This window comes from Palleronia abyssalis (assembly GCF_900302445.1).
Lineage (GTDB): Bacteria > Pseudomonadota > Alphaproteobacteria > Rhodobacterales > Rhodobacteraceae > Palleronia > Palleronia abyssalis.
In genome coordinates this window covers 277,394-333,576 of sequence record NZ_ONZF01000002.1, presented here as the reverse complement: position 1 = coordinate 333,576, position 56,183 = coordinate 277,394, and the positions used below count along the sequence as shown (strand labels likewise).

Annotated in this window: 54 protein-coding genes, 1 tRNA gene and 1 pseudogene (2 of these 56 running past the window's edge); 28 read left to right on the top strand and 28 right to left on the bottom strand. The window is 64.0% G+C overall.

Going from position 1 to position 56,183, the window contains the following annotated elements:
* The 4 genes in view from PAA8504_RS05340 to PAA8504_RS05325 are tightly spaced (each overlapping or abutting the next) and all read left to right on the top strand, a layout consistent with a single transcriptional unit that may run on beyond the window.
* Positions 1-1,149, top strand: partial view of a monovalent cation/H+ antiporter subunit D gene (locus PAA8504_RS05340; protein WP_108893124.1) — the 3' portion only. It extends 420 nt beyond the left edge of the window; only the last 1,149 of its 1,569 coding nucleotides appear in the window; its start codon lies beyond the left edge, outside the window; the stop codon is at positions 1,147-1,149.
* A complete protein-coding gene (locus PAA8504_RS05335; RefSeq protein WP_108893123.1) occupies positions 1,149-1,649 on the top strand; it encodes a Na+/H+ antiporter subunit E in 501 nt (166 codons plus the stop codon). Before PAA8504_RS05340 ends, PAA8504_RS05335 begins: the two co-directional genes overlap by 1 nt.
* Positions 1,646-1,930, top strand: a complete 285-nt coding sequence (locus tag PAA8504_RS05330) for a K+/H+ antiporter subunit F (RefSeq protein WP_181375703.1) — start codon at positions 1,646-1,648, stop codon at positions 1,928-1,930. Before PAA8504_RS05335 ends, PAA8504_RS05330 begins: the two co-directional genes overlap by 4 nt.
* Positions 1,927-2,301, top strand: coding sequence for a Na+/H+ antiporter subunit G (locus PAA8504_RS05325; protein ID WP_108893122.1), 375 nt, complete (start codon positions 1,927-1,929; stop codon positions 2,299-2,301). The genes PAA8504_RS05330 and PAA8504_RS05325 overlap by 4 nt, the downstream gene beginning before the upstream one ends.
* Here the strand turns inward: PAA8504_RS05325 and rbsK are convergent.
* The 5 genes from rbsK to PAA8504_RS05300 all read right to left on the bottom strand — a co-directional run bounded on the left by rbsK (position 2,298) and on the right by PAA8504_RS05300 (position 8,486).
* Positions 2,298-3,215 carry a ribokinase gene (rbsK, locus tag PAA8504_RS05320; RefSeq protein WP_108893121.1) on the bottom strand — a complete coding sequence of 306 codons (918 nt, stop codon included), beginning with the start codon at positions 3,213-3,215 and terminating at the stop codon, positions 2,298-2,300. The two genes, PAA8504_RS05325 and rbsK, sit on opposite strands and share 4 nt — an antisense overlap.
* Positions 3,216-3,321: 106 nt before the next feature.
* The gene (locus PAA8504_RS05315; RefSeq protein ID WP_108893120.1) at positions 3,322-5,490 is read right to left on the bottom strand and encodes a xanthine dehydrogenase family protein molybdopterin-binding subunit; all 2,169 of its coding nucleotides are present in this window, start codon (positions 5,488-5,490) and stop codon (positions 3,322-3,324) included.
* A complete protein-coding gene (locus PAA8504_RS05310) occupies positions 5,487-6,458 on the bottom strand; it encodes an FAD binding domain-containing protein (RefSeq protein WP_108893119.1) in 972 nt (323 codons plus the stop codon). The genes PAA8504_RS05315 and PAA8504_RS05310 overlap by 4 nt, the downstream gene beginning before the upstream one ends.
* Entirely contained in the window at positions 6,455-6,982 is a 528-nt protein-coding gene (locus PAA8504_RS05305; RefSeq protein ID WP_108893118.1) for a 2Fe-2S iron-sulfur cluster-binding protein, read from the bottom strand. Before PAA8504_RS05305 ends, PAA8504_RS05310 begins: the two co-directional genes overlap by 4 nt.
* 88 nt (positions 6,983-7,070) lie before the next feature.
* Complete coding sequence (locus tag PAA8504_RS05300; RefSeq protein ID WP_108893117.1) at positions 7,071-8,486, bottom strand: alkaline phosphatase D family protein; 1,416 nt, start codon at positions 8,484-8,486, stop codon at positions 7,071-7,073.
* Between the two features lie 83 nt (positions 8,487-8,569).
* On the opposite strand from PAA8504_RS05300, the gene PAA8504_RS05295 reads away from it, so the two are divergent.
* From PAA8504_RS05295 to PAA8504_RS05280, 4 genes are all read left to right on the top strand, one after another.
* Entirely contained in the window at positions 8,570-9,661 is a 1,092-nt protein-coding gene (locus tag PAA8504_RS05295; RefSeq protein ID WP_108893116.1) for a THUMP domain-containing class I SAM-dependent RNA methyltransferase, read from the top strand.
* Positions 9,662-9,832: 171 nt separating this feature from the next.
* Positions 9,833-10,825, top strand: coding sequence for an ABC transporter substrate-binding protein (locus tag PAA8504_RS05290; protein ID WP_108893115.1), 993 nt, complete (start codon positions 9,833-9,835; stop codon positions 10,823-10,825).
* 30 nt (positions 10,826-10,855) lie between these two features.
* Positions 10,856-11,701: an ABC transporter ATP-binding protein gene (locus PAA8504_RS05285; protein WP_108893114.1), complete on the top strand. Its 846-nt coding sequence runs from the start codon at positions 10,856-10,858 to the stop codon at positions 11,699-11,701.
* Positions 11,698-12,459 carry an ABC transporter permease gene (locus PAA8504_RS05280; protein WP_108893113.1) on the top strand — a complete coding sequence of 254 codons (762 nt, stop codon included), beginning with the start codon at positions 11,698-11,700 and terminating at the stop codon, positions 12,457-12,459. The genes PAA8504_RS05285 and PAA8504_RS05280 overlap by 4 nt, the downstream gene beginning before the upstream one ends.
* A 174-nt stretch (positions 12,460-12,633) precedes the next feature.
* Here PAA8504_RS05280 and PAA8504_RS05275 read toward each other — a convergent pair.
* Positions 12,634-12,884, bottom strand: a pseudogene (locus PAA8504_RS05275) (transposase); the annotation flags it as partial.
* 499 nt (positions 12,885-13,383) lie between these two features.
* Here PAA8504_RS05275 and queG point away from each other — a divergent pair.
* Both queG and PAA8504_RS05265 read left to right on the top strand, forming a co-directional pair.
* Complete coding sequence (queG, locus tag PAA8504_RS05270; RefSeq protein WP_245897555.1) at positions 13,384-14,424, top strand: tRNA epoxyqueuosine(34) reductase QueG; 1,041 nt, start codon at positions 13,384-13,386, stop codon at positions 14,422-14,424.
* Positions 14,425-14,433: 9 nt separating this feature from the next.
* The gene (locus PAA8504_RS05265; RefSeq protein ID WP_108893110.1) at positions 14,434-15,447 is read left to right on the top strand and encodes an App1 family protein phosphatidate phosphatase; all 1,014 of its coding nucleotides are present in this window, start codon (positions 14,434-14,436) and stop codon (positions 15,445-15,447) included.
* Between the two features lie 975 nt (positions 15,448-16,422).
* On the opposite strand, the gene PAA8504_RS05260 is transcribed toward PAA8504_RS05265, so the two are convergent.
* Positions 16,423-16,499 (bottom strand) — tRNA-Pro (locus PAA8504_RS05260).
* Between the two features lie 15 nt (positions 16,500-16,514).
* Entirely contained in the window at positions 16,515-17,507 is a 993-nt protein-coding gene (locus PAA8504_RS05255; protein WP_108893109.1) for a DMT family transporter, read from the bottom strand.
* 83 nt (positions 17,508-17,590) lie between these two features.
* Here PAA8504_RS05255 and PAA8504_RS05250 point away from each other — a divergent pair, with 83 nt between their 5' ends.
* Positions 17,591-18,082: a DUF421 domain-containing protein gene (locus tag PAA8504_RS05250; RefSeq protein ID WP_108893108.1), complete on the top strand. Its 492-nt coding sequence runs from the start codon at positions 17,591-17,593 to the stop codon at positions 18,080-18,082.
* On the opposite strand, the gene leuB is transcribed toward PAA8504_RS05250, so the two are convergent.
* The 6 genes from leuB to leuC form a co-directional block, all read right to left on the bottom strand.
* On the bottom strand, positions 18,079-19,185 hold the full coding sequence (leuB, locus tag PAA8504_RS05245) for a 3-isopropylmalate dehydrogenase (RefSeq protein ID WP_108893107.1): 1,107 nt from the start codon (positions 19,183-19,185) through the stop codon (positions 18,079-18,081). The genes PAA8504_RS05250 and leuB overlap by 4 nt on opposite strands.
* A gap of 71 nt (positions 19,186-19,256) precedes the next feature.
* Positions 19,257-20,228 carry an endonuclease/exonuclease/phosphatase family protein gene (locus PAA8504_RS05240; RefSeq protein ID WP_245897526.1) on the bottom strand — a complete coding sequence of 324 codons (972 nt, stop codon included), beginning with the start codon at positions 20,226-20,228 and terminating at the stop codon, positions 19,257-19,259.
* Positions 20,229-20,284: 56 nt separating this feature from the next.
* A complete protein-coding gene (locus PAA8504_RS22425) occupies positions 20,285-21,115 on the bottom strand; it encodes a hypothetical protein (RefSeq protein WP_108893106.1) in 831 nt (276 codons plus the stop codon).
* A gap of 274 nt (positions 21,116-21,389) precedes the next feature.
* Positions 21,390-21,995 carry a 3-isopropylmalate dehydratase small subunit gene (gene leuD / locus PAA8504_RS05230; protein ID WP_108893105.1) on the bottom strand — a complete coding sequence of 202 codons (606 nt, stop codon included), beginning with the start codon at positions 21,993-21,995 and terminating at the stop codon, positions 21,390-21,392.
* 157 nt (positions 21,996-22,152) lie between these two features.
* Complete coding sequence (locus tag PAA8504_RS05225) at positions 22,153-23,154, bottom strand: hypothetical protein (protein ID WP_108893104.1); 1,002 nt, start codon at positions 23,152-23,154, stop codon at positions 22,153-22,155.
* A gap of 14 nt (positions 23,155-23,168) precedes the next feature.
* Positions 23,169-24,590 (bottom strand): 3-isopropylmalate dehydratase large subunit, encoded by a 1,422-nt coding sequence (gene leuC / locus PAA8504_RS05220; protein ID WP_108893103.1) that lies wholly within the window; start codon positions 24,588-24,590, stop codon positions 23,169-23,171.
* Between the two features lie 224 nt (positions 24,591-24,814).
* Between leuC and PAA8504_RS05215 the strand changes: the two genes are divergently transcribed.
* From PAA8504_RS05215 to PAA8504_RS05195, 5 genes are all read left to right on the top strand, one after another.
* Positions 24,815-26,134 (top strand): mechanosensitive ion channel family protein, encoded by a 1,320-nt coding sequence (locus PAA8504_RS05215; RefSeq protein ID WP_108893102.1) that lies wholly within the window; start codon positions 24,815-24,817, stop codon positions 26,132-26,134.
* Positions 26,118-26,603 (top strand): GNAT family N-acetyltransferase, encoded by a 486-nt coding sequence (locus PAA8504_RS05210; protein WP_108893101.1) that lies wholly within the window; start codon positions 26,118-26,120, stop codon positions 26,601-26,603. The genes PAA8504_RS05215 and PAA8504_RS05210 overlap by 17 nt, the downstream gene beginning before the upstream one ends.
* A 208-nt stretch (positions 26,604-26,811) precedes the next feature.
* Entirely contained in the window at positions 26,812-27,969 is a 1,158-nt protein-coding gene (locus PAA8504_RS05205; protein ID WP_108893100.1) for a phosphoserine transaminase, read from the top strand.
* 109 nt (positions 27,970-28,078) lie between these two features.
* On the top strand, positions 28,079-29,671 hold the full coding sequence (gene serA, locus PAA8504_RS05200; RefSeq protein ID WP_181375700.1) for a phosphoglycerate dehydrogenase: 1,593 nt from the start codon (positions 28,079-28,081) through the stop codon (positions 29,669-29,671).
* An 80-nt stretch (positions 29,672-29,751) separates the two neighbouring features.
* Positions 29,752-30,669: a DMT family transporter gene (locus tag PAA8504_RS05195; protein WP_245897525.1), complete on the top strand. Its 918-nt coding sequence runs from the start codon at positions 29,752-29,754 to the stop codon at positions 30,667-30,669.
* Positions 30,670-30,690: 21 nt separating this feature from the next.
* On the opposite strand, the gene PAA8504_RS05190 is transcribed toward PAA8504_RS05195, so the two are convergent.
* Positions 30,691-31,560, bottom strand: a complete 870-nt coding sequence (locus PAA8504_RS05190) for a branched-chain amino acid aminotransferase (RefSeq protein ID WP_108893097.1) — start codon at positions 31,558-31,560, stop codon at positions 30,691-30,693.
* Between the two features lie 147 nt (positions 31,561-31,707).
* Between PAA8504_RS05190 and PAA8504_RS05185 the strand changes: the two genes are divergently transcribed.
* The 7 genes from PAA8504_RS05185 to PAA8504_RS05155 all read left to right on the top strand — a co-directional run bounded on the left by PAA8504_RS05185 (position 31,708) and on the right by PAA8504_RS05155 (position 37,674).
* Positions 31,708-32,196, top strand: a complete 489-nt coding sequence (locus tag PAA8504_RS05185; protein ID WP_108893096.1) for a MarR family winged helix-turn-helix transcriptional regulator — start codon at positions 31,708-31,710, stop codon at positions 32,194-32,196.
* On the top strand, positions 32,193-32,900 hold the full coding sequence (locus PAA8504_RS05180; protein WP_108893095.1) for a response regulator: 708 nt from the start codon (positions 32,193-32,195) through the stop codon (positions 32,898-32,900). Before PAA8504_RS05185 ends, PAA8504_RS05180 begins: the two co-directional genes overlap by 4 nt.
* Positions 32,901-32,949: 49 nt before the next feature.
* Positions 32,950-33,876: a histone deacetylase family protein gene (locus PAA8504_RS05175; RefSeq protein WP_108893094.1), complete on the top strand. Its 927-nt coding sequence runs from the start codon at positions 32,950-32,952 to the stop codon at positions 33,874-33,876.
* Positions 33,873-34,112: an exodeoxyribonuclease VII small subunit gene (locus PAA8504_RS05170; RefSeq protein ID WP_108893093.1), complete on the top strand. Its 240-nt coding sequence runs from the start codon at positions 33,873-33,875 to the stop codon at positions 34,110-34,112. Before PAA8504_RS05175 ends, PAA8504_RS05170 begins: the two co-directional genes overlap by 4 nt.
* Positions 34,109-34,975, top strand: coding sequence for a polyprenyl synthetase family protein (locus PAA8504_RS05165; protein WP_370739675.1), 867 nt, complete (start codon positions 34,109-34,111; stop codon positions 34,973-34,975). Before PAA8504_RS05170 ends, PAA8504_RS05165 begins: the two co-directional genes overlap by 4 nt.
* Positions 34,976-35,038: 63 nt before the next feature.
* Positions 35,039-36,964 (top strand): 1-deoxy-D-xylulose-5-phosphate synthase, encoded by a 1,926-nt coding sequence (gene dxs, locus PAA8504_RS05160; protein ID WP_108893092.1) that lies wholly within the window; start codon positions 35,039-35,041, stop codon positions 36,962-36,964.
* A 146-nt stretch (positions 36,965-37,110) separates the two neighbouring features.
* A complete protein-coding gene (locus PAA8504_RS05155; protein ID WP_181375699.1) occupies positions 37,111-37,674 on the top strand; it encodes a redoxin domain-containing protein in 564 nt (187 codons plus the stop codon).
* Here the strand turns inward: PAA8504_RS05155 and PAA8504_RS05150 are convergent.
* The 10 genes from PAA8504_RS05150 to cysQ form a co-directional block, all read right to left on the bottom strand.
* The gene (locus PAA8504_RS05150) at positions 37,671-38,999 is read right to left on the bottom strand and encodes a TrkH family potassium uptake protein (protein ID WP_181375698.1); all 1,329 of its coding nucleotides are present in this window, start codon (positions 38,997-38,999) and stop codon (positions 37,671-37,673) included. The two genes, PAA8504_RS05155 and PAA8504_RS05150, sit on opposite strands and share 4 nt — an antisense overlap.
* Entirely contained in the window at positions 38,999-39,658 is a 660-nt protein-coding gene (locus PAA8504_RS05145; RefSeq protein WP_108893090.1) for a potassium channel family protein, read from the bottom strand. Before PAA8504_RS05145 ends, PAA8504_RS05150 begins: the two co-directional genes overlap by 1 nt.
* Position 39,659: 1 nt before the next feature.
* Positions 39,660-40,502: an SDR family oxidoreductase gene (locus PAA8504_RS05140; protein WP_108893089.1), complete on the bottom strand. Its 843-nt coding sequence runs from the start codon at positions 40,500-40,502 to the stop codon at positions 39,660-39,662.
* Positions 40,499-40,915: a DUF1810 domain-containing protein gene (locus PAA8504_RS05135; RefSeq protein ID WP_108893088.1), complete on the bottom strand. Its 417-nt coding sequence runs from the start codon at positions 40,913-40,915 to the stop codon at positions 40,499-40,501. Before PAA8504_RS05135 ends, PAA8504_RS05140 begins: the two co-directional genes overlap by 4 nt.
* A 68-nt stretch (positions 40,916-40,983) precedes the next feature.
* The gene (locus PAA8504_RS05130) at positions 40,984-42,405 is read right to left on the bottom strand and encodes a nodulation protein NodH (RefSeq protein WP_108893087.1); all 1,422 of its coding nucleotides are present in this window, start codon (positions 42,403-42,405) and stop codon (positions 40,984-40,986) included.
* Between the two features lie 9 nt (positions 42,406-42,414).
* The gene (locus PAA8504_RS05125; protein ID WP_108893086.1) at positions 42,415-44,112 is read right to left on the bottom strand and encodes a DUF5927 domain-containing protein; all 1,698 of its coding nucleotides are present in this window, start codon (positions 44,110-44,112) and stop codon (positions 42,415-42,417) included.
* Complete coding sequence (locus PAA8504_RS05120) at positions 44,109-45,116, bottom strand: glycosyltransferase family 2 protein (RefSeq protein ID WP_245897524.1); 1,008 nt, start codon at positions 45,114-45,116, stop codon at positions 44,109-44,111. Before PAA8504_RS05120 ends, PAA8504_RS05125 begins: the two co-directional genes overlap by 4 nt.
* A gap of 73 nt (positions 45,117-45,189) precedes the next feature.
* Positions 45,190-46,233, bottom strand: coding sequence for a glycosyltransferase family 2 protein (locus PAA8504_RS05115; RefSeq protein ID WP_245897553.1), 1,044 nt, complete (start codon positions 46,231-46,233; stop codon positions 45,190-45,192).
* A gap of 7 nt (positions 46,234-46,240) precedes the next feature.
* Positions 46,241-47,131 (bottom strand): UTP--glucose-1-phosphate uridylyltransferase GalU, encoded by an 891-nt coding sequence (gene galU / locus PAA8504_RS05110; RefSeq protein WP_108893085.1) that lies wholly within the window; start codon positions 47,129-47,131, stop codon positions 46,241-46,243.
* A 37-nt stretch (positions 47,132-47,168) separates the two neighbouring features.
* Positions 47,169-47,975, bottom strand: a complete 807-nt coding sequence (cysQ, locus tag PAA8504_RS05105; RefSeq protein ID WP_108893084.1) for a 3'(2'),5'-bisphosphate nucleotidase CysQ — start codon at positions 47,973-47,975, stop codon at positions 47,169-47,171.
* Positions 47,976-48,083: 108 nt separating this feature from the next.
* Here cysQ and PAA8504_RS05100 point away from each other — a divergent pair, with 108 nt between their 5' ends.
* Positions 48,084-48,905 carry an ABC transporter permease gene (locus PAA8504_RS05100; RefSeq protein WP_108893083.1) on the top strand — a complete coding sequence of 274 codons (822 nt, stop codon included), beginning with the start codon at positions 48,084-48,086 and terminating at the stop codon, positions 48,903-48,905.
* Positions 48,902-49,516: a COG3650 family protein gene (locus PAA8504_RS05095; protein WP_108893082.1), complete on the top strand. Its 615-nt coding sequence runs from the start codon at positions 48,902-48,904 to the stop codon at positions 49,514-49,516. The genes PAA8504_RS05100 and PAA8504_RS05095 overlap by 4 nt, the downstream gene beginning before the upstream one ends.
* Here the strand turns inward: PAA8504_RS05095 and PAA8504_RS05090 are convergent.
* Positions 49,513-50,130, bottom strand: a complete 618-nt coding sequence (locus PAA8504_RS05090) for an alpha-ketoglutarate-dependent dioxygenase AlkB family protein (protein WP_108893081.1) — start codon at positions 50,128-50,130, stop codon at positions 49,513-49,515. The two genes, PAA8504_RS05095 and PAA8504_RS05090, sit on opposite strands and share 4 nt — an antisense overlap.
* 163 nt (positions 50,131-50,293) lie before the next feature.
* Here PAA8504_RS05090 and dnaK point away from each other — a divergent pair, with 163 nt between their 5' ends.
* The 3 genes from dnaK to radC all read left to right on the top strand — a co-directional run bounded on the left by dnaK (position 50,294) and on the right by radC (position 54,218).
* Positions 50,294-52,213: a molecular chaperone DnaK gene (gene dnaK, locus PAA8504_RS05085; protein WP_108893080.1), complete on the top strand. Its 1,920-nt coding sequence runs from the start codon at positions 50,294-50,296 to the stop codon at positions 52,211-52,213.
* A 72-nt stretch (positions 52,214-52,285) separates the two neighbouring features.
* On the top strand, positions 52,286-53,437 hold the full coding sequence (gene dnaJ, locus PAA8504_RS05080) for a molecular chaperone DnaJ (protein WP_108893079.1): 1,152 nt from the start codon (positions 52,286-52,288) through the stop codon (positions 53,435-53,437).
* 49 nt (positions 53,438-53,486) lie between these two features.
* Entirely contained in the window at positions 53,487-54,218 is a 732-nt protein-coding gene (radC, locus tag PAA8504_RS05075; protein ID WP_108893078.1) for a RadC family protein, read from the top strand.
* On the opposite strand, the gene PAA8504_RS05070 is transcribed toward radC, so the two are convergent.
* Together PAA8504_RS05070 and secA are read right to left on the bottom strand one after the other, a co-directional pair.
* Positions 54,190-55,695 carry a phosphate ABC transporter substrate-binding/OmpA family protein gene (locus tag PAA8504_RS05070; protein ID WP_108893077.1) on the bottom strand — a complete coding sequence of 502 codons (1,506 nt, stop codon included), beginning with the start codon at positions 55,693-55,695 and terminating at the stop codon, positions 54,190-54,192. The genes radC and PAA8504_RS05070 overlap by 29 nt on opposite strands.
* 57 nt (positions 55,696-55,752) lie before the next feature.
* A protein-coding gene (gene secA, locus PAA8504_RS05065) for a preprotein translocase subunit SecA (protein ID WP_108893076.1) crosses the window boundary here: on the bottom strand, positions 55,753-56,183 show its end. The gene runs 2,272 nt beyond the window's last position; the window shows 431 of its 2,703 coding nt (coding positions 2,273-2,703); its start codon lies beyond the right edge, outside the window; its stop codon occupies positions 55,753-55,755.

Below are 56,183 nucleotides of genomic sequence, written 5' to 3'. Positions count from 1 at the left end.
ATCGCGTCCTACGGTCTGGTCATCCATTCGGGCGGCGCGGTCCGGCTTCGCGCGGGAACGCAATACGTCCTCTACAACCTTCTGGGCTCGACCCTTTTCCTGTTCGCGCTCGGCACCCTCTATGCCGAGACGGGGACCCTCAACATGGCGGATCTGGCCCAGCGCGTGGCGATGATCGACCCTGCGCAATCGGCTGCGATCCGCGTGGCGGCGGTGCTTCTGCTGCTGGTCTTTGCGGTGAAGGCGGCCCTCGTCCCGCTGCATTTCTGGCTGCCTTCGGCCTATGCCGAAGCGCCAGGGCCGGTGGCTGCACTGTTCGCCATCATGACGAAGGTCGGGGCTTACGCGATCATCCGCGTCTATACCCTGATATTCCCCCCATCTTTGTCGCTGACCGAGGGGCTGCACGGCACTTGGCTGCTGCCGCTTGCGCTCGTGTCGCTCGCGCTTGGGATGATCGGAGTTTTGGCGGCGAAACGATTGGACCGGCTGGTGGCATTCTCGGTCGTGGGATCCATGGGTATGGTTATGACCGCCATTGCAATGATGACCGAAGACGGAATGACCGCCGCCCTTTACTACATCGCGCACTCGACCTTCGCGACGGCTGCGCTGTTTCTCCTTGTGGACCTCATCCAGCGCGGCCGCCGAAGCCATGGCACCCGGCTGGAGGCCGCGCCACCCATGGTGGGCGGTCCGCTGATTGCGGGCATGTTCTTCGTGGCGGCCATCGGGATGACGGGTCTACCCCCGCTTTCGGGCTTTCTGGGTAAGCTGTTGATCCTCGACGCCGGCTTTGCATCGCCTTTGATCGCATGGATCTGGGCAGCGGTTCTGGGGTCGTCGTTGATCGCGGTGCTGGGCTTTGCACGGGCAGGGTCGACCGTCTTCTGGAAAAGCGGCGAGGTGGCGCGGGGCCTGCCCGAAGCGTCCGAGCCGGCGGACGAGTCCCCGCCCCCGGTTCTTGCGTTGGCTGCTGTTGGCAGTTTCGTCGGGCTTCTGGCGTTGCATACCGTGTTCGCCGGGCCGATCACCAGTTACCTCGGCGCAACGTCCGAACAGCTTTTCGCGCCAGAGCCCTATATTTCGACTGTACTCGAAACGCCCGGCAAGGAGATTTCCTATGACGGCGGCGAAGGGGATCACTGATGTCGCGCCTGTTCCGCTTCCTGCTGCCGCATCCGATGCTGTCGTTTCTGACCGCGGTGGTCTGGTGCTTGCTGATCAATTCGCTGTCGCTCGGCACCGTCGTTCTGGCCGCGTTCCTAGGGATCGTCGTCCCGATCCTGACCTCGCCCTACTGGCCGAACCGTCCCGCGGCGCCGAAGGTCGGCAAGCTGATCGTCTATGTCGCACTGGTTCTGTGGGACATCTTGATTGCCAATATCGGCGTCGCCTACATTGTTCTCTTCCGGTCGAACCAGAAAATGCGGTCCCGCTGGGTGGTCGTTCCGCTGGAGCTGAAGTCCCCCGAGGCGATAACGATTCTGGCTGGGACAATCACGCTGACGCCCGGAACAGTCTCGGCTGACCTTTCGGACAAGGGGCGTTACCTGTTGGTTCACGCGCTGGACACGGCCGATCCCGAGGAAGAAGCAAAAGAGATCAAGCATCGCTATGAACGCCGCCTGAAGGAGATCTTCGAATGACCGTGACGGGTATTCTTGATATCGCGCTGATCATCGCCTTCGTCAGCGCCAGTTTAGCGCAAATCATCGCAATGATCCGCCTTCTGAAGGGACCCTGCACTGGCGACCGCATTCTGGCCATCGACACGATGACGGTGAACGCCATCGCGCTGATCGTTCTTCTGGGCTTGGCGGGCGGGACCGGCCTTTACTTCGAAGGGGCCCTTCTGTTCGCCATGTTGGGTTTCGTATCGACCGTGGCCTATGCGCGCTTCGTCCTGCGCGGGGATATCATCGAATGATCTGGGATATCGTCATCTCCGTATGCCTCGTGATCGGGGCGATCTTCACGTTTGTCGGCTCAATCGGGCTTCTGAAGCTCGATACGCCGATGAAGCGCGTCCATGCCCCGACCAAGGCCAGCACGCTGGGGGTCGGGTCCCTGCTTCTGGCCTCGATGATCCATGCCTTCGTCTACGAAGGCGGATCGCTGCACGAATTGCTGATCATGGCCTTCCTGTTCGTGACCGCGCCCATCTCTGCAAATTTCATTTCGAAGGTTAACCTGCATCGCGAGGACGTGGATCCGACGCCACCGCCGCCGGGGGACCGCACGTGGTCGACTTTCGACACCGGCCCCGCCGATGTCGGAGAGCCGCATCACATCGACTAGCCCAACAGCGCCTCGATCTCGGTCCTCGCTGGCATCGACGGCGCGGCCCCAGCCCGGGTGACGGAAATCGCGGCCGTAGCATTCGCAAAGCGCAGAGCACGATCCATCGGCATCCCTTCCGCCAGGGCGACAGCCAGACCGCCGTTGAACGCGTCGCCCGCGCCCGTCGTCTCGATCACCGGGCCGGCGGACAGCCCGGGCACGTGGGACACGGCATCGCGGCCGACATACAGCGCCCCGGCTTCCCCCATCGTGACGATGGCGGCGCCCGCGCCCTGATCCATAAGGTTTCGGCCTGCCGCTTCGGCGCTTGCGATGTCGGTCACGCGACCGCCCGTCAGACGCTCGGCCTCCGACTCATTGGGTGTGATGAGATCGCACAGCCCCAGCATTCCATCAGGCAGATCGGTTGCCGGCGCGGGGTTCAGGATGGTTCGCACCCCAGCATTTTGGGCGATCTCAAGCGCGCGAAAGGCCGCGTCCAAGGGTTGCTCGAGCTGGCAGAGGAAGATTGTCGCGCTGCTGATCGCCTCGGCCCAACCTTCAACATCCGCGACCGAGATCTGCCCGGCCGCACCGGGTGCGACGATGATGGAATTGTCGCCGGACGCGCTGTCTACGAAGATGAACGCCGCCCCGGTCGGGTGTTCCGGATCGGACAGACCCGCGAAGGTAACGCCAGCCTCCCGCCAGGTGTCCAGGGCCAGCTGCCCGAACGTGTCCTTTCCGATCCGCGACAGAAATGCGACCGATCCCCCGGCGCGTGCAGCCGCCACCGACTGGTTCGAGCCCTTGCCGCCGGGGTTCAGAGCAAAGCTGTCGCCCAGGATCGTCTCCCCCATCGCTGGCATGCGGGCCGCGCGATAGGCGGTATCGGCGGCAAAGATCCCCAGAATGGCTACGTCGTGCGTCATGATACCCTCCCCTTCGGCGAGGGCGATCTAAGACGGTTCGGGGGGCAAACGAAAGGGGCGCGTCGGTTGACCCGACGCGCCCCGCTTCTGTCGTTCGTTAAACGGTTCAGAGGTGCGGGAAGATCTTGTCCGGCGTGGCCGGGTAATCGTACACCCGCACACCGCAGGCATTGTAGATCGCGTTCGTCACAGCGGCACCCGCGCCGGAAAGACCAAGCTCGCCGATCCCCTTGGACTGGATCGGATTGGCGTAATCATCCCGCTCGTCCACGAAGTGAACCTGAAGGTCCGGGACATCCAAGTTCACCGGCACGTGGTATTCGGCCAGATCGTTGTTCACGATATGCCCGGTTCGCCGGTCGTGCTGGATCTCTTCGGTCAGGGCCGAACCGATGCCCCAGATCTGGCCGCCCCAGACTTGGCTTTGCGCGGTCTTGGCGTTCAGGATCCGCCCGGCCGCCATCGAGGCGAGCATTCGACGGACACGAACTTCGCCCGTTACGGAATTGACCGCGACTTCCGCGAAATGCGCGCCGAAGCCTGCCTGTGCGACATCCTGATCACCAGGCTCGATATGACCTTCTTCGGAAATTGGGCCCTCCAGCAATTCTGTTAACGGACGACGATTGTTGCCACCCGTTGCCACGCCATCTTGCAGGCGCAATTCCTCGGGGCTGCACCCCAGACGGTCGGCGATCTTTGCCCGGATCGCCTTTGCGCCAAGGAAAACCGAGGACCCGGACGAGGACGCGCCCCACGAGCCGCCCGAACCGGACGCCGTCGGCAGGTCGGTATCGCCCAGTTCCACCGTCACCTTGTCCGTGGGCAGCCCCAGCATCTCGGCCGCGATCTGCCCCAAGATGGCATAGGTTCCCGTGCCGATATCGGTCATGTCGGTTTCAACCAGGGCCGTACCGTCAGGGTTCAGCGTCACCCGGGCCTTCGATTCCATCAGGATATTCGTCCGGGCAGCCGATGCGACGCCCATACCGATGAACCATTCCCCTTCGCGCCGCTCCTTCGGGCTCTTGCGCTGGGACCAGCCGAACTTCTCGGCCCCTTCTTCAAGGCACTGGGCTAGCGACCGCGAAGAATAGGCATTGCCATTCTCGGGGTGGGTGTCGGGAATGTTGCGCAGGCGGAATTCGACCGGATCGATGCCCGCAACCTCGGCAAGTTCATCGACCGCGTTTTCCAGCGCCAGCATGCCCACGGCCTCGCCCGGCGCGCGCACAGAACCGCTGGCCGAGCGGTTCAGGACCGCCGTGTACTGGCCATAGCGCCGATTCTCGCCGCCATAGAGGAAGTGCGTAGCCGTATCGACAGGCTCGGCGAAAGGTTCATCGGGAAGGTTCGTCTGCCAGTTCTCATGACCGACAGCCGTCATCTTGCCATTGCTATCGGCCGCCAGACGGACACGCTGGCGCGTCTGGGTGCGCAGGTTAATCATTTCGAACACGTTGTTGCGGTGCAAGACGACGCGGACCGGGCGACCCAGATGGCGCGATGCGACGGCCGCAGACACGCTTGCCGGGTCGATCCCCAGTTTCGAGCCGAAACCGCCGCCGACATAAGGGGACAGCAGACGCACGTTCGCCGCGTCGATGCCAAGAGAGTCCGCGATTTCGTTACGGTTGTAGCCCAGCATTTGAAGCGATGCGCGGACCGTTACCTTGTCACCGTCCCAGCTGGCCAGCGCAGCGTGCGGCTCCATCGCAGCAGAGTTGTGGGGCGGCGTGGTATAGGTCGAATCCACGGCGAAGGCCGCTTTCGCGATCGCATCATCGAGGTCGCCCTGATCCTGCGAGCTGCCTTCCTTCCAGTCCGTCACCGCGTCAAAGTCACCGGCAACGTCGTCGTCGCGGGTGTAGTCGACCTTCAACGACTCGGCGATATGACGCGCCTGCTCGAAGGTCTCGGCGACGACGACTGCGATCGGCTGGCCCAGATACTGGATTTCATGCTCCAGCTGGACGGGGTTCGTGTTCATCGTCCCCTGCGCCGAGTTGCGCACCATGTGGTCGGAATAGACGCCCAGGAACCCCGGCATGTCCTTCACCGAGTCCGCGTCGATCTTGTAGCTGCCCTTGGGAATGCCGGCGCGGACCATGAAGCCCTGCGCCATGTTCTCGGCCTTCCATTCGGCGGCATAGGTCGCGCGACCCGATACCTTGAGCGGTCCTTCGGGGCGGGGCATCGGCGTGCTGATGACGCCTTGCCCGGTCTCGTCCAGCAGCCGCGGCTGGACCTTGTCCATCTTCAGATGCTCGGTCATTGGGTCGCTCCGGTCAGTTCGCCCAGCACGCTTTTCAGCACGCGGCGGGTCAGGGGGATCTTGAAGTCATTTCCGCCGTAGCCCTTCGCATCGGCCAGGAGGATATCGGCCGCCTTCTCGAACAACGCCTCGGACGGGGCTTCGCCGATCAGGGTCTGCTCGACCTCGGTATCGCGCCAGGGACGGGGCCCGAGGCCACCGAACGCCAGCGCCGCATCGGTGATCTTGCCGCCATCCGTGTGGACAACTGCTCCGACAGAGACCAGCGCGAAGGCATAGGACGACCTGTCGCGCACCTTGCGGTAGACATGCTTGCCCTTGGGCGCATCGGGCAGGTGGACCGCGACGATCAGGTCGCCGGGTTCAAGGGCCGTTTCCTCGTGCGGGGTATCGCCCGGAAGCCTGTAGAGCTCGTCCAGCGTCAGAAGCTGGATTTGCCCGTCGGGCTTCTCGATCTCGACGCGGGCATCCAGCACGCGCATGGCGACCGCCATGTCGGACGGGTGGGTCGCGATGCATTTGTCGGACGTGCCCAGAATGGCCAGGATGCGGTTTTGCCCCTCCATGGCCATGCAGCCCGAACCGGGCTCGCGCTTGTTGCAGGGCTGGGTGGTGTCATAGAAATAAGGGCACCGCGTGCGCTGCAACAGGTTGCCGCCCGTGGTCGCCTTGTTGCGCAGCTGGCCGGACGCCCCGGCCAGAAGGGCGCGGGACAAAACACCGTAGCGTTCGCGGATCAGGGGATCGGCCGCCAGGTCCGAGTTTGACACCAGCGCGCCGATGCGCACCGAGTTCTCGGCTTCCTCGATCTCGGTCATGTCCAGGCGGGTGACGTCGACCAGCTTGGTCGGAGTCTCGATCTGGTGCTTCATCAGGTCCAGCAGGTTGGTCCCGCCGGCGATGATCCTTGCGGCATTGTCGTGGGCGTCGCCATGGCTGGCGGCGCGGACGTAATCGAACGGTTTCATTCTGCGGCCTCCTCGATGGTGCCTTCGTCGGGGGCGGCTTCGCGGATCGCGTGGCAGATACCGGGATAGGCCGAGCATCGGCACAGATTGCCCGACATCCGCTCCTTGATCTCGGCCTCGGTGAAGTCCGGTGCGGTGCCCAGATCGTCGGTGACGTTGGACGGCCAGCCCATGTTGAACTCGGCGATCATGCCCTTGGCCGACATGATCTGACCGGGGGTGCAGTAGCCGCACTGATAGCCGTCGTGCTTGACGAAGGATTTTTGCAGCGGCGAAAGGGATCCGGGTTCGCCCAGCCCTTCGATCGTGGTGATCTCGTCGCCCTCGTGCATCACGGCAAGCGTCAGGCAGGAATTGATCCGGCGACCGTTCACCAGAACCGTGCACGCGCCACATTGCCCGTGATCGCAGCCTTTCTTCGATCCGGTCAGGTCCAGATGGGTACGAAGCGCATCCAGAAGCGCCACGCGCGGGTCCACATCGAGGGACCGCGCTTCTCCGTTAACATTCAAAGTAATTTTCATAGCTGACCCCAAGGTTGGCATTATCCGCTCAAGAGGTCTTGGTGGGACACGGTTCCTGTCAAAGAACGCCCTCGGGGGGCGGAACCGATCAGATCGGCAGGTCCGCGGTCTGCCCCGAGTCCTCGAGATGCCATGTCGCCGACCACGCCGCGCCGCGCCGTTTCAGAAGCAGATAGTTGCGTTCGGCGGTGTATGCGCGCCTCTTGCCAGGCAGGGGATGCAGGCGGATGGGATGACCGCGCAGGGGCGCCTCGCCCAGCCGGGCCAGAAGCGACAATCCCGTGGCCAACGCTTCGGGCGGCGCGGGATGGGAAATGCCGGATGCGACCAGTTGATGCAGGGGGCCGCTGGCGGTCTGCATGGTGCCGCGCATCGCCAGATGGATCTCACCCGACAGGACGGTCACCGCCGAATCCTCGCGGTCATGAACCGCCATCAGATGGCTCAAGAAACGGCGCCATTCGTCGCGATGGGCAAAGCTCTGCCATTGGTCGCGCAGGTCGTCCTCGTAATCCTCCATCCGCCGGGTCAGCTTCATGGCCCGTTCGACCAGCGACAGGCGCGGCCCCAGCGCGGGGACGGACGAGATCACGAAGGTCCGCGCCTCGGTGCCGTCCAGGGCCGGCGCGAAATCGCCCCATGCCTCGTCGCTCATGATGGCGGACTTGCTGCGCGTCGACCGCAGGTCCGGGGCCACCAGTGAGATTCCGGGAAGATCGACCCGCCACGACATGCCGCGTCCGGCGCCGACGCAGATCTCCGGACGCTCGTCCGGGCGGCAACCGAACTGGAACATCAAGTATGCTTCGCGGGCGGATGCGAACAGCACCTTCGCGACGTCGCTGGTCTGTGCTGCGCGGCGCAGCGATCCCCAGCCGTCGCAGATGTCGTGATCATCCCAGACGCACAGCGACGGAACGCGCGCGACTACCTCCGAATACCCTTCCTGCGCCCATTGCAGGGTGTAGCGCGCGAAGAACGACGCATCGAGGGCGGCCTTCATCTCGCGCCATTCGTCCCCGCTAAGCGATTGCGGCACGTTGTCGGGCCACTCTTGCGACAGGGGATGGGCCTGGGTCACCTCGTCGGCATAGATCTGGTCGCCGCCGTTCAGAAGCAGCGGGATCGCCTCGTGATCCAGCCGGTTCGCCAGATGCGACCAAAGCGCGTTCCGGTCGGCGGGCGGACGGTCGAGATCGCCTTCCTCCTGCCCGTTGCAGGACGCGAAGGCGAGGGTAACGTCGCCGGTGACGTCCGTGGCTACGCGATATTCGACATCGTCGCAGGTATAGCGCGCTTCGGGGGCGGGAAGCGTCATCTCGACCCGCCAAAGCGTTCCGCCAGCGCGGGTCGCGATGGCCTCGGCCTCGTGTGCCCTGTCGGTCGCGAAACGGGGGGGATCCTCACCCTCCGCCCGGACACAAGTGGCCGCGACGCGCAAGCCTTCTGGCCCCGCGGCGCGCAGAAAAAGCATGGGTCCGGTACGAGTGGCTTCATCGGTCATCGGGCTTACCTAAGCGCCAGCGGCACCGTTGCAATGACGCTTTGACCTCGCCCTTGCGTTCGCTGTCGACTAGATGGTCGCACATGGCAGACCCCCTTGATCTTTTCCTCGCTGCGCCTCCGGGTCTCGAACCCTGGCTGGCCGAAGAATTACGCGAACTGGGATATGCCCCCCAGACCACGGCCGGGGGCGTCACCGTATCAGGCACCTGGTCAGATGTCTGGCGTCTGAACCTGGAATGCCGCGGGGCCACCCGGGTTCTGGCGCGGATTGCGGAGTTTCGGGCGTTCCATCTGGCCCAGCTCGACAAGCGGGCGCGGAAGGTTGCCTGGGGCGATGTCCTGCGCGCCGATCGGCCTGTGAAGATCGAGGCGACGTGCCGCAAGTCGAAGATCTACCACGCCGGTGCCGCCTCGGAACGCATCGCGCGCGCGATCCAGGAAGAGCTTGGCGCCCCTGTTTCGGACGATGCCGCCCTGACCCTGAAGGTCAGGATCGACGACAACAACGTGCAGGTCTCCGTCGATACCAGCGGGGAAGCGCTGTACAAGCGCGGCCATAAGGAATGGGTGGGCAAGGCGCCTTTGCGCGAGACGATGGCGGCCCTTCTGCTGCGTGCCGCCGGGTTCAACGGGAAGATGCCCGTGGTCGACCCGATGTGCGGATCCGGCACCTTCGTGCTAGAGGCGGCCGGGATGGCGGGGGGATGGCAGCCGGGTCGCGACCGCGCGTTCGCGTTCGAGCATCTGGCCAATTTCGATGCCGGGGCGGTGTCTGATCTGCGGCGCCTCGACGGTGGCACATCCTTGCACTTCCGGGGATCCGACCGGGACGCCGGTGCCATCCGGGGTGCCACCGCCAACGCCGAGCGCGCCGATCTGACGCAAGCCACGCAGTTCGACATGGCCCCCGTGTCCGACTTTGCCCCACCGGAAGGCCCCCCGGGCCTGGTGATGTGCAACCCGCCCTATGGCGCGCGTATCGGAAACCGCAAACCTCTTTTCGCGCTTTACGGCGCCTTGGGCGAGACGCTGAAGACGCGGTTCGCCGGCTGGCGGGTCGGCATCGTGACCTCGGACGGTGGGCTGGCGAAGGCCACGGGCCTGTCCCTGACCGAAAGCGCCCCCATCGCGCATGGCAGCCTGAGGGTGAAACTCTACACCGCGCAGCTTTAGCCGGTCGTCGCGGCAAACCGCACCCCCATCGCTCGACGCTTGGGCAGACCACCTGCAATCTGCCCGATAAATGATCATAAGGTGCCGCCCCGGGCAGGATACGGCCCGGCGGCGTGACTCTGCGCGCTCCCTCGGCCCCTATCCGGACCGGATCAGCATGGGGGAAGAGTCATGTTCTATAAAATCATCGTCACATTCGCAGTCAGTGCCTTTCCGGCCATGGCGCAGGAGTCCATTCCCTTCGCGCTGGACTGGAAGTTCGAAGGACCAGCCGCGCCCTATTTCGCGGCCATCGAGAACGGGCATTTCGAAGAGGCAGGCCTGGAGGTGGAAATCGCCGCCGGATCGGGCTCGCTCGATGCGATTCCGAAGGTCGCGACGGGCGCGTTCCCGGTGGGCTTCGCCGACATCAACAGCCTGATCAAGTTCCTCGACCAGAACCCTGACGCGCCGGTCAAGGCGGTCATGATGGTGTATGACAAGCCGCCCTTCGCGGTCGTCGGCCGTGTCTCTCAAGGGGTCGAGGCGCCCGCCGATCTGGAAGGCAAGATCCTCGGCGCCCCGCCGCCCGACGGCGCTTGGGCGCAGTTCCCCATCTTCGCCGCCGAGAACGACCTGAACATGAACGAGATCACGGTTGAGCCGGTGGGCTTCCCCACGCGCGAGCCGATGCTGGCCGAAGGCAATGTCGATGCGATTACGGGCTTTTCGTTCTCTTCCTTCCTGAACCTCGTTCGTCTTGGCATCCCCGAGGACGACATCTCGGTCATCCTGATGGCCGATCACGGCGTCGACCTTTACGGCAACGCGATCATCGCCAACACGGACTGGGCCGCCGAGAACGAAGAAACGCTGCGCAGCTTCCTTCAGGCGATCGCGGCCGGGTGGCAGGACGCCATTGCCGATCCCGCGGCGGCCACGGAATACCTGTTGTCCGCCAACCCCGCTGCCGATGCCGAGCTTGAGCAGCGCCGCCTGCAGCTTTCCATCGACCAGAACGTGATGACGGACTGGGTCGCGGAGAACGGGTTCGGGATCATCGACGACGCCCGACTGGACAGCGCGCTGGAGCAGATCGCGACCACCTACGAGTTCCAGAACGAGCCTTCGGCCGAGGTCTTCACCGACGCGTATCTGCCCGAGGGCGGCTTTTCCCTGAACTGAGGAGGATTGGCGTCGTAAGGCGCCGCTTCCATGACCCATCTCATCGACATCGCAGGTGTGCGGCACGCCTACACCACCGCCGAAGGGCCGCTGCCGGTTCTGGACGGTCTGGAAATGCAGGTTCCCAAGGGCGGCTTCACCGCCGTCGTCGGGCCGTCCGGCTGCGGCAAGTCCACGTTGACGCGCCTGGTCGCCGGCTTGATGCGCCCCGACGAAGGGACAGTGCAACTGCATGGTGAGAAGGTCACCGGACCGCGTGCGACCGTCGGCATGGCCTTTCAGAACCCCGTCCTGCTGGAATGGCGGACGATCCTGAAGAACGTCATGCTCCCGCTCGAGATCGTGTCCTCGAAGATGTCGCGTGCCGCGCAGGAAGATCGTGCGCGCCATCTGCTGAAGCTGGTGGGCCTCGAAGGGTTCGAGGACAAGCGCCCCTCCGAACTGTCTGGGGGCATGCGCCAGCGCGCGTCCCTGTGCCGGTCGCTTGTCCACAAACCCGAGGTTCTGATCCTGGACGAGCCGTTCGGCGCGCTGGACGCCTTCACCCGCGAGGACCTGTGGCAGACGCTTCTGGACCTGAAATCCCAGGAACCGTTCACCGGTGTCCTCATCACCCATGACCTGCGCGAATCCATCTTCCTGGCCGATCAGGTCATTGTCATGTCGGCGCGTCCGGCCCGAACGCAATACGTGATGGACATTCCCCGCAGCGGGCCGCGCACGCTCGACGATCTTTATACGCCCGAGGCCGCCGAGCGGCTGAACATTCTGCGTCACCAGATCGAAGTCGCACAGGGCCGGGCCCCGGCAGAGCCTGCCGAACCAAGGATCGACCCCGAACCGACCGAACGCGCCGTCCCGGAGACCCTGCCATGATCTTTCGCAAAGTCGGTGTCCCCTTCGCGGCGATGATCCTGTTCCTCATCGCGTGGGAGGTTCTGGTGTGGGCGAACGGGTGGCCGAACTATCGGATGGCGTCGCCTTCGGACCTTATCCCGGCCTACGAGCGCTACTGGCCCCTGTTTCTCGAAATGGGGTGGCAGACCCTGTGGCGCACCGTCGTTGGCCTTTTGCTGGCGGTGATCGTCGGAACGGGGATCGGCCTTGTCATGGGTATCTCGCGGACCCTGCGTGACGGTCTTTACCCGCTTCTGGTCGGGTTCAACGCGATCCCCAAGGCGACGGTCGTGCCCATCGTGGCGTTGATGTTCGTGGGGGCGCATGACTTCAATACGGTTCTGATCGCGTTCATGATCTCGTTCTTTCCGATCGCCGTTTCCGTTTCGATCGGGCTGTCGACGCTGGAACCCGAATACCGCGACATCCTGCGCGCCCTCGGGGCCAGCCAGGCGACGATCTTCTGGAAGATCGCGCTGCCGAAAACACTGCCCGAGTTCTTCGGCGCCCTGAAGGTGGCGGTCACGTTGGCCTTCATCGGCACGAACCTGATGGAAATCGTCTCTCCCCACGGGCGGGGGTTGGGGGCGTTGTTCGATTCCGGCAAGACCAACAGCGACTACCCGCTGATGTTCGCGGTCCTCCTCGCCCTCGCGGCGCTTGGCATCCTGCTTTATTACGTGGTCGTCGCACTGGAAAAAACCTTCGCGGGATGGGCAGAACGCCCGTCCGGCTGAATCCCGCCAAAACTAAGAGATTGTAGCTATACGACGGGCTGAACGGGGTTCAGTCAGCTTGACCGCGATCTTGGCTCAGCGCTCTGTCGTACCGGGTTGTATCGCGCCGTCGCACCTTGAGCCTGCTGAACGCAACCCTGATACGGTTGCGCCGTTTCACCCGTCGACTTTTTTAACAAGCCGCAGGGGGCTCTCCACGAACCCAGACATCTGACGGATCGTCAGGCCGAAGGGACATTCATCGTCAGGCATGTCTGGATTGCGGCGTGGCTATACTGCGTTCGCCTGCAGCGCTTGCCGGTTGGCAGCGGCGCCCAGGCCATGACAAGGTCGAACCAGACGGTCAGCGAACCACGCCGTTTCAGTCCTCCGCTGTCGACTGTGCAGTTCTTGGTCTTGTAGCTCGGCGGGATGGGTGTGCTCATGCAGACCAGTTGCCACGCTGGATCCACAAGGTGAATCCCCCTTGCCATTTTCGCGACAAAGCCAAGGGCGCTGCCAGGCTTGGCATTCCGTCTTGCGCCGAGAGCGGCTTTCGTAAGCTTCCCGCTGCGTTTTTTCGGGACCAGTTCTTTTCCGCCCTCGGCCGCTCGGTCCGGATTTGGTCAAGGTGGCGTCCCACGCGGAACTGCGCGCCATCGATTGAGCCGCGGCGACGCGGCGATCAAGGCGGCCACCGGCCAAAGCAATAGTTTACATTTCCGAGAGAGCCATTGCGAGACCGTGGCGAAGGCTTGACAGTACGCAATGAGAACCGGACTTGCTGCCAGTGAGCAACAGTGAGACCGCATGACAATCGACGAACGGGCAAAGGACGCTTACCCGCCTCCCGGGGGCCCCCAGGGTGCTTCGCCAAGGGTGACCGAGGGCGCGACGTTGAAGACCGCGTTGGGCGAGTTCGCGTACCGGGCGGGGTTCGTGAAGATGGGCGTGTGCCGGCCCGATGCCGTGGCCGAGGCGGGCGCCCGGCTGGATACGTTCCTGGGCGAGGGACGGCAGGGCCAGATGCACTGGATGACCGAAAAGCGGGCGTGGCGGCGCGATCCGCGCGCGCTGTGGCCAGAGGCTCGATCCGTGGTGATGCTGGCCGAGAGCTATACGCCCGGTCACGATCCGCTGGACGATCTGGCGTTGCACGATCGGGGGGCCGTCAGTGTCTATGCCCAGGGGCGCGATTACCACGACGTCGTCAAGAAGCGGCTGAAGCGCGTCGGCCGGTGGCTTCTGGAGGCAGTGGAGAAGGGCGGATATCGCGACCCGGCCGGGACGTGGGTCGCGCTGGGCGAAAAGGTACGGGGGACGCCGGAGATCAAGGTCTTCGTCGATACCGCCCCGGTAATGGAGAAACCGCTGGCGCAGGCCGCGGGCCTCGGCTGGCAGGGCAAGCATACGAACCTTCTCGGGCGCGATCTGGGAAACTGGGTGTTCCTAGGCGCGATCTTCACAACGCTGGACCTGTCTCCCGATGTGGCCGAAGTCGAGCATTGCGGATCGTGCCGCAAATGCCTGGACATCTGCCCCACTGACGCGTTTCCCGCGCCCTTCCAACTGGATGCGCGGCGCTGCGTCAGCTACTTGACGATCGAACATAAGGGTCCTGTAGACGAGGCGTTGCGGCCGGGGTTGGGCAATCGGATCTACGGCTGCGACGATTGCCTTGCGATCTGCCCGTGGAACAAGTTCGCCGTGGATGCTCGCGATATGCGGCTGTCCCCCCAGCCCGGACGGCGCGCCCCGAAACTGGCGGATCTGGCGGCCCTCGACGATTCAGGGTTCCGCGAGATGTTCTCGGGCTCGCCCATCAAGCGGATCGGGCGGGACCGGATGGTGCGCAACGTGTGCTATGCCATCGGCAACTCGGGCGATGCGTCCTTGTCACAGGTCGTGGATCCATTGACCCGCGACCCGGACCCCGCCGTTGCGGATGCCGCCCGCTGGGCTAGGCTGCGCCTCGACCGGGGGTAGGAGCTGAAGGTGCCACTGAAGGCCATAGCGCATCGGGTCGCGATCTGGGGAGAGCGCGCCTTCGACCGGCTATTTCCGGCGAAGACACCTGACGACCCGGTTCTGGACACCTATCGCGGTTACAGCGTGCCCGGTGGGATCATGCTGCGGGGTCGGGTTCTGGCCGCGCTGCGACGCACCACCCCCGAGCCTGAGCAGAGCAGATGGCAGAACCTTCGCGAGATGGTGTCGCTGTTCTTCACCCACGAAGTCGGCGGCGTCACGGTCGTGGCAACTGAAAGCGGCGTGACCGCGCAGAGCGACGAGGAAGGTTATCTGACGCTGAAGGTCCCGGGCGAGTTCGCGCCGGGCTGGCATCAGATTGCACTGGAGATCGAAGGCGTTCCGGGAAGCCGCAAGATGGCGCGTGCACTGGTCCCGTCGCCCGAGGCGCGGATCGGGATTATTTCCGATATCGACGACACGATGATGCATACGGGCGCCTACAGCCTGGTTCGCAATCTGTGGACGACGTTCACAGGCTCGGCCGCGACCCGACGGGTCTTCGCGGACGCAACCGTACTAATGGACCATCTGTCGGATCACGGGCGGAACCCGGTGTTTTTCGTCTCGTCCTCGCCCTGGAATCTGCACGCGTTCCTGGAAAAAGTGTTCGACCGCGCAGGGTTGGTGACGGGACCCATCTTCCTGCGCGACCTGGGGATCGGACAGGACCAGTTCATCAGCCGCGGCCATGGCGATCACAAAGGCCGGTCGATCGACCGGATCATGGAGGCCAATCCCGACTTGCCTTTCGTCCTGATCGGCGACACCGGGCAGCATGACGCGCAGATCTACCTGGAGGCATGTCATCGACACGGCGGCCGGGTGAAAGCCGTGATCCTGCGCGAGCCCGGCCCCGGTGCCGACGATGCCAGCCGCGCGGCGATGTCAGCGATCCGTCGCCTGGGGGTGATCGTGGCCCATGGCTCGGATTTCAGCGAAGTCGCCGAGGAACTGGAGCGCGGCGGGTTGTCCATCTGATCGCAGCCCCTGACGGGCGGTTCTAGCACTCAATTGGACAGCGCAGTTCTATGCACCACCCTGCGCTCTCTTGCCGCGTACGGCGTTGGTTGGGGCACCAACCCGGCGCAGCAACCTTGATGGTCGCCGAGAAGAACTGTAAGACAGGCTGGAGGAACAAAGCGTCTGCGTAGCTCAGCTGGATAGAGCACAGGATTCCTAGTTGTAATTGGGCGTTACGATCGGAAACGGCGTAACGGATCTGCTCAAAGTCGGGGAAAGCTACGGTGTACTCACACCTTGCCAATCCCGAGCCAAGCCCCAACCGGGGAAGGTGTAGAGACTGGACGGGCAGCACCTAAAGGTTTCGGCCCAAGGTGAAGGGACAGTCCAGACCACGAACGTCGAAAGGCGGCGGTGAAAGCCGAAGTGGTAAGAATCCTGGGGCCGTGGGTTCGAATCCCGCCGCAGACACCATTCCCTCTCTATCTTCCTTGCATTGCGCGCCGACTAGAGCGCCTCGAACAATACGAGACTTTCATGTCGGAGCCGCCAGCTGCGACTAGGTCCACCGATGACTGAGGCCGTCGTATATGCGTGGCACTTGTCCCGGCGCGAAGGCGAGGGTGCCAAAGAGGCCGGCATAGATTGCTGCCGAATCTGACACGGCGAAATAAGCAACTGAGGCTTAATTTAGGACATCCTAGAGAGTGACATGAAGCGTGCAGCGGAAAATTACCGACGGGTATTCCTTCGAAGGAAGGACGAGATTCGCGGTTCACCAGATATCACAGAGATTAGGGCTTTTGGAAAAGCGGCATCAGATGCGCTGATTACCTGAGACAGACTGCTGGAAGTGGATTCGGAACAGGGAGCGGCCCTTCAGCGAGAAACCGGGATTTCTTGGTGCCGCCCGCGTGCTGCCCAAGCAGGCATAATAGAATACCTCCCCTATGACAGGGGAGCCGCTAGAAGCTTTCCAAGATGGGGAACTACTGGTCGGAGTGAGAGGATTCGAACCTCCGACCCCTGCCTCCCGAAGGCAGTGCTCTACCAAGCTGAGCTACACTCCGACCGTGACGCGCGACCTACTGTCCTTTGGGCCGCTTTGCAAGGACTTCGTAGCCCGGAGGTATACGAGTTGCCCGGGCGCGGATGGCCGCAGCGATCCGGGGGGATGTTCCGGTCTCGACCCGTTGTCGGCCGGTCAGAACCGGCGCGTTTTCCGATCCACCAATGGATTCCCGAAGGACGACATAAAGACCGCTCGCGATGACCAGACCGGCCCCCGCCCAAGTTGCCGTGTCATTCGTCTCGCCAAAGAAAGCCCATCCGTAGAGCGCCGCCCAAACGATCTGGGAATAGTGCATCGGCGCGACAAGCGCCGCATCGGCCAGCCGGAACGCGACGAGCATCAGAAGTCCCGCCGCGAACCCGAACACGGCGATCAGAACCACCAGCCCGAGATGCGCCAGGGGCATGGGACGGTAAACCAACGGCAAAAGCGCGCCCATCAAGAGGACGTTCACCATCATCGGATAGAGCATCAGGACGACGCCCCTCTCCTCGCGCGCGATCCGGCGGGCGATCACCGATGCGACCGCGCTGCCCGACGCCGCGCCAAGCGCTGCCAGATGCCCAAGGGACAGGTCCGCCGTCCCGGGCCTCAGGACGACCATGACGCCAAGAAGCCCCACGACGACAGCCGCCCACCGGTGCCGCCCCACGGCTTCGCCAAGAATTGGGATCGACAGGATGGTAATTATCAGGGGCGACGCGAAGATCAGGGCGTAGGTCTGGGCAAGCGGAAGGACCGAGAAGGCGTAAAATCCGCACAGGCCCGTACAGACGACGGCCACGGTGCGGGCCGCCACCCACCACGGGTGCACCGGGCGCAGCGTGCTGGCCGACCGTTCCCGCATTAGGATCAGGGTCGCCAGGGGAAATCCGAACAGGACCGAGAAGAAGACGATCTGAACCGGATTGTAGTCGCTGCCCAAGGTCTTCACCACGACATCGTGCGTGGCGTAGAGGCCGAAGGCCAAAAGGGCGAGCATGGGTCCGGCGAGGCGAGGTGACATGGCGTCGCCATCATCCGGATTTGCGGACCGGTCAAGGGGAACTGCGATTTGAAAGTGGCGTTTCGTCGTGAAGGAGCTTGTGAATGGACCTGATCTACGCACTTCTGCGCGCGGCGTTCGGATTGGCGCTCGTGGTGGCTCTGACGCGGGCAAACGGCCTGCGCTCATTCTCGAAGATGTCAGGTTTCGATTTCGCGCTGACGCTGGCCATCGGGTCGACCTTGGCGAGTATTACGATGTCGGATACGCAGTCGGCCTTCTGGGCTGCGTCTGCCGCGCTTGTGGCCCTGTATGCGATGCAAGCGATTGTCATTCGGGCCCGGGAACAATGGGAGCCGCTGCGCAAGAAGCTGGACAACGGGCCGCTGCTGCTGGTCGAGAACGGACGAATACTGGATCACAACCTGGTACGTGGGAACGTCGCGCATGCAGACATCATGGTCAAACTGCGCGAGGCCAACGCCTTGCGCCTGAACGACGTTCACGCGGTCGTATTGGAGACGACCGGTGACGTCAGCGTGCTGCACGGTGAAGGGCCCGTGGATGAGGCCCTTCTGAACGGCGTGATCCGTTAGCTTCCGCCCATCGCTGCGATGATCGCGTCGCCCATCTCGGAGGTGGACACGGGCGATTTTCCGTCCTCGCCCAGAAGATCGGCGGTGCGGATCCCCTGCGCCAGAACGGCTTCGACCGCCCCTTCGACCAGATCGGCATGGTCCTGCATGTCGAACGAATACCGAAGCGCCATCGCGAAGCTCAGGATACAGGCGATCGGGTTCGCCTTTCCCGTGCCGGCGATGTCAGGGGCCGATCCGTGGACGGGCTCGTACAGGGCCTTGGGGCGCCCGTTTTCCATCGGCTTGCCAAGCGAGGCGGAGGGCAGCATCCCCAGCGATCCGGTCAGCATCGCGGCCGCGTCCGACAGGAGATCGCCGAACAGGTTGTCGGTGACGATCACGTCGAACTGCTTGGGCCAGCGGACAAGCTGCATCGCGCCCGCGTCGGCATACATGTGGCTCAGCTCGACGTCCTGATATTCGTGATCATGCACCCATTGCACTTCTTCGCGCCACAGGATGCCGGATTCCATGACGTTCGCCTTCTCCATCGAGCAGACACGATTGCCCCGCTTTCGCGCCAGCTCGAACGCCGCACGGGCCACGCGACGGATTTCCTCAGTGGTGTAGCGCTGGGTGTTCACCCCCACGCGACCGCCTTCGTTGTCATCCTGGATACCGCGCGGTTCGCCGAAATAGATGCCGCTGGTCAGTTCGCGCACGATCATGATGTCGAGGCCCGAGACGACGTCCTTCTTCAGCGACGAAAAATCGGCCAGCGCGTCGAAACACTGCGCGGGGCGCAGGTTGGCGAACAGGTCCATCTCCTTGCGCAGGCGCAGCAGTCCACGCTCGGGCTTCACCGAGAAGTCGAGATCGTCGTATTTCGGGCCGCCAACCGCCCCAAGCAGAACGGCGTCGACTTTCTGCGCCATGGCCATCGTATCGTCGTGCAGCGGAACGCCGTGTTCATCGTAGGCCGCCCCGCCGACAAGATCCTCGGCCACGTCGAAGGTGACGTTCTTATTGGCCCCGAACCAGTCGATCACCTTGCGCACCTCGGTCATGACCTCGGGGCCGATCCCGTCGCCGGGCAGGATAAGAAGGGACGGGTTGGGCATGGGGCGGGCTCCTTTGGTGGCGGGTGCGCCCGCGGCGTAGCCCGCACGTCCGGAACGGTCAAGCTGACCCGTCAGTCCAGCTGAAGGTCAGCCCAGACGATCCGGTGGCGCGGCCAGTGCTCAGGGGGTCCAAGGCGCGCGGCAATCTCTCCCCCGGGGGCGGGCCAGAGGATACCGGACCGCAGAACCTCGATCCCCGCCGAGGGAAGAAGGTAGGACACGCGCAGGGGCCCAAGTGGCTCGGCATAATCGGCCGTGGCCAGTCCCCCGTACCCCTCTGGCGTCGGATCCTGAAGACGGGCGTCGCTGAGCAGCGCGCGCAGCGTATCGCGCCTGCCCTCTCCCTGCCTTGGATCGACGTTGCCCACGCCCAGGATGACGAACGGCGCAGCGGGCGGCGGAATGGCCAGGTCGCCGTCCAGAAGCCGCAACCACAGGCCGGTTTCATCGCGGTTCCGGCGCCCGTTTCGATCCTCGGGGCCATCGAATACCGGCGGCGTGCCGTGCCACGTCATAAGCGTCAGCGTCACGCCATCGATCGCAACCGGAACGATCCAATGCGCGACCGAGGACAGCCTTTGCGCCTGCTCCACCTCCTCCGACATGGGCGGCAGATCGGCGCCCGGCACGTCCTTCCACAGCAGATCCGACAGGTCGATGACATCCCCGATCGCAACCAGAAAGCGGGACAGGATGGCCATGCCGCCGTCGCCCGCGAAATTGCCATAGCCTTGCGCATCCCTCGGCCCACCGCGCCGGCCGTCGGCATTGAGGTCGAGACCCGAGGGCAGGCCGGCGTTCGGGCGCAGCGCGAACCGTTCCGGGTAGGCCACGCCGTTCTGCTCCAGCCGGTCCGCCAGCGCGGTCAGCGTCGCGAGGCCCGCGTCGTAATCCACGTCCTGCAGGACCAGGATGTCCGGGTCGACCTCCTGGATCATTGCCACGACGGCGGCGACCTCGGTGTCTTCCGGGTCCATCACCCGGCGCAGAAGCAATCCCGGCCCGCGCTCGGACAGTCCCGTGTGAAAGGTCGCAATCCGCACCGGCTCTGCCAGCGCCGGGGTGCCGATCAGGGCAAGAAACGCCAGAAGCGCTGCGATCAGAGGGGCACCAGACCGACGCGGGGATTGGTGGCGTCCTTGCGGCGCACCTCGATCAGTTGCGCGATCCGCTGCATCGCCAGCCCCCGCATGATCAGAGAGAACGGCAGTCCCAGCCAGACCGCGACGGCCCATACCATGGCCTGCGGCTGCTCGAGCGATACAGCCGAGATCAATGCGCTGTTCGGCCCGAACACCATGGGAAGAACGGCCGGCATCGCGATCCCCGCGAAGATGTTGATGCGCCCATCCCGGTCCAGTCGGGAAACGACGTCGCCGGATCGTGTCGGATCGAAGGTCGGCAGGTTGATCCATACGTTGAACGTCCCCCTTCGCGGCCAATTATCGCGATGAAGATCAACGACGAAAAGGCAAAGGGCAATGACCAGCACCAGCAGCGCCAGGCCGAACGCGGAGACCAGCGTGTCGTAGGCCTGGAACGTCGCGGTCTCGGGCAGGACCGGCAAGGCCAACCGCATGGGAGAGAACGGAAAATCCAGAGCGTTTCCCACCACGTGACCAACCGACCAGACGAACGCGCTTAGGCCCGTGGGCGCGAGGTTGTGCCGTACGACGAGCGAGACGAGCACCAGTAGAAGCATGATCGCGCTGAACCGGATGCGATTGAACGGGGCCGCGTCGCGGAATTCGAACAGGCAGGGCGCGCTGGACCCGTATTCCAGCATTGTCAGGAACAGGCCCGCAATGGCTACGAAGGCGACGATCTGCGCAGTCTCGGCCGGCACGGTGGGAAGGATCAGCGACGGCGTCGCGATCAACAAAACCACCAATAGGCCGCGCAGGACGGCGCCTGTCAGACGAGCGATCACCGCTTCAATACCTCGATCCGGACGGGGACGATGCTTTGCCGGCCCCTTATCCTCGTGTCGATCCGCCTCTGGGGGCGGTTTGCCTCAATCTTGCCCAATTGTTGCCCCCTTTCGGTCGCGAGGTTCAAGGTTACCGAATGGTTAACGCGAGGCTTGGGGCATTTTCATGGAATGACTGGTGCGGGATTGCATCAATGTCTGGGTCAAAAAAGGCCGCCCAAAGGGGCGGCCCAACATGTAGTGTTTTCAACCAGTTCGGAACCAAGGTTGAAGTTCAGACCCAGGGTCGCGCCTGAGCGGCCTGTGCCTCGAAACCTTCGATCGCCGCGTTCTTTTCAAGCGTCAAGGCGATGTCGTCGAGGCCGTTGATGAGGCAATGTTTGCGGAAGGCGTCGACCTCGAAGGGAATGGTCTGGCCATCGGAGGTCGTGATTTCTTGCGCCTCGAGATCGACAGTGATCCGGGCGTTGGCGCCTTTTTCGGCGTCCTTCATCAGGATATCGACCTGCTCTTGGGGCAGCGGAATCGGCAGGATGCCGTTCTTGAAGCAGTTGTTGAAGAAGATGTCGGCGAAGCTGGGGGCGATCACGCAGCGGATTCCGAAATCCTTGATCGCCCACGGCGCGTGTTCGCGCGACGAGCCGCAGCCGAAATTATCGCCTGAAATCAATATCTCGGCATCGCGATAGGCGGGCTTGTTCAGCACAAAGGTCGGGATCTCGTCGCCGTTATCGTCGAAGCGCATCTCGTCGAAGAGGTTCTTGCCCAACCCTTCGCGCTTGATCGTCTTCAGGAACTGCTTGGGGATGATCATGTCCGTGTCGACATTGATCAAGGGCAGGGGCGCGGCGATGCCGTGGAGGGTGGTGAACTTTTCCATGGGGGATCCTAGCGGTCGGTTGAGGGGGCTGAAGGGGCGAAAAGGCGTCGGGCAGACGTCCCGCATCCGTCGGACACGGGTCCCGCACGGGCCGGGCCTGGGCCGGACACGCGCCGGGCCTCTGCCGGACATGCGTCGGGCAAATGTCGGGACAGGGTCACGCGGCCCCCCTGCCCTGCGTGCGCAGCGGTAACAGGTCGGCCCCCAGTCCGAGCGCAGAGAGCGAGTCGGCCCGCCGGTGCCGGGACCACGCCCGTTTCGCCCGCGACAGATGTTCGGGCCCGGTCGTCGCGCGCGACGCTGCCAGCGCGGTGCCCGCCTGGCTGTCGCGGTCGAGGCAGGCCCGCACCTTTCCCTGCCGTTCGGGCGGGACGGGGTGGCCGAGGCAAAGCGCGGCTGCGGCGACGGGGTCGGCCAGAAGCGCGCGGTAATCGAGGATGCTGGGAGAGAGGTCGGCCATCTCGGACAAGCCATGGGCCATTGCGTCGATCCGGCCGTCCAGGGGATCGTCGGGAAAATGGCGCGCGTTCGAGGCCGCCCAATCCGGAAAGGCGCGGGTCAGAAGGACAGGTGTCACGCCCGCCCCGCAGATCGCGCGCGCGGCCTGCATGGACTGGCTGCGGAACTTCAGAACCAGCGGTCCTTCGGGGGCATGGGTCGCGGCATGGCCTTTCACGTGCGCGGCAATGGCGGTTAGGCGATCCTGCACCTGCGCATCCCCGGGCCAGCGGCGCGACAGCGGGCCCAGCGCGGTGAAGGCATCGAGCTCGGACAGGACGGTCGCACCGGCCGCGGACAGAACGCGGCCCAGCAAGGTCGAACCGCAGCGGCCGATGGAGAACAGGCCGATCACCGGACGGTCGGACAAAGGTAAGGTGTCGACTGCGCGCGACTGCATGATTCGGGCGCGCTCGGCCTGTTCGGCATAGGCGAAGGCTGCCCCGGTCAGCGCGTCGTAGCCGACGTCGCACAGGGTCGCGGTGCCCGAGGCCGCGTCCAGCGAATAGACCGACCCCCCGCCGATATCGGGCGCGGGATCGCCCGGCCAGAAATCCCCGGCCGAGGCGAAGGCGCGCGCGTCGTCGCGACGCCGCCCGGCGATGTGCCGGGCGGGGCCGTCCGTGCCTTGCGGCGCCAGAAGCCGGTCGCGGTCGGTCATGACCCCTGTGGCCCTCAGGCCGGTTCGGGGGTCGGCTGCGTCAGTTCGCGCACATCTGTCAGGCGGCCGGTGATCGCGGCTGCCGCCGCCATCGCGGGCGACATCAGGTGCGTGCGGCCGCCACGGCCCTGCCGCCCCTCGAAGTTGCGGTTCGAGGTTGCGGCACAGCGCTCACCCGGGGCCAGCTGATCGGGGTTCATGGCAAGGCACATGGAACACCCGGCCTTGCGCCATTCAAAGCCCGCCTGCTTGAAGATGTCGGCCAGGCCTTCTTCCTCGGCCTGGGCGCGCACGAGGCCCGAGCCGGGAACGACCATGGCGCGCAGGCCGTCCTTGATCTTGTGGCCCTTCAGGATCGCGGCGGCGGCGCGCAGATCCTCGATCCGGCCGTTCGTGCACGAGCCGATGAAGACCGTGTCGATCTCGATCGCGCTCAGCGGGGTGCCGGCCTTCAGTCCCATGTATTCCAGGGCGCGCTTGACCGCATCGACCTTGCCGCCCGAGAAGTCGTCGGGCGCGGGGACCGATGCGGTGATGGGCAGCGCATCCTCGGGCGAGGTGCCCCAGGTCACGGTCGGGGCGATGTCCTCGCCCTTGAGGGTAACGACCTTGTCCCAATGGGCGTCGTCGTCGGAATAAAGCGTCTTCCACCACGACATCGCCGCTTCCCACTGGGCACCCTTGGGCGCGTGGGGGCGGCCTTTGACGTAGTCATACGTCGTCTCGTCCGGGGCGATCAGGCCCGCGCGGGCACCGCCTTCGATCGCCATGTTGCAGATCGTCATCCGGCCTTCCATCGACAGCGCGCGGATCGCCTCGCCGCAATATTCGATGACGTAGCCGGTGCCACCCGCGGTGCCGGTCCTGGCGATGATCGACAGCACAATATCCTTGGCCGTGACGCCGGGCGACAGCTGGCCCGTGATCTCGACCTTCATGTTCTTGGACTTTTGCTGAATCAGCGTCTGGGTCGCCAGCACGTGTTCCACCTCGGACGTGCCGATCCCGTGGGCCAGCGCGCCGAACGCCCCGTGGGTCGCGGTATGCGAATCGCCGCAGACCACGGTCATGCCGGGCAGGGTCCAGCCTTGCTCGGGGCCGATGATGTGGACGATCCCCTGCCGCACGTCGCTGACGGGATAGTAGTGGATCCCGAAATCCTTGGCGTTCTTGTCCAGCGCTTCCAGCTGGATGCGCGATTCCTCGTTGTCGATGCCCTTGTCGCGATCCTCCCACGTGGGGACGTTGTGGTCGGGCACGGCGATGGTCTGGCCGGGCGCGCGCACCTTGCGGCCCGCCATGCGCAGCCCTTCAAAGGCCTGCGGGCTGGTCACCTCGTGGACGAGGTGGCGGTCAATATAGAGAAGCGAGGTGCCGTCGGTATCGGTCACCAGATGGGCATCCCAGATCTTGTCGTAGAGTGTCTTGCCGGACATGGTCGGGTCTCCTGTCGCGGAGTGAGTGGTTTTCTGTCGGAACGGGGGCGCGGCGTTCAGAGACGCGCGAGGATCGAGCGGCTGTCGCCCTCGAAGCGCTCGGTCAGGCGCTGGTGGTCGTCCATGTCGAAAACGCGGTCCATGGGCCGGGGTCATAGCGCATCCGCGCGGCGATTTGAAGCCACGACCTTGTGGGCGGCCAGACATGGCGTAAGGGTGGCGCGATGGAAGGCGAAATGAACGCGCTGTGGGCCGAACTGGCCGCGATCTGGGGGCTTGTCCGCCTCCAGTTCGAGAACCTGATGCTGCCTTCGCGGCTGTGGCAGCTGGCGCTGATCCTGGCGGTCGCTGTGGCGTCGCAGGTCGTGACCATGCTGGCCCAGCCCCGCATGCGCGAATGGATGCGCGGCCGCGACTGGCCTATCTGGCGGCTGCGTCTGCTGCTGGTGGTGAACCGGCGGCTGCGGCTGATCTTCTTCTTTGCCGGGATGTGGATGGTGACCTGGGCAATGCGCGCGGTGACGCCCTTCCCCTCGCGCAGCTACATCCTGGCCCTGGTGGCGACGCTGGCCACCGCCTGGCTGATCGTGGTCTTCGGCGCGCGGTTGGTGCGCAACCCGGTGCTGCGGCGCGTCGTGCGCTGGGCGCTGTGGGTCTACGTGACGCTGTGGGTGTTCGGCCTGGTCGAAGAGGTGTCGGGCGCGCTGGACCAAGTGGCGTTCACCCTGGGCGAGGTGCGGCTGAGCCTTCTGATCCTGGTGCAGGCGGTGGTGCTGGTGACGGTCTTCTTCGTCGTGGCCCGGTTCGCGGCGGCTGCGGGGACCGATCGGATCCGCCGAAGCGAGGATCTTTCGCCTTCGCTTCGGGTGCTTCTGGTGAAGATTTTGCAGATCGCGCTGTATGGGGCGGCGCTGTTCGCGGGGCTGCGGGCGGTGGGCGTGGATCTGACGGGGCTTGCGGTCCTGTCGGGCGCGATCGGCGTGGGGTTGGGGTTCGGCCTGCAGAAGGTCGTGTCGAACCTAGTGTCGGGGGTGATCATCCTGCTCGACAAGTCGATCAAGCCCGGCGACGTGATCTCGTTGGGCGAGACCTTCGGCTGGGTCGGCACCCTGGGCGCGCGCTATGCCTCGATCACGACGCGGGATGGCAAGGAATACCTGATCCCGAACGAGGATCTGATCACCGGGCAGGTGGTGAACTGGTCTCACTCGAATGATTTCGTGCGGCTGGACGTGTTCTTCGGCACCTCCTACCAGAACGACCCGCATCTGGTACGGCGCATCGCGGTGGACGCGGCCCTGGGCGTCGATCGGGTCCTGCAGGAACGCAAGCCGGTCTGCCACATCGTCGGCTTCGGCGATTCCAGCGTCGACTACATCCTGCGCTTCTGGATCACCGACCCGACGGGCGGCCTGACGAACATCCGCGGCAACGTCTACCTGGCGCTGTGGGACGCGTTCCAGGACAACGACATCGCCATCCCCTTCCCGCAGCGCGAGGTGCGCGTGCTGAACAAAAGCCTGCCCATTGCCGACCGTTCGTGACGCTCGCCCCGGGGACGCCGCCGCCATCGCCCGTATCCACGTGACCGCCTGGCGCGAGACCTATCGCGGGCTGTTCCCCGATGCGGTCCTCGACGGCATGGACGAAGCGGCGCGGCGCGATCTCTGGGCGCGGGCCATCGCGCAGGGAACGACGCGAATTGCGGTGGCCGAGGGCGGCTTTGCCCAGTCCGGGCCGCAACGCATCGACGCGCACCGGAACGCCTACCCGCAGGAACTGTGGTGCATCTACCTGCAGCGAATTGCCCAGGGACGCGGGCTGGGGCGCGCCTTGTTCGAGCATGTGTGCCCCGAAGTGCCCTTTACCGTCGCGGTCTTCGCCGCGAACCCGGGCGCCTGCGCGTTCTACGAACGGATGGGCGGGCGATGTCTGTCCGAGGCGCCGGAAGAGGTGTTCGGTATAACCCTGCCCGAACGGCTCTACGCCTTCGACCACCACTCCGGAGAATAGCCGCAGCCCCACCCCCGCCCTTCATCCTTGAAGGAAATACCCTGGGGGCTCGCGGCACGCGAGCGGGGCAAAGCCCCTCCGCCCTTACCTATTAAAACCGATCACTCGGATCCGACGCATTATCCATCTTGCCCGGCGCGGGGGTCAGGTCTATGTCCGGCGGCGGGACACCCCTCCCCAACGAGGGGCATATATCTGGAAGGATACCATGTCTGCACCTGCGACCCCGGCCACGCGGCCGGCAAATCCGCGTTTTTCGTCCGGCCCTTGCGCCAAACCCCCCGTTTTCGCACTGGAATCGCTGTCCGACGCGCCCCTGGGCCGCTCGCACCGGGCTGCCGTGGGCAAGTCGAAGCTGAAGCAGGCCATCGACGAGACTGCCCAGCTTCTTGGCGTGCCCGACGGTTACAAGGTGGGGATCGTGCCCGCCTCTGACACCGGGGCCTATGAAATGGCAATGTGGTCCCTGTTGGGCGCCCGCCCTTCCGAGACGTTGGCGTGGGAGAGCTTCGGCAAAGGCTGGGTCACCGACGCGGTCAAGCAGCTGAAGCTGGCCGAGAACGAGGTCCGCGAGGCCGAGTATGGCGAGATCGTGGATCTAGCCGCCGTCGATTGGAACAAGGACATCTGCTTCACTTGGAACGGCACGACCTCTGGCGTGCGGGTGCCGAATGGAGACGTGATCCCCGCGGATCGCGAGGGGCTGACGATCTGCGACGCGACCAGCGCCGCTTTCGCGCAAGATCTCCCGTGGGACAAGTTGGATGTGACCACGTTCAGCTGGCAGAAGGTGATGGGCGGAGAGGCCGCGCATGGCGTGATCGTGCTTAGCCCCCGCGCGGTCGAACGGCTGGAAAGTTACACCCCCGCATGGCCGCTGCCGAAAATCTTCCGCCTGACCAAGGGCGGGAAGCTGATCGACGGCATCTTCAAGGGCGAGACGATCAACACCCCCTCGATGCTGTGCGTCGAGGATTGGCTGCTGGCGCTGGCCTGGGGCCGGTCCGTGGGCGGGCTGAAGGGCCTGATCGACCGCGCCGACCAGAACGCACAGGTCGTGTGGGATTTCGTCGCCGCGAATGATTGGATCGACAATCTGGCGGTGGACAAGGCCACCTGGTCGAACACCTCGGTCTGCCTGAAATTCACGGACCCCGCGGTCGCGGGCGACGCCGATTTCGCCAAGGCCGTCCAGAAGAAGCTGGAGGCCGAGGGCGTGGCCTATGACGTGGGCAGCTATCGCGACGCGCCCGCCGGTCTGCGGATCTGGTGTGGCGGCACGGTGGAGAAGGCCGATCTTGAGGCCCTGATGCCGTGGATCGACTGGGCCTATCACGCCGTCCTGTCCGAGCGCGAAGCCGCCTGATCCGAGCCGTGGCGGTGCGCATGAATGCGCACCCTACGGGCTGATATTCTCGGTGCGCGGGGTCTCTGCCCGCGCCCGCTTTCCCACTATCGTTCAAGGAGTGCCTGACATGGCCCCCAAGGTTCTCGTCTCCGACAAGCTGTCGGAAACCGCCGTCCAGATCTTCCGCGACCGCGGCATCGAGGTCGATTTCGAGCCCGGATTGGGCAAGGACAAGGATCGCCTGCTGGAGGTGATCGGCCAGTATGACGGGCTGGCCATCCGCTCGGCCACCAAGGTGACCGACAAGATCCTGGCCGCCGCCGACAATCTGAAGGTGATCGGCCGCGCCGGGATCGGTGTCGACAACGTGGACATCCCCGCCGCGTCCCAGAAGGGGGTGATCGTGATGAACACGCCCTTCGGCAACTCGATCACCACAGCCGAGCATGCCATCGCCATGATGTTCGCCGTAGCGCGCCAGATCCCCGAGGCCAGCGCCTCGACCCATGCCGGCAAGTGGGAGAAGTCCAAGTTCATGGGGGTCGAGCTGACCGGCAAGACCTTGGGCGTGATTGGTGCGGGCAATATCGGGTCGATCGTGATCGCCCGCGCGCTGGGCCTGCGGATGAAGGTCATCGCCTACGATCCGTTCCTGTCCGAGGAGCGCGCCGCCGAGCTGGGTTGCCGCAAGGTCGAGCTGGACGAGCTGTATGCGCAGTCCGAATTCATCACCTTCCACGTGCCGCTGACCGACAAGACCCGCAATATCATGTCGCGCGAGGCCATCGCCAAGCTGAAGCCCGGTGTGCGCATCGTTAACTGTGCCCGCGGCGGTCTGGTGGACGAGGCCGCGCTGGCCGAGGCGCTGAAGGAGGGCCGCGTCGCCGGGGCCGCGTTCGACGTCTTCGCGGAAGAGCCCGCGACCGAGAACCCGCTGTTCAACCTGCCGAACGTGGTGGTCACGCCCCATCTGGGCGCCGCCACGACCGAGGCGCAGGAGAACGTCGCCCTTCAGGTCGCCGAGCAGATGTCGGATTACCTTTTGACGGGGGCGGTGTCGAATGCGCTGAACACGCCCTCGGTCACGGCCGAGGAAGCCAAGGTTATGGGCCCGTGGCTGAAGCTGGCCGAGCATCTGGGCAGCTTCATCGGCCAGATGACCGACGAGCCGATCGAGGCGGTGAACGTGCTTTACGACGGCATGGTGGCCGAGATGAACCTGAACGCGCTGAACGGCGCGGTCGTGGCGGGGATGATGCGTGCCTCGAACCCCGAGGTGAACATGGTTTCGGCCCCGATCATCGCCAAGGAGCGCGGGATCGACATCAGCCGCACCACGCAGGAGCAGACCGGCGTATTCGAGGCCTATATCAAGGTCACGATGAAGACCGCCCAGCGCCAGAGGTCGGTCGCGGGGACCGTGTTCTCGGACGGGAAGCCGCGCTTCATCCAGATCAAGGGCATCAACATCGACGCCGAGGTGGGCGAGCACATGCTGTATTCCACCAACGAGGACCGCGCGGGCATCATCGGCACGCTGGGCCGGGTGCTGGGCGAGAACGGCGTGAACATCGCGAACTTCACGCTGGGCCGGGCCGAGAAGGGCAGCGACGCCATCGCCCTCCTCTACGTGGACGAGGCGGTGACGCCCGATGTCGTCGGCAAGCTGCAGGACAGCGGCGTGTTCAACGCGGTTCGCCCGCTGCGCTTCCACACCTGAACCGGCAGGGGGCCGCTTTCGCGCGGAAAACGGCCCCCTTCCACTGGTCGACCACTCTCGGTCGGCGTATGTCGCGCCGCATGGCATCACTTCGCGGCATCGTCCTTATCTGCATCGCATTTTCCGTGCTCACGCTCATGTCCGCCTTCGTAAAGGCGCTGGGCGACAGCGTGCCCACGGGACAGATCGTCTTCTTCAGGGCGTTTTTGTCCCTGCCCATCATCACGCTTTGGCTATGGGCGCGCGGTGATCTTCAGAACGGCCTGCATGTCGAGAACTGGAAGAGCCATGCGCTGCGCGGTCTGGTCGGGACGACGGCGATGGGGCTGGGGTTCACGGCGATCACCCTTCTGCCGCTGGCCGAGGTGCAGGCGATCCGCTTCGCCACGCCTATCTTCCTGGTGATCTTCGCGGCGCTGTTCCTGGGCGAGGTATTTCGCTTCGTCCGCCTGGCCGCCGTTCTGATCGGGTTGGTCGGCGTCATCGTGATCGTCGCGCCTGAGTTCGAGACGGGATCGTTGGACAATGTCGCGTTGATCGGGGCGGGGTTGGCGCTGGCCTCGGCTGCGTTGGCTGCCATGGCGCAAACGTTGATCAAGGCGATGTCAGGAACCGAACGCAGCGAGGCGATCGCGTTCTATTTCCTTTCGACCGCGGCGGCCTGCTCGCTTTTGACATTGCCGTTCGGCTGGGTCTGGCCAACACCGCAAGAGGCGCTTCTGTTGGCCGCATGCGGGGTGTTCGGGGCCATCGGGCAGGTTCTTCTGACCATGAGCTACAAATACGCGGATGCGTCCGACCTGGCGCCGTTCTCCTACATCTCGATGCTGTGGGCGGTGATGATCGGCTTCGTCTGGTTCGGCGAGATCCCGCGCCCGGCGACTTTCGCGGGCGCGGCGCTGATCATCGCATCAGGCGTCGTTATTGTCTGGCGCGAGCGCCGGCTGGCGAAGGGCGCAACGGCACGGCGCAAGCTGCGGGCCAAGGGGATGTACTGATCCCCCCGGTCCCGCCGCGGTTCAGTTGCGGACGAGCTGTTCGTAGCTGTTGGCAACGTCGAGGGCCATCGCGCCGACCTCGAACCGGAAGTCGCCGATCTGGCCGACGGGCGTGACCTCGGCCGCGGTGCCGGTCAGCCAGCACTGTTCGAACCCCTCAAGCTCTTCGGGCATGATGTGGCGTTCGTGGACCGGGATGCCCTTTTCCTTCAGCATCTGAAGCACGGTCTGGCGGGTGATGCCGTTCAGAAAGCAATCGGGCAGCGGCGTGTGCACCTCGCCGTCCTTGACGAAGAAGATGTTGGCGCCGGTCGCCTCGGCCACGTAGCCGCGATAGTCCAGCATCATCGCGTCCGAGCATCCCTTCGCCTCGGCGGCATGCTTGGACATGGTGCAGATCATGTAAAGGCCGGCCGCCTTCGCCTCGCACGGGATCGTTTCGGGCGAGGGGCGCTTCCATTTCGACAGGTCGAGCTTGGCGCCCTTGGTCTTGGCGTCACCGTAATAGGCGCCCCATTCCCACGCGGCAACGGCCATGCGCACCGGGTTCCGGGCGCTGGCGACCCCCATGTCGGGCCCGGCCCCCCGCCATGCGACCGCACGGACATAGGCGTCGGTCAGGCCGTTGGCTTGCAGGACCTCGGCCTTCGCCTCCTCGATCTGGTCGACGCTGTAGGGCACCTCGAAATCGATGAGGTTGGCGGATTTCTTCAGACGCTCGGAATGCTGGCGGGACTTGAAGATGGTGCCGCCATAGCACCGCTCGCCCTCAAACACGGAAGAGGCGTAGTGCAGCGCATGGGTCAGGATGTGCACCTTCGCGTCGCGCCATTCGACCAGCTGGCCGTCCATCCAGATCTTGCCGTCGCGATCGTCGTATCCGCCCGACATCCTCATTCTCCTTGCCCTAAAGTTGCGCGGGGTGGGCGCATGTGGATATTTTGTTCCAAATCGGATGCCCACGTAGCGCCGGAGGTTGCTTCATGTCAACGGTGCTGACATAAACTGTGATCGAATACCGGGCGGAGGGCGTACAAAATGAGCGATGGGCGCGCACGAGGCGATTCCCTTCTGTTCTTGACAGATGCTCAGCTTCGGCGCGGGATCGAGGCGATGTTCTTCGCCTATCGCGGCTTCACGGCGGATCCTGACCGGATCCTGGACCAGTATGAATACGGCCGCGCGCATCACCGGGCGATCCATTTCATCAACCGCTGGCCCGGCACCACGGTGAACAATCTGCTGGCGATCCTGGGCGTGACGAAGCAGTCGCTGAACCGGGTCCTGCGCACCTTGATCGAGGACGGGCTGGTCGAAAGCGCCATCGGCACCCGGGACCGGCGCGAGCGGCATCTGACCCTGACGGAAAAAGGCCGCGCTCTGGAGGCCGAACTGTCCGAGGCGCAGACGGCCCGGATGCGCGATGCATTCCGCCGCGCGGGCCCCGAGGCGGTGGCGGGCTTTCGCACCGTGCTGGAAGAGATGATGGACGAGGATCTACGGCGCCTGTTCGAGGGGGTGGCATGACCGACCGGCCGCACCTTCTGATCGTGGACGACGACGAGCGGATCCGCGGGCTTCTGGGCAAGTTCCTGACGCGGAACGGCTTCTACGCCACCACCGCGCGCGATGCCGCCCATGCGCGGCGCATTCTGGGGGGACTGGATTTCGACCTTGCGGTGGTCGACGTGATGATGCCGGGAGAGGACGGGATTTCGCTGTGCCGCTGGCTGACCGAGGATCGGTCGCTGCCCACGCTTCTGCTGACCGCGCGGGGCGAGACGCAGAACAGGATCGAGGGGCTGGAGGCCGGGGCGGACGATTACCTGTCCAAACCGTTCGAGCCGAAGGAGCTTTTGCTGCGCATCAACGCCATCCTGCGACGTGTGCCCCCGTCCGAGCCCGCCACCTCGCAACCCAAAGTGCTGATATTGGGCGACGTGAGATACGACGTGGGCCGGGGCGAGCTGTGGCAGGGCGAGGATCCGATCCGCCTGACCGCGACCGAGGCCGCGCTGATGCGCATCTTCGCCAAGGCCCCGGGCGAGGTCATCAGCCGCGCCCGCCTGATCGAGGATCTGGGTCGTGCGGGCCCCGATGGCGAAGGCGCGCAGGATCGCGCCGTGGATGTGCAGATCACCCGGCTGCGGCGCAAGATCGAGACCGACCCGAAGAACCCGCGCTATCTTCAGACGGTGCGGGGGGCGGGGTATCTTCTGGCCCCCGATTGAGGCCCGGGGCCCGCGCGGCTAGGGTCGCACGAAAGCGCGGAGGTTCCCCTTGTCGGTCATCTGGTATTCCCACCCCTCGGGGCTGGAGCACGTCACGCCCTCGGGCCACCCCGAACAGGTCGCGCGCCTGTCCGCGGTCGAAGAAGGGTTGCAGCCCCTGAAGCTGGCCCGCCGCGACGCCCCCGCCTGCACCGACGAGGACATCCTTCTATGCCACCCCAAGCGGTATCTGGAGGGGATCGAGGCGGCGGCGCCCGAGGCGGGGTCGATCTCGCTTGATGGCGATACGCACATGTCGCCGGGGTCGCTGATCGCGGCGCGGCACGGGGTTGGCGGGAATATTGCCGCCGTGGATGCGGTTCTGGATGGCGAGGCGAAGGCGGCTTTCGTCGGCTGCCGTCCGCCTGGACACCATGCCGAGCGTGAGACCGCGATGGGGTTCTGCCTGTTCGGCAACGTCGCCATCGCCGCCAAACACGCGCTGGAGCGACGTGGTCTGTCCCGCGTCGCCATCGTCGATTTCGACGTGCATCACGGCAACGGCACGCAGGATCTGGTGTGGGAGGACGAGCGGATCCTGTTCGTCTCGTCCCACCAGATGCCGCTTTATCCCGGGACCGGCGCGGCGTCAGAGACGGGCGCGCATGGGCAGGTCGTCAACGTGCCGCTGAAACCGCAGACCGGCGGGGCCGAGATGAAGACCGCCTATCGCGAGCACGTCTTTCCCCGCCTGACCGAGTTCGCCCCCCAGCTTATACTTATCTCGGCCGGGTTCGACGCGCATCGCAACGATCCCTTGGCGGGGCTGCGGTGGGAGGCCGAGGATTTCGCCTGGATCACCGACTGGCTGTGCGACATCGCAGACGCGCATTGCGAGGGTCGCGTCGTCTCGACACTGGAGGGGGGGTATGATCTGACCGCGCTGTCGGCGTCCGTGAGGGCGCATGTGGAGGTTCTGAAGGAGCGGAGCGCATGAGCGAGAAACCCATCGAAGAGATGTCGTTCGAGGAGGCGATGCGCGAGCTGGAGCAGGTCGTGGGTCACCTTGAAAAGGGCGATGTGGAGCTTGAGGAATCGATCCGCCTGTACGAGCGAGGCGCGCAACTGAAAGAGCGGTGCGCCGCGACGCTGAAGGCAGCGGAAGAGAAGGTTGCAAAGATCACCACCGGCGCGGATGGCCGCCCGACCGGCACAGAGCCTCTGGACCCGTGAGCTTTCCCGACCGTCTGGCCGGATCGGCGGCGACCATCGGCGCCGCCCTCGACGGCATCCTGCGCGACCACCCTGAGGGGACGATCGCCCAAGCGATGCGCTATGCCGTGGGCGGCGGGAAGCGGCTGCGGGGGTTCCTGGTGCTGGAAAGCGCTGGGCTGCACGGGATCGACCGCGACGCCGCCCTGCCCGCCGCCGCCGCGATCGAGGCGCTGCACGCCTATTCGCTGGTCCATGACGACCTGCCGTCGATGGATGACGACGACCTGCGGCGGGGTCAGCCCACGGTCCATGTGAAGTGGGACGAGGCGACGGCCGTTCTGGTGGGCGACGCGCTGCAGACGCTGTCCTTCGACCTTGTGTTGTCCTGCGACCTGCCAGCCGCCCGGAGTGTGGCGTTGGGGCGCGATCTTGCGCGGGCCGCGGGGGCGCGGGGGATGGTTCTGGGACAAGCTCTGGACATGGCGGCGGAGACGGCCGAGGTGCCGCTGGACCTGAACGGCATCGGGCGGCTGCAATCCCTGAAGACCGGCGCGCTGATCGAATGGTCGGCCGTCGCGGGTGCGACCATGGCCGATGCCGACCCAGCCGCCTTGCGCGCCTATGCGCAGGCCGTTGGACTGGCGTTCCAGATCGCCGACGATGTGCTGGATGTCGAGGGCGACGCGGCCACCACAGGCAAGGCCGTGGGCAAGGATGCCGATGCGAACAAGGCGACCTTCGTGTCGCTTCTGGGCCTCGACGCCGCCAAGGCCGAGGCGCGCCGCCTGACGGACGCCGCCTGCGATGCGCTTGCGCCCTATGGTGCGGCAGCCGATAGCCTGCGGGATTGCGCGCGCTACGTCGTTTCACGAGACCGTTAAGCGCTTTTGCCACCGATCCCGGGTTTCGTTAGGATCGGACAGCCGACACAAGGAAGACGACAGATGGAAGACCGCCCCAAGACGCCAACGCTGGACCGGGTGAATGGCTCTGCCGACCTCAAGGGGCTGAGCAATGCTGATCTGCACCGGCTGGCCGACGAACTGCGCGCCGAGACGATCAGCGCCGTAAGTCAAACCGGCGGGCATCTGGGCGCGGGCCTGGGCGTGGTTGAGCTGACGGTCGCGCTGCACGCGGTGTTCGACACGCCGCGCGACCGGCTGGTCTGGGATGTCAGCCACCAGTGCTATCCCCATAAGATCCTGACCGGCCGCCGCGACCGGATCCGCACCATCCGTCAGGAAGGGGGCCTTTCGGGCTTCGCCAAGCGATCCGAGTCGCCTTATGACCCTTTCGGGGCGGGCCACAGCTCGACCTCGATCTCGGCCGCGCTGGGGTTCGCGGTGGCGCGGGACCTGGGCGGATCGCCCGATCCCAGCCTCGGCGACTCGATCGCGGTTATCGGCGACGGCGCGATGAGCGCGGGCATGGCCTATGAGGCGATGAACAACGCGGGCCATCTGGGCAAGCGACTGTTCGTGATCCTCAACGACAACGAGATGTCGATCGCCCCGCCGGTCGGCGCCATGTCGTCCTACCTGTCGCGTCTTTACGCCGGCGCCCCGTTTCAAGAGCTGAAGGCCGCAGCGAAGGGCGCGGTGGGCTTCCTTCCGCCACCCTTCCGCGAGGGGGCGAAGCGCGCGAAAGAACTTCTGAAAGGTATCGCCGTCGGCGGCACGCTGTTCGAGGAGCTTGGTTTTTCCTATATCGGCCCCATCGACGGGCACGATCTGGACCAGCTTCTTCCCGTCCTGCGCACGGTGCGGGCGCGTGCCGACGGCCCCGTCCTGATCCACGCCATCACCAAGAAGGGCAAAGGGTACGAACCGGCCGAGAAAGCCGCCGACCGCGGGCACGGCGTGTCGAAGTTCAACGTGGTGACGGGCGAACAGAAGAAGGCGGCCTCGAACGCGCCGTCCTATACCAAGGTCTTCGCGCAAAGCCTTGTGCAGCACGCCGCCGAGGACGAGCGCATCTGCGCCGTCACCGCCGCAATGCCGGACGGCACCGGCCTGAACCTGTTCGCCGAGCGCTATCCCAGCCGGTGCTTCGACGTGGGCATCGCCGAACAGCACGGCGTCACGTTCTCGGCCGGGTTGGCAGCCGGGGGCATGAAGCCCTTCTGCGCGATCTATTCGACCTTCCTGCAGCGCGGCTATGACCAGATCGTCCACGACGTCGCGATTCAGCGGCTTCCGGTCCGGTTCGCAATCGACCGCGCCGGCCTGGTGGGCGCGGATGGGGCCACGCATGCCGGGGCGTTCGACATCGCTTTCCTGTCCAATCTGCCGGGCTTTACGGTCATGGCCGCCGCGGACGAGGCCGAATTGAAGCACATGGTTGCCACAGCCGCCGCGCATGACGACGGCCCCATCGCCTTCCGCTTCCCCAGGGGCGAGGGCACCGGCGTGGACATGCCCGAGCGGGGCGAGGTTCTGGAGATCGGAAAAGGGCGGATGATCCGGCGCGGGTCCGGCGTGGCGATCCTGAACTTCGGCGCCCGGATGAAAGAGGTTCTGGAGGCGTGCGAGGCGCTTGGTCAACGGGGAATTACCCCAACCATTGCCGACGCCCGATTCGCCAAGCCGCTGGACGAAGATTTGATTCTTTCGCTAGCCGAAGATCACGACGCCCTGATCACGATCGAGGAAGGCGCCGTAGGCGGCTTTGGCAGCCATGTCGCACAGCTTCTGGCTGAGAGGGGCGTGTTCGATCGTGGGCTGAAATACCGCTCCATGGTGCTACCGGACGGGTTCATCGATCACGCAAACCCCTATGATATGTATGCTTCAGCGCAATTGAACGCCACGGATATCGAGGACAAGATACTGAATATATTAGATATTCAATCGATAAACCAAAGGGCCTGAGCTGGGCGGCCATGTTGAATGAAGACGAACTAAACTTGACGTTTGGTCATCAATAATCCATCTGGACTTCCTGCCACGTTGCAACTCACGATTGCTATGGCCGTGTTTACCAGGTCAGGTTCTATTGATGGTACGTTGTGATGAAGATGTCGAAATTCTTCGAAGACCCGTCAGCCAACCGCGTTGATATCCAAACCCCCGGACCGACGGCGGAAGGTGCCTGGATACCCCGGATCGGAGAGACCTTTCCTGACCTCTGGGCGGACAGCACGCACGGAGAGTTGGAACTGCACCGTTGGGCATCGGGCCACTACACTGTGTTCTTTGTGCATCCTTCGGCCTACACGCCGACCTCAGAGATCGACGTCATCGACATGGCCCGCCACCAGACGGAATTCGATATTCGCGGCTGCCGCGTACTGGGCATGACGCAATCCGACCCTCTGACCGAGCGTATGTGGATCGAAGAAATCTCGGCTAAGCACGAGGTGGAGGTGAACTTCCCGATCATCTCGGATGAGGACGAGCGCATTGCTCAGGCCCTCGGGATGAACCAGCACTCAGCGCATTCGGATGTCCCGATCTGCAAGACCTTCATCATCTCGCCCGACCTGCGGATCAGCAGCATCATGGAGTTTCCCGTGGTGGTCCCGCGTTCAGCCATGGAGCTAGTGCGGATCGTCGACGCCCTGCAGGCGGCGCGCCGCTAACCCAGATAGACGTGCCCCTTGGGATACCGCACCAAGGCGATCCTTTGAGTGGCCAGGAAGAAGCCCAGGACCAAGGGGCCGACGCGGCCGAGGAACATGATCACGATAATGGTTCCCCGCCCCCAGCCTTCCAAAGTCTCGGTCGCCCCCATTGACAATCCGACAGTTCCAAAGGCCGACATGACCTCGAACAACAGGGTCAGGAAGGTGCCGTCGTTGCCGATCACAAGGATGAATACTCCGCTGAATATGATCAGTGTCGAGATCGTCATGAGGGCCATGACCTTCTGAATCTCATCCGGACCAAGGGCCCGCCCGAAAGCGTTGAGTTCGCGCTTGCGCTTGAAGAAGGCCAGCGTCGCCATGACGAGAACGACGAATGTGGTCAGCTTGATACCCCCGGCCGTCGAGGTCGAGCCGCCGCCGATGAACATCAGTCCAATGATCATCAGCGCGGTGGAATCGCGGATCGCGGTCGTGTCCACTGTATTGAACCCCGCGGTCCGGGGGGTCGTCCCCTGAAAGAACGCAGCCTGCAGCTTTCCGAACGTGCCGTCTATGGCCCCCAAGGTCTCCGGGTTCGACCATTCCAGCGCCGCGAAGCCAAGGAACGCCAGCACGATCAGGACCGGCGTCCCGGCCAGCATCAGCTTGGAATGCAGCGACAACTTGCGCCATCTGCGCACCGACCGGACCTCGGCCAAAACGATGAATCCCAGGCCCGATGTAATGAACAGGGCGCAGACCGTGAACGTCACGAGCGGATTCGCCGCGTAGTCCATCAGCGAGTTCGAGAACGTGGAGAAACCGGCATTGTTAAACGCCGACACCGCGTGGAACACGGCATGCCAGAGCCCTTGGGCCCACCCGAATTCGGGGACGAAGACGAATGACAGAAGGACGGCCGCAATCGCTTCTAACGCCAGGGCAAGGCGCAGGATGATCCGGACAAGCGAGATCAGGTTGGTGATCGAGGTCTGGTTCAGGTCGGTCTGAAGGACGATCCGCTGGGGAATGCCGATGGGAATGCCCAGAGACGAAAGAAGCAGGGCGGCGAAGGTCATGAGACCGAGGCCGCCCATCTGCATCAGCACGATCAGGACGGCCTCGCCGAAGACGGTGAAGGCTTCGGGCGTATCCACGACGATCAGGCCGGTCACAGTCACCGCCGAGGTCGACGTGAAGATCGCGTCGGACCACGTGATGTGGCCCACCTGCGCGATCGGCAGCTTTAGGGCCACCGAGCCTAGTGCGATGAACGCTAGGTAGATCACCGCCAGCATTCCCGGCGGAGGCAGGCGCTTGAGCCAATCCCCGAACTTCATCAGATGCTCTGCGTGAACTCGCGCAGATCCACCCGTCGCCCGAGGATCAGCAGCATGTCGTCGGCCTCCAGCGTGCAGACCTCGCCGTCCCGGCCGATGAAGTCGGTCCCGCGCATGACGCCAAGGCAACGCAGGTCGAAATCGTCCAGCTTCAGATCCGCCAGCGATTTGCCGTTCAGCTCATCCGGGATCCGCATGTTGACCACGTTGTAGGTATTCCCCAGCGAAACGTAGTCGCGGATCAGGGGGTTGTGCAGCATCTGGGCGACCTGCTGGCCCATTCGCACCTCGGGGTGGATTACCCGGTCGACACCAAGGCGGTGCAGAATGCGGTGATGCGTTTTCGAGGTGGCCTTGGCCCAAACCTTGTCGACGCCCAGAAGGCTCAGGTTCATCGAGGCAAGAACGCTGGCTTCAAGGTCGTGACCCAAGGAGACGATGCCGACGTCGCATTCACCGACGCCGGCATCGCGCATCCCGTCCTCGGACCGGGCGTCGACGATCATGGCCTGGTCCAGCTCTTCCGCGTGGTTCGAGACCTTCCCCTCGTCCAGATCGATCCCGATCACGTAGTTCCCGAAGCGTTTCAGTTCGGTGGCAACGGTCGAGCCGAAATTGCCCAGACCGACGATGCAGAAGTTGGCGGGATGGTGGGGCATGTCACGTCGCCTCGTGCAGGAGGGCGGCGAGGCCCTCACGGTATGTGGGGAAGGCCAAGGTCACGCCCAGTTCGGTCTTGATGCGATCGTTCCGCACGCGCTTGGATTCGGCATAGAAGCTTCGTGCCATGGGCGACAGGTCGGCTTGGTCGAACGGCACCTCGGGCGGTCTGGGCAGACCCAGAAGGTCGGCGGCGTGGGCAATCACGTCCTGTGGTGGCGCGGGATCGTCGTCGCAGACGTTGTAGGCACATCCCGGGTTCGGCCGCGCGATGGAGGCTTCCAGCACCGTGGCGATATCGGTCACGTGGATGCGCGAGAAGACCTGGCCCGGCTTGACGATCCGCCGGGCCTTGCCGCTTTTAACTTTGGCGAATGGGCCGCGCCCGGGGCCGTAGATCCCGGCAAGGCGAAAGATGTGCAGCGGCAGCTTGGGCAGAAGCGCCTGCCACGCAGCCTCGGCCCGGACGCGCGCTGCGCCGCGCGTGGTAGACGGGGCGAGGGCCGTACTTTCGTCCACCCATTCGCCGCCGTGATCCCCATAGACGCCCGTGGTCGACAGATAGCCGAACCACTGAAGCCCGGCGCGTTGCAGCGGGCCGCCATATGTGTCGATCACGGGATCGCCGTCATCCGGGGCCACCGAATGAAGGACATGGGTCGCCCAGTCTATATGGGGGGTCAAATCATCGCCCGGCCAGACGATGGGTCTCACCCCCGTGGCGGCGATGCCGTCCGTCTTTTCCGGCGAACGAGTGGTGCCGCGCACCTCCCACCCTAAGTCGATCAGGCGGGGCGCCAGGGCGCGGGCAGAGAACCCGTGCCCGATGGACAAAAGCCTCATATCCGCGCCTCGGTCTGCGTGCAGGGACCGGCGCAGAACGCCGATAGCACGTTATCGAAGATCGGGTCAGCACCCGGGACCGCACGAAACAGCGTGACCGAGGAACACAGCTTCTGCGCGTCCACGGCTCCGAAGAGTTCCTTGGCCGACCGATCCCGGTGGGGCAGAAGCAGGGCCATCATCTCGTGCAAGCGCGGGCCAAGGATGGGGTGATCCAGATAGCGGGCGGCCTCTTCAAGGTCGGCAATCCCGTAGAACCACGCCCGCTGCGATTGTCCAAGACCGCGAAGCTGGGGATAGATGAACCACATCCAATGAGTTTGCTTTCGACCTGCCGCGATCTCGGCCCGGGCGGAGTCAAAGGTGTCACGCTGCGCCTCGACGAAGCGATCCAGGTCGGTCTCGTCCGGCACGAAGGCCCCCAGTCCGAAAGATTCGCCGCACGTTAGATCTTCACGCGGGTGATTGAAATGGCGTGCAGTCAGGCCCAGCGGGCGAAACCGAACATCATGTAGTCGCGCTGATACGCGGCCTTCACGGCGGCCTCGACCTCGGGATCGTAGATCGCCGACAGGGGCATCGGGGCGAGATCCCCCTCGGGGATGTAGGCGGGCGCATTCAAATCCATGGCCTGGGCAAGCTCGGCCAATCGGTCGATCGCTTCTTCCTCCCGGATCAGACGGTCGGGAACGGCGAACTGGCCCATCCCCTCCAGAAGCGCGCTCTGGCTGGCCCATACGGGGTCGACCCGCAGGCTGGTCTGCCCCCCTAGGTTGCCCGCCACGAAAGACGCGAAGGACAGGAACGCTGCCCGGTGGGCATCCGCATCATAGTCGGCGCCGGGCGCGCCCTCCGGGATGGGCAGGTGATAGTTTTCCCGCAGTGTCTTCCGGATCTCCTCGAAGCAGTCCGGACCGGGGATCAGAATGTGTCGGCAGAAGGCAGCATATAGCCGCGGGACGGGATGGCGCAGGATCGTGAAACTGCGATGTCCGGTGTTCTGCCGCTTCCACTTGCGCAGGTCCTTCTGGGTGCGGTCGCGGCCGAGGGCGTCATGCGGCGCCCCGTCGATCCCGGCTAGCCAGTCCTCGACCGACGGGACAGGACCGCCGGGGATCGGCATGTAGAGAACAGGCGCCGTCGCTGCCGAGACATAGCTAGGAATTGCGGGGCCGCGTCGCGGCTCGAACGCAGGCGTCCGGCCCAGTTCGAAATGATCCATCGGGCCCAGTGCGGCGACCATCTCGTCGTAATTATCGACCTTCTCGCGCAGACCGGCCGGGTTTTGCACCTTGGTGGCACCGGCCAGCTTCTCGATCCGGCCGGGAACGCCCAGAAAAGCGGCGAGGCCGTTCAAAACCTCGAGGTCGCCGGCATCCTGATACGTCAGATAGAACGCCGTCTGCCCGGTCGTCTGGAGGGCCCGCATAACCCTTGTCTGGAAAGATTGCAGGACGGACAGATGCGCCCGGAACTCGTCCGCGTCGAAGCGGATCTTGGCCGTGCGGGCACTTTTCATGTCGCTCAGGCGCCACTGGTTCGTGGCTCGCGCAATCTTGAGGCTGACGTAGGAGTCGAGCGGATTGCGGGTCAAAACGATCTTGGCGCAGCGCGGGTCGGGCAACAGGCGGTCCACGACCCGGGCGTCGTGGTCATGAAAAAAGCGAAAGCCCGCCAACCCATCGGTGCGGTCGCGCATTGCAGATAAAAGGGCGAGGGGATCCTTTTCCCGCTGTGACAGGGTAACGCCCGCCATCTCGGTCTTGCCTGCATTGCCCATGAAATGGGGATTGAACGCCTCGCCCCAGCAGCGCAGGCCGTCGATCTGGTTGATGTTGTCTTCCAGGAAGTTCGAGCCCGTACGCATCTCGGCCAGAAGGATGAAGCTGTCGAAACCGGTCATCGGGACGTCCTATCTGGCGACATAGGGTTTGCGGGGGCGGGGCGCTTCGCTTTCGGGGCGGGGGTCTGCGGGAAAATCGCCCATGAGATAGGGATGCATCCCCTCGTTCCTGAGGCTTTGCAAGAATTGACCAAAGCCGGTCAGATCGACCATCCGCGGGGCTTCGTTCACTTGATTTGTGCGCGTGACCGCCACGTCTTCGATGATGCTCTGCAAAGGCTCGACCGGGCTTTCGACGAAATCGGCCATCGTCCAGACCTGCACACGCGCCTTGGTCCATGAATTGCGCAAGTAGGCCAAATGGGCGTTCTCTATCTTTTGCAGCCGCGCGGCTTCCTTGCGGATCTCGTTGAAAGGGCGCTGCGACTTGAACAACGGCACCGCCCAGGCGCCGCTTATGACAAGGATGTCCGCATTGGGGTCGCGGGGAAAGAACGAACCGATGCGCACTGTATCACGCGGACCGTACAAGAACGCCTGACGTTCACCACGCGTGTTCCAGATCAGGTTGGTCAGGAACATCTCGGGGTTGTAGTCGCGCAATTTGGGGCTGTCGGACAACGCGCCTGCGAAGACCGTCAAACCATCCGCGAACCCGACACGCTCGGGCGCGAACAGATGCCCGTGCGCGCGTAGGCCGGTCGTCCGCTTGAGCCAGTCGGGAAAATCCTCGAACAGATCGCCGAACCCTTCAAACACGGTGTAGCGCGCACAAGTCAGACCGTTTTCATGGTTCTTTCGCGGGAAGCGGCTGGTCATGTAAAGGCCGGGGCGACCGTATCGGCGCCGCTCGACCGCTTTCGCGAAAATGCGGTCGATCTTGCCGGGATTGGGCTCGGCCCGGTTGCCCTGCTGAGCATTAGGCGACAGGAACGCGGTGTAAAGGCGTTCGGCCCGGGGCCAGATCTTGCGCGCGACGAAACAGTCGGACCGGCGCAAGAGCTGGAGGTGATCGTCATAGAAGACGTGCGGTTTTCCCTGGAAGTCGAACTTCGACAGGGTCAGGGACCGGCTTTCGACATTTTCGGACACCAGACGGACCAGACTTTGAAAATAGCTCTCGTCGGGGATCCACACGCGCTTGAAATACCGGTCGAACTGGGCGCGGCGTGGATGGGAGAGGATCTGGCTGAGCGTATCACGCGTGAGGCACCACCACTGCGATCCCATGTGCGGCACGATCCCCGAGGGAATGCGTCTACGATAGCCCACACGCCGCTGCAAACGGACGTAACCGTCGAACAGATACCGCTGCCGTTTCCACGAAAACGGGAAGCGCAGGGTGAAGCGTTCGTGGTCCAGACCGCCTTTCGTCCACGGGACATCCTCGGTCGTTGCGCTTTCGATGAAATCGGTCGCGGGCCGCGCATCAAGGTAGCCGATCAGATCTTCCACCGGGCGTAGCGGCAGGCAACTTCCCGAGGCCAGGAAAACATGGTTCACCTTGGGAAAGCGGTCCAGCATCAGCCCGGCTGCGGCCTGCGTTGCCTGCACCAGCGACCAGCGACCCCATTCGCATTTGAACCGGTCAGAAAAAACAATGTTCGCCCGGCTTTCCAAGGTGCTGCGCAACGCGTCGTAATCCCGTCGGGCCACGCGCGCATCCACATGAACGACGATAGGGCAGCCGCGGTCCGACCAGTAGCGGGCCACCTGAGAGGCCCGGTCCAGCGCCTCGTGGCACATCATGATGAAGCCCACGGTCACGCCCAGTTTCCTTTGGACATGAGTCCCAGAATCTCGAGTTGGCGCCAATTGATGTACTTTTCCGACCAGGTGCACCAAAGGTCCAGCCCCTCCAGCCCCTCGGCATAGGCTTGGTATTCGCGCGCGCCTTCGTAATGCTCGTTCCGCGCCGCCTCTTCCCGGGCGCGGGCAGCCATCGTGTTAAGGAACTTGGCGTGGAGCAAGACGCCGCAGGCCTTCTCGCCGCCGACGTCGTCGAACACCAGATTCAGTCCGCGCGGCAGGACGTTATGGGTCGAGGATGCGAAGACCGTGCCGCGCCGCCATTTCACCAAGGGCACCTTGTTCAACGCAGGCGCCTTGCGCGGCGCATCGGCAAAGAAGGCGCGGGCGCGCGGTCCGCCCTGGATCCACAAGGAATGGAAATCCCAGTTGCGGGTAATGGTATAGTTGCCGCTGTCGAACCAGCTGAGGACTTCCATGGGGTTCTGACCGATCTCGTAGGTCGACTCGGTGATGGGACCCTTGGGATACATGTCCAGAAGCATCGTCCCGAAGGACCTGATCTCGGACCCGTCCAGCCAGTCCGTCAGCGCCTGGATCGGGCGGGTGTCGCAGAACGGGAAGACGAGGAACTCGTCCACGTCAACGCACAGCACCCATTTGCCCAGACAATGGCGCCGGCCAAGCCAGTTCACCCAGTCCAGTCCGAAGCGCGACCCGCTGTAACTGGCACTTGTGCTCCAGACCGAACAGTCCGGCTGGTCGGCCAAATACTCAGCCGATCCATCGTCGCTGCCGTTGTCGACGAACAGGAAATGCTCGATCCCCATGTCTCGGTAATAGCGCAGGAAATAAGGCAGGCGGATATATTCGTTGCGCAGGACAGAGATGACGACGTTGTCCGCCGCGCGCATCTTGGCGGCGCGGCGGCGAACGACGTCCAACTCGCGACGCCTGCGGATCGCGCGGATATACCAACGCCTGCGTTTGCGCCCCAGCCTGATCCGCCTCGCGATCGACACGCGATCCGCTCTCCTCTCATCCCTCGTTCGTGCCGGTCTTTTTGCCGGCCGGTCCGAAAACGGGTTCGGGCGATCAGACCCAATCCCCCCGCGACATCAATCCCTTGGCCTCCAGATGCCGCCAGCCCCGATACCGGGTCGAGAATGCGCACGACAGCGCCGGGTTGTCTATCAGGGCCGTGTAATAGTCATCGTAGAGCGTTGCATTTGCGAAATGCTCGCGCCGAAGAAGCTCTTCGGAGGACTTTTCTACTATCGTGTCCATGAATTTAGTATGAAGCAGAACGCCACCTAGCATCTCCCCCTCATCATAGATGCCGTTCAGACGGCGGGGCAGCGCCGCATGGGTCGAGTTTACGTAAACATACCGGCGATCCCAGCGGATCAGCGGGACCTTTTGCAACGTCGGCGCCCGGCGGGGGTCCTCGGCGAAGAAGTTGCGTGCCCGTGGTCCACCCTGGATCCATAAGTTCCCCATGGGGGCCTGCCGCCGGATCGTGTAGTTGCCGGCGTCGAAATGGGTCAGCGTGCGCAAAGGATCGGGATCGTTCGCGGTGTCGGCCAGCCGACCCTCGGGATAGAGATCCAGCATCAGCGCGCCCATCGACGCCCGTCCTTCGCGAACCAGACGCTCGGTCAGGGCGGGAAGGGGGCGATCCTGCCAGTGAGGATAGATCAGCAGTTCGTCCGCATCGAGGGTCAGGCACCAGTGCCCATGGCCGAAGCGGATCATCAGCCATGTGATCCAGTCCAACCCGAAGCGCGACAGCCGGTAGGAGTGGTCGGTCCGCCAGACAGAGACGTTCGGCCGATCGGTCAGATGGGCGACGGTGTCGTCGGTACTGCCATTATCGACTGCAATGATGTGATCGACGCCCAGCGCTTCGTGATGGTTCAGGAAAGACGGAAGGCGGCGCGCCTCGTTCCGGCAACACAGGAACAGGAGGATGGCGCCCGGTTCGATCCGGTCGGTTCGGTCGACAACAGGGGTTAGTTGTCGTCTTTTCCGGACCGCCCGCGCAAGAAGGCGACGTCGCTTCCAGCGCAATCTGTAGGCGCGGATCGGATCGGGCGGCAATAGCGGGCCGATGGGGCCCGTCGTCGTCTGCCGCCCGATGGTCAAGTCACTTCAGCTCGGCCGGGTCGATGGATTTGATGAAGGCGGCCAGATCGTCTCGCAGATCCGAACGGCTGAGACCGAAGGCCACTGTGGCCTGAAGGAACCCAGCTTTCGCGCCGCAATCGAAGCGGCGTCCATCGAATTTCAGACCCCAGACCCCGGCATTCGATGCGATCTGTTTGGCAATGGCGTCGGTCAGCTGGATTTCACCGCCCTTGCCGGGATCTTGCGAATCGAGCGTCTTGAGGACCTCGGGTGTCAAGATATAGCGGCCGATCACCGCCAGGTTCGACGGCGCTTCGGCAGCATCTGGCTTTTCGACCATGCCATTTACCTTTACGGCCTTCGATCCGTCCCCCTCGTTCACGTCGAGGATCCCGTATTTCGAGGTCTGATCCCGATCTACCTCCATCGCGGCGACCATGCAGCCGCCGGTTTCGGCCTGAGCGTCGACCATCTGCTTGAGGCAGGGCTCCTCGGACATGATGACGTCGTCGGGAAGCATGACGGCAAAGGGTTCGTCCCCGATCAGGCGACGCGCGCACCAAACCGCGTGGCCCAGCCCAAGCGCCTGCTGCTGACGGATGGTCGAAATCGCGCCGGACGGCATGTCGGTCCTGGCAAGCTCCTCCAGCAGGTCGTGCTTGCCTTTGGCCTTTAGCGACTCTTCAAGTTCGGGCGCCTTGTCGAAGTAATCGACCAGCGCGCCCTTTCCCTTCGCGGTAACGAAGATGAAATCGGTGATCCCCGCCGCACGCGCTTCGTCCATGGCGTACTGGATGAGCGGGCGGTCCACCAGCGTCATCATTTCCTTGGGCATCGACTTGGTCGCAGGGAGAAAGCGCGTCCCGAGGCCAGCGATGGGAAGAACGGCTTTCGTGACTTTCTGCGGCATGGTGTCCTCTTTCAACTCCTCACGGGTGCGTGACGTTTTAGCGCGTCGCGCCGCTTTTCAAAGACACGCCCGGCGCATGGGCGATGAAGAAGGGATTTTCGAATCTGGCCTTACCGTAGGACAACGGCGAAAGATCGTCGAACCGCACGACCCGCCCACCTGCGCCCAGAAGGACGGCATGACCGGCCGCCGTGTCCCACTCCATCGTGCGACCCAGGCGGGGATAGAGGTCGGCTTCGCCAGTGGCGACAAGGCAGAACTTCAACGACGACCCGGCACTGCGCATGTCCTCGACCTGGTATTTCGAGATGTAGTCGTCCGTCGCCTGGTCCCGGTGCGATTTCGAGGCGACGACCAACAACGCGTCGTTGTCGGGCATCTTGACGGCGATAGGCTTCGCCGCACCGGGCGTTTCCTTGTCGAAAGGACCTTCTTCCTCGAGCGAGGCGCCATCGGCCCCGGTGTAGAACAGCCGGCCCTTCGCGGGTGCGTAGACCACCCCCCGAACGGGCTGCCCGTCCTCGACATAGGCGATGTTGACCGTGAAATCGCCGCGACGCTTTACGAATTCCTTCGTGCCGTCCAGCGGATCGACGATCAGGAAGGTCGAGACATCCTGACCGTGACTGTCGGCCTGTTCCTCAGTCACCAGCGCCACATCGGGGAAAGCGGCCCGCAGCCCGGCCGAGATCAACGCATCGGCAGCCTCGTCCGCTTCGGTCACGGGGCTTTCGTCGCTTTTCTCGCGCACTTCGAAATCGTCGCGGTCGTATATCTCCATGATGGCATCCCCGGCTTCGAGGGCGAGCCTGCGCATGACGGTTGCGAGGGTCGAATGGTCCAAGTCAAATCTCCTTGATGCGGAATGACGCCGATGTGCGCAGGGGTTATGCTTTGCAGTCAAGAAATCAACAAGATTTCCGGGTATAGGGTCGTCGGGAGAGGAATCGCCATGTTCGAAGCCCGCCGGAACAAGACTTGGATCGGATCCGCCGGTCGCGTGCTGGAGCTGATTTTCCACAACACGGTCAGGTCCGTTCGCAAGACGCACGCGAACGCCTTCATGGCGATCGCGATGAACGTGTTGCAGACCGTCATCTTCGTCGCGACCTTCTATATCCTGTTCACTGTGCTGAACATGCGCGGATCTGCGATCCGGGGCGATTTCATCCTGTATATCATGAGCGGGATCTTCTTCTACCTGACCCATGTCCGCACGGTCAGCGGCGTCTTCGGAACCGAAGGGCCGTCGTCGCCGATGATGCTGCACGCGCCGATGACCACCTTTGTCGCCATCGCCTCGAACGCGCTTTCCGCCCTTTACGTCCAAGTACTGTCGGTCGTTCTGGTGCTTTACTTCTATCACGTGCTCTTCGGTCCGATCACGATCCACCAATGGGCGCCGGCCTTCGGCATGCTGCTGCTTGCGTGGTTCGCCGGCGTCGCGGTCGGGACGCTGTTTCTGGCGGTGAAGCCGTGGTTCCCCAGCGGGGCGCAGACGGGCCAGATGATCTATACCCGGGCCAGCATGATCGCGTCGGGCAAGATGTTCGTCGCCAACCAGTTGCCCAGAAAGATGATCGACTGGTTCGACTGGAATCCGCTGTTCCACATCATCGATCAGACGCGGGGCTTTGTGTTCATCAACTATTTCCCGCACCATTCCAGCGTGACGTATCCGCTTTACGTCTCTCTGGCGGTCTTGATGATCGGCCTGATGGCCGAGTTCTATACCAGGCAGAACGCCTCGCTCAGTTGGGATGCCCGCCGATGATCCGCGCGATATTGATTACCATGATTCTAGCCGTGGCGGCACCCGCGATGGCCACCCAGAACGCGGTTCCCGGCCTCTACGCCGTGGCGGATGTCGCTGACGACGACACCCTGAACGTCCGCGAGAGGCCGAACGCGAACGCCGCCATCTTGGGTGAGCTTGGGCCAGGCGCACGGAATGTGGAAGTCGTCGACCTGTCCGACGAGGCGGATTGGGGGCTGGTGAATATCGACGGGCGGTCCGGTTGGGTCTCCATGGCCTTCCTGCGCCCCATGCCGAACGAGTTTCAGGGCCGCTTTCCCTCCCCCGCGACCTGCTTCGGGACAGAGCCCTTCTGGTCGGTCGAGATCGACACGAAGGAAGTATCTTTCGCGCGCGCGGGGGAACAGACCATGACGTTCACCGCAGGCAACCGCACGACCGCCGAGGGGCGACGGGATCGTTGGTCGCTTCGCGCCTTCGACGAAGGGCGAAGCCTGACCACCGTCATAGGGACGGATCTGTGCACCGACGGCATGTCGGACCAAACCTTCGGCCTAAGCGGGGACGTGATTCTGTCGACCGATGACAGCCACGTGCTGCTGTCGGGGTGCTGCTCCCTGGCGCGCTAGGTCGCGACGCGCATCGTCACGTTGATCCGTCCACCCTGCGGTAGAAGCGTGGAGGATCCGAAGCGGATCCGGTCGATGCCGTGGTGAACAAGCCGTGCGTCCCCTGCCAGGACCGCCACGTCGCCGGAGGTCAGCCAAACGCTTTCGGTGGAGCCGCCTTTTTCGACATTGCCGACGCGGAACAGCGCGGCATCCCCCAGCGACAGCGACAGCACCGGCTGATCGATATCGGCCTCGTCACGGTCCTGATGCAGGCCCATCCGCGCCCCTTCGCCATAGTAATTGATCAGGCAGGTATCGGGCGGCCGATCGCTGCCGGAATACAGCCCCCAAAGCGATAGGAGGCTCTCCGGGATGGCGGGCCAGTCCGATCCCGAAGGATGCTGGGCCTCGTAGCGGTATCCGCGCCGATCGGACACCCAGCCCACCTGACCGGCGGATGTCATTCGCACGCTCATCTTCCGGCCGCGCCGTGTCTCGGGGTGGAACAAAGGCGCCGTTTGGGCGACCGAACGGATATCGGACAGGATTTCGACCTGCCGATCCGGGGGCACCGCGCCGGGATAGATCGCCACGCCACGCAGGGAAAAATGCCCACCCGGTGCAAAAACCATGGAAATCGCCTCCTCTCTCGGGATTGCAGCACCAAAATGCCCTCCCTATATACGTCCGGACGCCGGCCGGGGGCGAAACCACCGGCAAAAATCGGGATCGGCAGGCAGGCGCCGCTTCGGGCTTGCCTGCGAAGACATCGCCTAACAAGAGGACATTGAGAGCATGGCCAAAGTCATCGGTATCGACCTCGGGACCACGAACAGCTGCGTTGCCATCATGGACGGCTCGCAGCCCCGCGTGATCGAGAACTCGGAAGGGGCGCGCACGACCCCGTCCATCGTTGCCTTCACCGAGGATGAGCGTCTTGTCGGCCAATCCGCCAAGCGGCAGGCCGTGACCAACTCGGAAAACACCATCTTCGCCGTCAAGCGCCTGATCGGCCGCCGTTTCGCGGACGAGGGGCTGAACAAGGACAAGAAGAACCTCCCCTATACCATAGTCGACGGTGGTCAGGGCGACGCCTGGGTCCAGGCGCGCGGCGAAAAGTATTCGCCCAGCCAGATCTCGGCCTTCACGTTGCAGAAGATGAAGGAAACCGCCGAGTCCTACCTCGGCGAAGAGGTGACGCAGGCCGTCATCACCGTCCCGGCCTATTTCAACGACCAGCAGCGTCAGGCCACCAAGGACGCCGGCAAGATTGCGGGCCTCGAAGTTCTGCGCATCATCAACGAGCCGACTGCAGCCGCGCTGGCTTATGGCCTCGACAAGAAAGAAGCGAAGACGATCGCGGTCTATGACCTCGGCGGCGGTACGTTCGACATCACCATCCTGGAAATCGACGACGGCCTCTTCGAGGTGAAGTCCACCAACGGCGACACGTTCCTCGGCGGTGAAGACTTCGATATGCGGATCGTCGATTACCTTGCCTCCGAGTTCAAGAAAGAGCACGGCGTCGACCTTACGCAGGACAAGATGGCGCTGCAGCGCCTGAAGGAAGCAGCCGAGAAGGCGAAGATCGAGCTGTCGAGCTCGTCGCAGACCGAGATCAACCAGCCCTTCATCACGATGGGCTCGACCGGTCAGCCGCTTCACCTGGTGATGAAGCTTACCCGCGCGAAGCTGGAAAGCCTCGTGTCCGACCTGATCAAGAACTCCATCAAGCCTTGCCAGGCTGCGCTGAAGGATGCCGGTCTGTCGGTGGGCGAGATCGACGAGGTCGTGATGGTCGGCGGCATGACCCGCATGCCCAAGGTTATCGAGGAAGTGACGAAGTTCTTCGGGAAAGAGCCCCACAAGGGTGTGAACCCCGACGAGGTCGTGGCCTTGGGCGCCGCCATTCAGGCTGGCGTGCTGCAGGGTGACGTCAAGGACGTCGTGCTTCTGGACGTGACCCCGCTGTCGCTTGGTATTGAGACACTGGGCGGCGTGTTCACTCGCCTGATCGATCGCAACACAACGATCCCCACGAAGAAGAGCCAGATCTTCTCGACCGCCGAGGACAACCAGAACGCGGTGACAATCCGGGTCTTCCAGGGCGAGCGCGAGATGGCGTCCGACAACAAGATGTTGGGTCAGTTCAACCTCGAAGATATCCCGCCCGCGCCGCGCGGCATGCCGCAAATCGAGGTGACGTTCGACATTGACGCCAACGGCATCGTATCCGTCAGCGCCAAGGACAAGGGCACCGGCAAGGAGCAGAACATCACGATCCAGGCTTCGGGCGGTTTGTCTGACGAAGATATCGAGAAGATGGTGAAGGACGCCGAGGCCAACGCCGATGCCGACAAGAAGCGGCGCGAGCTGGTCGAAGCGAAGAACCAGGCCGAGAGCCTCATCCATTCGACCGAAAAGTCGCTGGAAGAGCACAAGGACAAGGTCGATCCGACCACCGTCGAGGCCATCGAGCTGGCCATTTCGAACCTGCAGGAGCAACTCGAGACCGAGGATCCGGACAAGATCAAGTCCGGCATCCAGAACGTGACCGAGGCGTCTATGAAGCTGGGTGAAGCGATCTACAAGTCGCAGCAAGCGTCCGGCGATGCGGAGGACGGCGCCGAACCTTCGTCGAACGGCGGCAATGACGACGATAGCATCGTCGATGCCGACTTCGAGGATCTGGACGACGACAAGCGCGCGTCCTGATCCGGTTCCGCCTCAATCAGGGGCCGGCCTGATCTTGTCGGGCCGGCCTTTTACGTGAAGGATACCCAATCAATGGCAAAACGTGATTTCTACGACGTTCTCGGGGTGTCGAAGGGCGCGTCTGCCGACGAGATCAAGAAGGCCTACCGCCAGAAGGCGAAGGAGCTTCACCCCGACCGCAATTCCGACAATCCGAATGCCGAAAGCCAGTTCAAGGAAGTGAACGAGGCATATGACGTGCTGAAGGATGCCGAACGCAAGGCGGCATACGACCGCTTCGGACACGCCGCTTTCGAGGGCGGCATGGGCAGCGGCGCGGGACGGCCCGGCGGCATGGGCGGTCAGCAAGGTGATTTCGCATCGGCGTTCTCGGACGTGTTCGACGACCTGTTCGGCGACTTCATGGGGCAGCAGCGTCGCGGCGGCGGCAAACGCGCCACGCGCGGCTCGGACCTGCGCTACAACATGCGCATCACGCTGGAAGAAGCCTATCGCGGCCTCCAGAAGACAATCACTGTCCCGACGGCCGTGACCTGCGGCGTGTGCGAAGGGACTGGCGCCGAAGGCGGTGCCGAACCGGCCACCTGTCCGACCTGTTCGGGCATGGGCAAGGTCCGTGCGCAACAAGGCTTCTTCACCGTCGAACGCACCTGCCCGACTTGTTCCGGGGCCGGCCAGATCGTCAAGAACCCTTGCCACGCCTGTGGTGGTGCCGGTCGTCAGCAGAAGGATCGGGCGCTGTCCGTAAACGTCCCTAAAGGTGTCGAGACCGGAACCCGCATCCGTTTGGGGGGCGAAGGCGAAGCTGGTTTGCGCGGCGGGCCTGCAGGCGATCTCTACATCTTTATCGAGGTGTCCGAGCATCCCATCTTCCAGCGCGAGGCCGAAAACCTGTTCTGCCGCGTGCCGGTATCGATGACCGCGGCCGCCCTGGGTGGTGATATTGAGGTGCCGACGATCGACGGTGGTCGTAGCCGGGTGAAAATCCCCCCGGGCAGCCAGTCCGGCAAGCAGATGCGACTGCGCAACAAAGGCATGCCCGCGCTTCGGGCCGCCGCATCGGGTGACATGTATATTGAGCTTGCGGTGGAAACCCCGGTCAACCTGACCGGTCGGCAAAGAGACCTTCTCCGCGAGTTCGAGGCCCTGTCGGAGGAAAACAATCCCGAGAGCACCGGTTTCTTCCGAAAGGTGAAGTCTTTCTGGGACGGGATGAAGGGCTGATACGCTTTTCTTAACCGTGTCTTCACGGCATGCAGGCGATGGTGCCTGCATGCCGGACTTCCACGAACAAACCGCCCTCTTCGACGAAACGCCGTCATCCAGCGGCGCCCCGTCCTACTTGGCCGATCACCGGGCCCGACTGCGGGATCGCTTCGTATCCGGCGGGGCCGATCCGCTGCCGGATTATGAACTGCTCGAACTTCTCTTGTTCCGTATCGTTCCGCGCAGGGACGTCAAACCGCTTGCCCGCGCGTTGATCGACCGGTTCGGCGACATGGGGGGTGTGCTGGCAGCGCCGATGGACCAGTTGACGGCGACCAAGGGTATCGGCCCGTCCATCGCACTGGAATTGAAGATTTCCGACGCAGTCGTCCGACGCGTGCTTCGTCGTCGGGCGCTCAACCGCCCGATCGTGTCATCGTGGCAGGCGCTTATGGATTATTGCCATGCCACGATGGCGCGCGAGCGGACGGAGCGGTTTCGCATCCTGTTCCTCGACACCAAGAATGTGCTGATCGCGGACGAAGAACAGGCGAGGGGTACCGTGGATCACGTCCCGGTTTATCCCCGCGAGGTGGTCAAGCGCGCGCTCGAGCTTGAGGCGAAAGCCCTCATCTTGGTGCATAATCACCCATCGGGCGATCCGACCCCATCGGAGGCGGACATCATAATGACGCGGCAGATCGCCGAGGCTTGCGCGGTTCTTGGACTGACGCTGCATGACCACGTGATCATCGGCCACGGGCGCGAGGTCAGTTTCCGGGCAGAGGGGTTTCTTTAGCCGCGGCCGCGCCGATCCAGACTTCGACCCGCCTGTTCACCCGCTTTCCCCAATTGGTATCGTCACAGGCAATCGGCAGTGTTTCACCGTATCCATCCGCCGCCAGTGGCACAACGTCTGGGCCGACTGCCGCTTCGACGGCATCCCGAACCGCTTCGGCCCGATCCCGCGACAAGGCGCGGTTGGCCGAGGATGGCCCAGCCCGGTCGGTGAATCCGGCAAAAAGGATATCCCGACCGTCGAACAAACCACGGGCAATGGCCCGTGCCAGTCGCGCGACATTGTCTTGAGATTGCGCGTCGAGTTCACTGGATCCGCCGGTAAACCGGAAAGACAGGCTCAGTCGGCTGCGGTCACGCAGATCGCGCACCATGCGCCGCAAACCGGGCAACGCGGCCGAATCCTCGGCTGTCGAAATGGCCAGACCCAACCTGTCACCCTGAACCGCAAAGGAAGTCGACTCGGGGAACTGGTCCAGCAAACCGGCCCGCCGGATCACCGGCTGAGCGACCGGCGAAGTCGCATAGTCGATGACGTCGCGTGCGAGATCCGACAAGCGACGGGCCGGCGCATAGATGAGTATGGGTACGGTGTAGGGATAGTCCTCGGTCTTCATCGTCTCCGGCGTAGCCGCGATACTGGCCCCACATTCACCCGAGAACGGCACGGCCTGAGCGTTCCCGATCTTGGAATACAGGGTCAATCCAATTGCGTCGGGATCTTCGGCCACCGCCCGGGACAGCTCGCCCGCATCCTGATAGTAAATCGCCCCCACGCCGGTGAGGGACGGAAAGGCGTCGAGCACCAGTTGACCAAGTGCGGTCGAGGGATCCGGAAGGTGCAGGTCTTGCGGGTCTACCCGCACGGACCAGCCGGGCCCGAACTGAGTGCGCGGGGACAAGGCGGAGACGACCGGAACGATGGCATCCAGACCCAGGATCGCGCGGCGCTCGTGCCGGGTCAGATCGCCCCGCCCCGCTTCGCGCGCCATGGCCGCTTCGGGCGCGGTGGGTGGACGAAGCATAACGGCAAAATCCGCGACGTCGGCAATAAGGTCGGCGACCCCCTCGGCGGATGTCGTGGGCAAAAGCTCGATCCGGCCAGCGGACTTCCCGTTCAACAGCAGATCGTAGACATGGGTCGCTCCCTCATCCGAAATCTGGAGGGTATACCCTTCGCGTTGGGCAAAGGTCTCGATCACAGGGGGCAGGACGGTGTCTACGATCCAGCCTTCCCCCGATATGCGTAGCCGCTCTGGCGCATCGGGGCCGGGGCAATCTTCCCCGGCACAGGTGAGGGTCCGCCCGTCCAGTGTCGTCTCTCCGAACTCTCCAAGAATGCGGTAGAAGCGACCGTCGAAGTCCAACAGTTCGCCTTTCGCGACGACCGTGTCGCCAGCGCGCAACGTGACATCGGCAAACGTCGGCATGGCAGCCAGCCCTGCCAGCAAGGCAATGGTGCGAACGAGACCTCTCATGTCGTTCCCCCGTGACACGGTCGAAGTGTCTGGCGGACCGGCGCCGGCATCAAGGTGTCACACGATCTGGCCGTGACAATGCTTGAACTTCTGGCCCGAACCGCACGGGCACGGATCGTTCCGGCCGGGGTTGCCCCATGTCGCAGGGTCGGCCTCGACGAAACCGGGGGCGGCTGCTTCGGCCTCGGCCTCGCCGGGTTTCGGAGCAGGTTCGGCTTGCGCTTGAACCTGCGCTCGTTGGGCCTGGATCCGAGCGATCATCTGCTGCTGCTCTTCCTCGGACAACGGCCGGATCTGACTGAGCTTCTGGGTCACGTCTTCCCGCAGCGAGTCCAGCATACTTTCGAAAAGCTGGAAGGACTCGTTCTTGTATTCGTTCAGCGGGTCCCGCTGCGCATAACCACGGAAGCCGACGACCGAGCGCAGGTGTTCCAGCGTCAGCAGATGCTCGCGCCACTTGGCGTCAATGGTCTGTAGAAGGATCTGCT

Bases quoted from the DNA above. Each gene is read 5' to 3' on its own strand.
- dnaK (WP_108893080.1), top strand. From the start codon at position 50,294: ATGGCCAAAGTCATCGGTATCGACCTCGGGACCACGAACAGCTGCGTT.
- PAA8504_RS05295 (WP_108893116.1), top strand. From the start codon at position 8,570: ATGGCAGACCCCCTTGATCTTTTCCTCGCTGCGCCTCCGGGTCTCGAA.
- PAA8504_RS05250 (WP_108893108.1), top strand. From the start codon at position 17,591: ATGGACCTGATCTACGCACTTCTGCGCGCGGCGTTCGGATTGGCGCTC.
- PAA8504_RS05190 (WP_108893097.1), bottom strand. From the start codon at position 31,560: ATGTCGGGCGGATACGACGATCGCGACGGCAAGATCTGGATGGACGGC.
- PAA8504_RS05290 (WP_108893115.1), top strand. From the start codon at position 9,833: ATGTTCTATAAAATCATCGTCACATTCGCAGTCAGTGCCTTTCCGGCC.
- PAA8504_RS05140 (WP_108893089.1), bottom strand. From the start codon at position 40,502: ATGAGGCTTTTGTCCATCGGGCACGGGTTCTCTGCCCGCGCCCTGGCG.
- PAA8504_RS05100 (WP_108893083.1), top strand. From the start codon at position 48,084: ATGTTCGAAGCCCGCCGGAACAAGACTTGGATCGGATCCGCCGGTCGC.
- PAA8504_RS05205 (WP_108893100.1), top strand. From the start codon at position 26,812: ATGTCTGCACCTGCGACCCCGGCCACGCGGCCGGCAAATCCGCGTTTT.
- PAA8504_RS05090 (WP_108893081.1), bottom strand. From the start codon at position 50,130: ATGGTTTTTGCACCGGGTGGGCATTTTTCCCTGCGTGGCGTGGCGATC.
- serA (WP_181375700.1), top strand. From the start codon at position 28,079: ATGGCCCCCAAGGTTCTCGTCTCCGACAAGCTGTCGGAAACCGCCGTC.
- PAA8504_RS05335 (WP_108893123.1), top strand. From the start codon at position 1,149: ATGTCGCGCCTGTTCCGCTTCCTGCTGCCGCATCCGATGCTGTCGTTT.
- PAA8504_RS05310 (WP_108893119.1), bottom strand. From the start codon at position 6,458: ATGAAACCGTTCGATTACGTCCGCGCCGCCAGCCATGGCGACGCCCAC.
- PAA8504_RS05185 (WP_108893096.1), top strand. From the start codon at position 31,708: ATGAGCGATGGGCGCGCACGAGGCGATTCCCTTCTGTTCTTGACAGAT.
- leuD (WP_108893105.1), bottom strand. From the start codon at position 21,995: ATGGAAAAGTTCACCACCCTCCACGGCATCGCCGCGCCCCTGCCCTTG.
- dxs (WP_108893092.1), top strand. From the start codon at position 35,039: ATGGAAGACCGCCCCAAGACGCCAACGCTGGACCGGGTGAATGGCTCT.
- PAA8504_RS05325 (WP_108893122.1), top strand. From the start codon at position 1,927: ATGATCTGGGATATCGTCATCTCCGTATGCCTCGTGATCGGGGCGATC.
- PAA8504_RS05180 (WP_108893095.1), top strand. From the start codon at position 32,193: ATGACCGACCGGCCGCACCTTCTGATCGTGGACGACGACGAGCGGATC.
- radC (WP_108893078.1), top strand. From the start codon at position 53,487: ATGCCGGACTTCCACGAACAAACCGCCCTCTTCGACGAAACGCCGTCA.
- PAA8504_RS05255 (WP_108893109.1), bottom strand. From the start codon at position 17,507: ATGTCACCTCGCCTCGCCGGACCCATGCTCGCCCTTTTGGCCTTCGGC.
- PAA8504_RS05155 (WP_181375699.1), top strand. From the start codon at position 37,111: ATGTCGAAATTCTTCGAAGACCCGTCAGCCAACCGCGTTGATATCCAA.
- galU (WP_108893085.1), bottom strand. From the start codon at position 47,131: ATGCCGCAGAAAGTCACGAAAGCCGTTCTTCCCATCGCTGGCCTCGGG.
- PAA8504_RS05225 (WP_108893104.1), bottom strand. From the start codon at position 23,154: ATGACCGACCGCGACCGGCTTCTGGCGCCGCAAGGCACGGACGGCCCC.
- PAA8504_RS05195 (WP_245897525.1), top strand. From the start codon at position 29,752: ATGGCATCACTTCGCGGCATCGTCCTTATCTGCATCGCATTTTCCGTG.
- PAA8504_RS05330 (WP_181375703.1), top strand. From the start codon at position 1,646: ATGACCGTGACGGGTATTCTTGATATCGCGCTGATCATCGCCTTCGTC.
- PAA8504_RS05215 (WP_108893102.1), top strand. From the start codon at position 24,815: ATGGAAGGCGAAATGAACGCGCTGTGGGCCGAACTGGCCGCGATCTGG.
- queG (WP_245897555.1), top strand. From the start codon at position 13,384: ATGGGCGTGTGCCGGCCCGATGCCGTGGCCGAGGCGGGCGCCCGGCTG.
- leuB (WP_108893107.1), bottom strand. From the start codon at position 19,185: ATGCCCAACCCGTCCCTTCTTATCCTGCCCGGCGACGGGATCGGCCCC.
- PAA8504_RS05315 (WP_108893120.1), bottom strand. From the start codon at position 5,490: ATGACCGAGCATCTGAAGATGGACAAGGTCCAGCCGCGGCTGCTGGAC.
- PAA8504_RS05300 (WP_108893117.1), bottom strand. From the start codon at position 8,486: ATGACCGATGAAGCCACTCGTACCGGACCCATGCTTTTTCTGCGCGCC.
- PAA8504_RS05280 (WP_108893113.1), top strand. From the start codon at position 11,698: ATGATCTTTCGCAAAGTCGGTGTCCCCTTCGCGGCGATGATCCTGTTC.
- PAA8504_RS05305 (WP_108893118.1), bottom strand. From the start codon at position 6,982: ATGAAAATTACTTTGAATGTTAACGGAGAAGCGCGGTCCCTCGATGTG.
- PAA8504_RS05285 (WP_108893114.1), top strand. From the start codon at position 10,856: ATGACCCATCTCATCGACATCGCAGGTGTGCGGCACGCCTACACCACC.
- PAA8504_RS05145 (WP_108893090.1), bottom strand. From the start codon at position 39,658: ATGCCCCACCATCCCGCCAACTTCTGCATCGTCGGTCTGGGCAATTTC.
- PAA8504_RS05130 (WP_108893087.1), bottom strand. From the start codon at position 42,405: ATGACCGGTTTCGACAGCTTCATCCTTCTGGCCGAGATGCGTACGGGC.
- PAA8504_RS05095 (WP_108893082.1), top strand. From the start codon at position 48,902: ATGATCCGCGCGATATTGATTACCATGATTCTAGCCGTGGCGGCACCC.
- PAA8504_RS05150 (WP_181375698.1), bottom strand. From the start codon at position 38,999: ATGAAGTTCGGGGATTGGCTCAAGCGCCTGCCTCCGCCGGGAATGCTG.
- dnaJ (WP_108893079.1), top strand. From the start codon at position 52,286: ATGGCAAAACGTGATTTCTACGACGTTCTCGGGGTGTCGAAGGGCGCG.
- PAA8504_RS05070 (WP_108893077.1), bottom strand. From the start codon at position 55,695: ATGAGAGGTCTCGTTCGCACCATTGCCTTGCTGGCAGGGCTGGCTGCC.
- PAA8504_RS05170 (WP_108893093.1), top strand. From the start codon at position 33,873: ATGAGCGAGAAACCCATCGAAGAGATGTCGTTCGAGGAGGCGATGCGC.
- leuC (WP_108893103.1), bottom strand. From the start codon at position 24,590: ATGTCCGGCAAGACACTCTACGACAAGATCTGGGATGCCCATCTGGTG.
- rbsK (WP_108893121.1), bottom strand. From the start codon at position 3,215: ATGACGCACGACGTAGCCATTCTGGGGATCTTTGCCGCCGATACCGCC.